This window comes from Mesorhizobium waimense (genome assembly GCF_003601975.1).
GTDB lineage: Bacteria > Pseudomonadota > Alphaproteobacteria > Rhizobiales > Rhizobiaceae > Mesorhizobium > Mesorhizobium waimense.
On sequence record NZ_QZWZ01000015.1, the window covers coordinates 53,354 to 108,810 of the forward strand.

The following is a 55,457-nucleotide window of genomic DNA, read 5'->3' on the forward strand; positions in this document are numbered from 1 at the left end:
AAGCGCTTCACCCGAATCGCTTCAGCCGCGACGCGCTCTAGCGAACAAACCGCCGGCAGGGCCAATCTTGCGGCGATATCTTCGCCGCCTTCAGGCTGAAACTTTCTTCCGCCATTTGCGCAGCCGCGTCCTGACATAGGATTGCAAGCCGAAGGGAAGCCGGGGCCGCCCCGCCTGTGGGGCGGGACGGCGCTCCATCTGTTGATGCACGAGCTTCATCAGCCGGCAAAACCCGGACGTTTCCGCCTCTTCCAGGCGCGCGACAAGACGCTCTGGCAGCGGCTGCGAGCGCCAGGCGAAATAGGCCTCATAGGCGTCCGGCGTTTCGACCAGATAGCGCAGATAGGCCGCCAGATCGGCCGCATCGCTGAAATCAGCAGCGTTGATGTAGGAGTTCGGCGGCGTGTATTCGTCCACGTTCGGAGCGCCCAGATAGACCGGCACCGTGCCGGCCTTGAAGGCATCGAAAATCTTTTCGGTGACGTAATCCGTCTCGCTCGAGTTCTCCAGCGCCAGGCAGAATTTGTAGCGCGCAACGGTCTCGACCTTCGTCGCCGGGCCGAGATCGGGGCCTTCGATCGTCCGGTTGCGGAAATGCCGTCCGTAGGAATCGACGCCGATGTGCCGGGAAAGCTCGCTCACCAGGTCGACGCGCCCGCTATGGTTCAGCGGCGCCGATTGGAAAAGCACGAGCGGAGCCGCTTCGGTCTTGGCCGCGGCCGGCTTTGCCCTAACCTCCTCCCACCAGCACGCGCGAGGAAGATAGGGCGCCCAGACATCCGATCGGCGCTCATGCGTCATGGTGAAGTCGAAATGGCGCATGTAGTTCGGGTCGGCGAAGCGCTTGTAGTTCTGCCGGCTCTCCATCGTCCAGCCGATCCAGTATTGGCCGGGATATTTCCAGGCATCGCCGATCTCACGATAGTCCGGGATGTGGAAAACGACCGCCGCCGCCTCGGCAATGCGGCGCTTGTCCAGCGTCCAGTGCCCGGGAAGGTCGCACTGTATCGAGGCGATGTCGACGGGCTTGCCGAAGCGCGTCGTATAGAAAAGGATCAGCGGCTCTGTGGCGTTATGCTCGGCAGGCATCTCAGATTCCGCAGCCGAAATTTCGGCGCCGGACCCAGGCCAGCGGTCGGGCGGTCGGCAACCGCCGGCCATGCGCGACAACGTGACAGACCGCGGCGAAGCCTCGCGGCATGTCTATCACCAGGAATGTCTGACGGAGCCCATGGCCGTTGGAGTTACCCGTTCATCTTTTCCGCATCAAGCAACATTTCCAGTGGGGCCGCGGAGTTCGGTGGCAGCGGCGGCCGGCCTGCTTTAGCGAATTCCGGTGGATCGGGCTGCGGAGCCACCCCTGCCTTTGGATTTGGCGGTGGGCAAGCAAGCGCGCGAGCCATGCGAGCATCTTGAGGTCTGTGAAGGCGGTTGTTGAAGTGCGCGGCGACGGCCGCACGTCTAAAGGTCGCGCAACACAGAAAAGTATTTTTAGGAAGTGACAATGAACAGGTTCGACTTGCTTCGGCAGAGTCTCGACAAGAAAACTATGGTCGGGATCGAGATCGGCCCATTTTACAGCCCGATAGCCCCCAAGGAGCACGGTTGGCAAACAACCGTGATCGATTTTCAAGAGGTGATGCCTGACATAGTCTTGCGTGGTGAGCCGCTGGACACGCTGGCACTGGCGAGGAACCGGGATGGGTATGACTACTTCATTGCCAGCCACGTCATCGAGCACACGCCAGACCTTCTGAGCTTTTTCCAGCAGGTTTCCCGCCTGCTGCGGAAGGGCGGAATCGTGTCTCTCGCCGTGCCGGACATGCGCAAATGCTTCGATGTCCTGAAGCCCGTAAGCAGCATCCGCGAGGTGCTGGCGGCCTATCGCGAAAAGCGGGTTCGTCACACGCCTGAAACGCTGCTTGAGGCTGCGAACCGGCTTGGGATTTTGGGCGGGCGGGTAAGCAGAGTCGGCGGCAAAGTTGCCAATCTCCCTTGCTGGACCCTTGGGGGGTCGGCAGGACAAGGAGGCGCGAAGACTTGCCCGAGAGGATCAGGATACGCGAATAGCGGCGATGGATTCCTAGGTCGGAATCGGTAGTGCCCTATAGGACTATCGGATCAGCCCGCAAAACAGCTTGGCTCACGAACGCCGCGGCCTCGCCATCCTCAGTCCCTTGTCCAGGGCGTCCTCCAAGCTTGTCGTGTAGAGCGCGGTGTTTTCCAGCCCACCAAAGAAGTTTATGCGGTGAACTTCACCTTTCTTGCTCATGACAATTCCTGCGTCTCTAAGCAGTTCCTGAACTGATTTGTATGTCATTTCCAAGATTACCCCTGCCACCCATAGATATAAACTCGCTCTTTTGTGTAACCGATCGGTGCCGTTGACTGTGAAGCCCGCAACATAGGCCGCAGGATGGTCCTAAGCCTATCGAGCTAAGGCCTATCGGGCTAATTGTGCGGAACGCGAAACGCGCTCACACTCCCTTTTCCGAAGCCCAGCAAGCCTCCAACGCGTGCTGATCCAGCTATCGGAATGTTTGCCGACACCCAACTTCCCCCCGAAGCCCGTCGGCAAGCAAAGGCGGACCCACTGTCCCCCGGGTCCGCCTTTTTCTTGTGAGCGAGGAGCTTCGCTCTCGCTCGGCGGACGAGAGCTTTGCTCTCGCCGCTGGGTCGTCGCTGGCGGACGGAAGCTTGCGCTTCCCCCCGCTGGCGGACGGCTACGCCCCGCCGCTAAGCCTCCGTCGTCTTCAGCGCAATAGACGTCATGTTCTTGACGCTCGACGCGGTGCGGTCCCAGTTCGCCGCCAGCGCCAGCTCGGCATCGGTGGCGAATTCGCCGGCCGAGGAGGCGTCGAGGAAGCGGGTGCCGGGCACGTGCGGCACGAAGTGCCGGCGGTCGACCATTTCGGTGCCGCCGCCGCCATAGCCCTGGCGCGGCTTGCGGTCGAACTCCAGTGTCCGCCCTCGGTGTTGACCGGGAGCTCGTTCCACAGGATCGCCTTGTCCTTGAACATCAAGGCGGTGTAGATGCCGGCCGCGACCGCAATGTCGTCGTCGACCACACAGCGCAGCCCCATATAGTAGGGGATGAGCGGCCCGCCCTGTTCGGACGACGGCACGTAGTCGATGAGGTCGGCGAGCTTCAACGCCTTCATCTGCTTGGAATGCATCCAGATCGTCTTGAACTTGTCGGCGGGGTCGCCCATCAGATAGGCGGCCTTGTCGGTGTCGACGATAGAAGCGCCGGTGACGCGCACCAGATCGCCGGCGTCGTTGGCGATGTTGTCGGCGACGACGCCCTTCAGGATGCCGGCAAGGTCAGCTTGTTGGCGCGCTGCCAGTATTCGGTCTGGCGCTTGACGATCAGCTTCTGCGGATCGTCGCCGGCCAGGGTCGAGGTCAGGTCCGGAACGCCCCACGCCTGGGCGCGGACATTGCGGGCGGCGACCTCGCGGCGCGAGCCGATCTTCTTCATCTCGATCGAATCGGCCGGATCGTCATTGACCGGTTCGGACGGATCGTTGCCGAGATCCTTCCAGCCGGGCATGTCGACGGAACGGCCGCCCATCGACAGTTTCGAGGCGATCGACGGGTCGGAAAACAGGATCCCGGCCTGGTAGATCTCGAGCGACTGGACATGCTCCTCGAACGAATATTGCGCATAGACGGACGGAACGATCGCGTCCGCGATACGGGTATAGGCGTCTGCCATCTTCTGGCTGGCATAGGCCAGCGCATCGGTGACCGGCACCTGCATGCCGGCGAAAGTGAAGACGGTGCGGTACGAGCCGCCCTGCCCCGTGGTGACGGTTTTCAGGCCGAGCCTGGGCGGGGCAAGGCCGGCCTCGCGGGCGGCGGCGCGGACAAGTGTCCGGGGAAGACCTCGGGTCATGGCATTTCTCCATTCTTTGGGCGAATTTTCTTGGCGGGACTATCTTGATCATGCGCCCGGGCGCGCCTCGGGCGAGCGCGGCTCGCAACCTGATTCAAGCCAAGGCGTTATCGTGCTGTTCGCTCAGGTGTTTCCGGTTTGGCGACCATGATCTTCAAGAGCCGAGAAACCATGTCTCATTTCGTGAGGAACCGCGCCTACCTTCCGCCGCAATGCGCCAGCACTTGGCAGCAATTCGCCCCTTTCTTCAGTCTCGGGGCTTCAAAGGAGGTTCTCCAGATGATCATCAAGAAAGCCATTTTGGCCGTGCTCATGACCGCGGTGCTGGCAGGCTGCGAGACGCAGACCGAGGGGCAGCAGAGAGCCACCACGGGCGCGCTGCTCGGCGGCGCCGGCGGCGCTCTCGTCGGCCAGGCGATAGGCGGCAACACCAAGAGCACGGTGATCGGTGCGGCCGGCGGCGCCCTGCTCGGCGCGGTCGTCGGCAGCGCCACCACGCCGCAACGCCGCGGCGAACAGCTCTGCCGCTACCAGGACCGCTACGGCCGCATCTACACCGCGCCCTGCGACGACCGGTATTACAACGGCGATTATTGATCGTAGCGACGGCGGTGGTCTTCCTTTCTCCCCTTCTTGTGGGAGAAGGTGGCCTCGCGAAGTGAGGTCGGATGAGGGGTGCTCCAGCTTGGCGGCACCCTTTTTATCCAAACATGACGCAAGGCGAAATGATCGCCAACGCCTCGTTTCTTCCAGCACCCTCATCCGTCTCGGCGCTGCGCGCCGATCCACCTTCTCCCACAAGTGGAGAAGGTTGGCGCCTACCCCTCCGCCCGCGCCGCCTTCTCCAGCGCCACAAGCTGCGCCTCATCCAGCGTCAGAAACCCCATAATGTGTTGCACCACCTCTGCCCGCGCGTTGCTCAGCGCGCTGTGCAGCTCGAAGCCGTTCGGCGTTTTGGTTCGTGCCATCCACTCGCCGTTGGACGGGCGGCGGTAGTAGCCGGTCACTGCCGCGAGATCGGCCAACACCATTTCGCCGTCCTCGCCGGAGAACACCCTGAGATGGGCCTTGGCCAGCGCGTCTCGCGCCTTGGCCGGCCCGCCGACTTGAGTGGAATGGGCGAAGCGTTTCCGGTTCATGCGCCGCCTGCTCCGCCCGGGGTGCCAGAGCCCGGTGCCGCCATGGCCTGACCGCCGCCCGCCTGGTCTGCCCCCTGCCCGCCCTGCTGCATGCCTTGCAGGCTGTCGAGCAGGCCGCTGTCGCCGGCCCGCACCACCGCCGGCACGGCGTCCTTGGCGACCTTTCCGGCGGTGGCGATCGCCGCCATGCCGGCCTGCGCCTGTTGCGCTTTGGCTCTCGCGCCGCGCAGACCGGCCACTTCGTCCTTGCGGCGAAAGATGCGCTGCGGGCTGCGGCCGGTGCTCTGCACGATCTTCAGCGCCTCGTCGGCGTCGATGTTGTCCATGATGCCGGGATCGAACTGCGCCATCTGCATGGCGGTGGTCACCACCTGGATCGTGTCGCGGGCTTCCGCCGAGCGCCTGAGCACATCAAGCGGCCGTGAAGGTCGGCCGCACCGCCTTGCCGGCAAGGCTTGCCGGCGGCAGGAAGCGGCTGTCCTCGTCATACAGTCCCTTGTCCTCCAGGATGCCGAGCTCGAGGTTGGTAGCGAAGACGGCCTGGATGATCGAGCCGGAGGGGCCGAGCAGCGCGCCCTTTTCCTCCTGGCGGATCAGCGCTTCGGTCGTCGTCATCTGCGGGTTCTGCACCAGCGTCTGGAACAGATTGACGAACATCATGTCGCGGATTTCCTCGGCCCGGCTCGCCGCGTAGTTGAAGGCATAGGTCGGGTTCTGGCCGGTCGAGATCGGCGCGATCAGCGGCCGGCCATTGTCGTCGAACCAGGCCGGGATAGTTCTCGCCGGGATTGAGCACCGGCACATAGTCGGGCCGGGCTTTCGACGCGGTCGCCGGATCGGTGATCTGCTGCAGGGCGCGCAGGCCGGAGCGACGCACGGCGTTCTCCTCGCGTACTGTGGTCAGCGCCTCGATGGTCGGCGAAATGCCATAGGCGTCGCCTTCGTAGCGGCGCCAGTTGAAGCAGGACACCGGGAAGGTGCGAAAACCGCTTTCCCTGACGATCTCTTCCTCGTCCTCGATGACGTGATAGGAAGCAAACGCCTGATCGAGATACTGGTAGGCGCCGCCGGACGTCGCGCGGCTTTATGCACTGGATGAGCGAGATCTTCTCGTCGCATTTGGCGGGATCGTCGACCAGCATCTTGATGCGCGCCGGCAGTTTTTCATAGCCGAGCAGCTGTGCCGCCTGCCTTGCTGTGCGCCCGTAGCGGCGATGAAACGTGTCGACCTGGCCCCAGCGGTTGCGCGCGAGATAACCCTCGGCAACGGGGATGGAGGCGTAACGGATCAGCGTGCCGCCAATAACCTTCCTCGGCATAGAGATAGGCCGAGCCATAACGCTCGACGTTGCGCAGGCAGGCCTGCGTTGCCGGCACGAAGTTCGAATTGGCGGAATAGCGCAGCGCAAACAGGAAATCGCGCAAGCTCTCCGCCCATTCCTTTTCCTCGTCGGTCTCCTCGTCGTTCATCTCGGCGGTGGTCAGCCCATGCCATTTCTCCGACTGCGGGATGATCAGGCTTTCCAGCCCGGCGGCCAGCCGGTTGGCGGCCGAGTTGATGATGTTGGCATAGACGCGGTCGCCGCGCCGCTCCTGCCGCTCGGCCTGCGAGTCCGGGCCGCCGGTCCTGCGGCCGCTCCAGACATCGGGCGCGTCGGGATCGCAGAATTCGGAGACGGCCTCCCAGACGTGCTCGTATTCGGCCCGTGGCGCGACAGGATATCGCGGGCGCGGGTATCGGTCATGGTGGCAATCTTTCTTCGCTGTCGTTCACTTGCTCGCGAGCGGTCAAATTACTTGCGCTTTGCAATGTTAAAGAGGCGGCGCGGCGGGGCATTGGAGGAGTTCGATTGTGACGACAAGCCTTGCCGGTACCCTGACAAACCAAAGCAAACGCGCCGTGAAGCGGCTGATAGGCTATGATTCGCGCAACTGGCTGCGCATCCGCCAGATCGAGGCATTCACCGAATTCCTGCAGGCGGGCGGCCGCAAATCCTCCGATGTGATCGAGATTTCGCCGGGTTGGAACCGCTACTGGAAGGCGATTTGCCCCAACTACAGGTCGGTCGACTTCCCCGACTTCGACATCTGCAAGGACCGCACCGAGGAGCAATATTCCATCGTCATCGCCGACCAGGTGCTGGAGCATGTGCAGCAGCCGCTGGCGGCAGCTGAGAACATCCATGCCATGACCAAGCCGGGCGGCTGGGCGATGGTGGCCACACCCTTCCTGTTCCGCGTGCATGCCAGGCCGCACGACTACAACCGCTGGACGCCTGCCGGCCTGAAGCAGTTGATGGTCGAGGGCGGTTTTCCCGAAGCGAACATCAAGGTCCAGGGCTGGGGCAACAAGGCCTGCGCCAAGGCCCATATTGGCGGGCCGGTGCGCGCCTACGGCCTGTGGCGCGACTTGAGCAACGACGAGGAATACCCGCTGATGGTCTGGGCCTTCGCCCGCAAACCAAGCTGATCCGGCCTTCGGGCGCGGCAGGCACCTGCCGCCGGACAGTCGACTTCGATCCTGTCCTCCTCATTGAGGCCGTGCTAATATTGTCCGGCTTGGGAGGACCGTCAGATCGACTTCATTGGAAACCTGTTCGCCGGCCTGTGGGCCGCTGGCGTGCTCGCCGCCCTCTGGTACGTCTGGAGGCGACGCACCCCGCCCGTTGTCGAAAGCGAGGAAGACAAGGCCCTGCGCGAGTGGCTGGACGGGCAGATGTAGTGGGGCGGCGGAGCTGCCAATCTCCCCCTTGTGGGCGAGATGGCCAGAGGGGGGCGCTGTCCCGCCACGTTGGTTACTGACCAAAATGCGCTTTCGTTCGGGGAGCCGAAACAAAAAACCCGCCTCGGCGGCGGGTCGTTGGCGCAAATCAGCACCATGGACAAGATAGTAGCATAGCTGCCGCCACTCGGCAAGGCATATTTTCCTATCTTGCGTTCGTCTCGCCAATGCCGCGCCGCCGCAGCTCGCCGGCCGGTATTCACAACAAGCTTCTCCAGCCGTCTGGCCATTAGCCGGCGCCTATGGGATCATTCCGCCGGGGACTTGGGGAGAGCGGCATGGACAAACCTGCCATGGCATCCGTCTTCAGGATGCGGCATCAGCCAGCAACCATTTCGGGCATCCGCAGCCTTGGCCGGGGCCAGGCGGATCCGATCTTCCACTCGAGGCCGCTCGGCGAGGCGATCCGCTTCATCGTCCAGGCCGATGGCCAGTACGACCTCAGCGCTGCCGCCATCTCCTACGGCGACCTCTCGACGCCGCCGCTTGGCGGCCGTGAGATCAAGGCGCTATGGGCCGAATATGGCCAACGCTGGATGGAGCCGTAGCCTACTTGTCTTGCCAAGCTGCCTTGTCCTTGCGCCGGTTCGATGCTTTGCTTTACGCCACACGGAGACAGCGAAATGACGCCGCGCCCTTGGCGAGCCCAATCAGGATTGGCGATCGTATCTTGACCAATGATGGGATGATGGGCGTGGTCGTCTGTAATCTGGATACGAGAGAGTTCTCGGACGAACATCCCGAGGCTTCCTGGGGATACCTTGGGAACAGAGTTGTCGTCATGACAGAGGCAGGCCTCATCCATTTTCCCAGTGAGTGCATGGGCAACTTTCGCAAGGCAGAGCGTTGATCATGGTGTTCACTTCCCGTGCATGCCCGATATCCCGCCAAAACCCGTAGTAACCGAATCCGCAGCCCCTGGATCGGAATCGGCCCATCGAGCGTTTAAAACCCAACCAATGGGAGGATGCACCATGAACGTCGCCAATCTGCAACTTGAGGGCCTGCTGATGGCCGTCGCGTCGATCAACCAGGTGCTGGTCCGCAAGGGGCTGGTTTCGGTCGAGGAGATCGACATCGCCCTGCGCAAGGCGGAAGCCTGCGAAACCGGCGAGGAGCGCTCCGGCGGCATGTCGGCATCGAGCCGCGATGCCGTCAATTTTCCGATCCGGCTCCTGGAACTCGCCAACCAGTGCCAGCCGGAGGCCGACATGCCGTCCTTCTCGAAACTGGCGCGCATGGTCGGCCAGATGAAGGAACCTTACAACGATCAGATGTGAGGCAGTCAGGAGAAGCTGGCGTCAGCCGGAGAATCCATCCTATCTTGGTGATGGGAGATTCAGGGGGAGACTGACGAATTACTGGTTGAAGTGGCTGCTGATCAATCTCGCCGCCCTCGCCTCGGCAACCCTGATTGGACTGGTCGCCCTTGCGCAGGTCTATGTCTTCAAGGTCAATGTTGGGCACAACCCGGCTGCTCCATTCGTTTTAGGCTTTATCGTTTCCTTGGTCGTCGCCATCGCTACCCCGCCGACACGGTTCATGCCCCGATTTGACGTCCTGAGCGGTATCTTTGTGGGGGACTTCGTTCTTTCCTTCGTGATCTCCAATGCGGCACTTCTCATGGTCAACGCCTATTGGGACGGCGATGTCGAGGCGGCGAAGCCTTGGGTATATATGGTCATTCCCTTCATCACTGGCGTGACTGGCTTCCTGGTATTGCGGCGATATCGCCTTTCCGCCGTGGCAGATGTGTTCCGGTAGGCGTCGGTTCAAAGAAGGCGATGCGTTATCTGCGGCTGGGACGGCAGCCGATCGAAATTCATCGCCCGGCAGATTCCGCAAAACTCACGCCCTGCCCGGCCAGCCCTGGCGCACCGCCAGCACGCTGCCCGCTCCGTGCGCGGCGGCGAAGAGCAGGCCGGCGGCGAACGGGAAATGGGACATGAAAGCGCCGAACTCGGCCTGGTTGCCGGCCCAATGCGACGGGCCGTGGAAGGCAAAGCCGAGGAAGATCACGTAAACCGCGCCGATCAGCGCTGCCGGGGTCAGGAACGCGCCGGTCAGAAAGGCGATCACCAGCAGCGTTTCGAGGATCGCGGCGCACCAGGCCAGAAACAGCGGGAACGGGAAGCCGGCGGCGGCGATGTAGCCAGCGGTCATGCCCATGTCCATGAACTTGAAGGCCACCCCCATTGCGAACATGGCGGCGAAGATCAGGCGGGCGATGAGAATTACAGCGGTCTGCCAGGTCGATTGGGTGGTTTCCACGATGTCCTCCGGTGTTGGTGTGGTTCGCGACCCAAGGACGGGCGATGGGCGACGGTTCCGACATCGGGGGTGAAATAGTTTCGACAGGGCGAGTGGCAAGCTTTTGATGCCGGCGGGACAGCGCCCCCTCTGGCCTGCCGGCCATCTCCCCCACAAAGGAGGGAGATCGGACGTCACGCGGGCTTTCGCCAATCACCAACGTTGGAGGAAGAGTGCCATCGAGGAAACCGCCAATCTCCCCTCTTGTGGGAGAGATGTCCGGCAGGACAGAGGGGGGCGCGAAGGATCGCGACGTTCCGATCCGTTGCGACCTCCGCCGACTGCCATGACGGAGATCCCTACCCCGCCTTTGCCTCCGGGTGGCTGATCGAGTCCCTCACCCTGCCATACTCCGCGCCCCAACGGTCGGTCATGTCGCAGCGTATGTGCCAGAGCTCGGGGAAGAAGCGGTGGCGGGCGCCGCCTTCCAGCATTTCGACCGGCCGGCCTTTCAGCGATTTCGAGCCGAGCCCGATCGAGCGGTGGATGAGATAGAGGTGGTTGGCGCGGAATTTCTGGAACAGCTCGTCGAACTCGATCAGCGCCTCGGCCACGACGTAGGAGTCGCCATGGTCGTACCGGGCATCGTAGACGTCATCGACCGTCAGCTCGCGGCCATCGAGGTATGAAGCCCTGAAGGCCCGCCAGAGGTCCGGCGGCAGGCGTAAGAGCAGCTTGAAGCCCGGCGATTCCTGGCCGCTGCCATTGCCGAGCTGCAAGCGGATCTGCTGGTACTCCTTGGGCGACATGGTCTCGAGCAGGTTGAGCTGCGCCGTCATCATGCGCATGAGACGGTGCACCCTGCCCATCAGCGTGACGATGCGGTGGGTGTCCTGTCTCTCCAGATAGTCGAGGACATCTACCAGCGTGTAGGCGATGAGCTTCATCCACAGCTCCTCGACCTGGTGCACGATCTGGAACTGCAGCTCGTCGGCATTGACCATCTCGGCCAGCGGCTTCTGGCATTGCAGGAGCTTGTCGCATTGCAGGTAGACGCCGTAGTCGCGCATCTCCGGCGCTTCGATGCGGGCGTGATAATCGGGCTTGTGCATCGTGTTCTCCCCTGCCCGGCCTCTGGCTTGGGGCATCCATTCGGTTCAGGTCGCCATGATAGAAGCTTTCGGCTCGAACATTGTTCCTTTCTGTTATCCGAATAGGAGGAATTGGAGTACGATAGTCGTCCACTATGGAAATCAGGAGAACGATCTGTGCTGGATGCACTCGACCGAAGGATCGTCGCGGCGCTGGAGCGCGATGCGCGAATCTCCTTTGCCGTCCTTGCCGACGAGGTGGGCTTGAGCAAGACGCCGTGCTGGAAGCGGGTCAAGGCGCTGGAGGACGCCGGCATCATCCGCGGCTACTCGACCCGCATCGATCCGGCACGCATCGGCTTCGGCATCGAGGCCTTCATCCAGGTGTCGATCGACTTCGAGGTGTCGGACGCCTTCGAGGCGGCGGTGAAAAGACATCCGCTGATCCGCCGCTGCCACGCCACGACCGGCGAGGCGGACTATCTGCTGCAGATTGTCACCGTCGACATGATGGCGCTGGACAGGATGCTGCGCGAGGAACTCAGCCGCCTGCCCGGCGTGCGCCGAACGATTACCTCGATGGCGATGCGCGAGATCAAAAGCGATATCTCGTTCGCCGATGCGGTCGGGCATGCGTTGAGGGGATAGGTGGCCGGCATCGAGCCGGTGCTTAACCGCTGTTCCTCCAGGGCATGTCCTTTTGCCAATCACCGGCCATGATCGAGCCGTAGGGATCGATGAAGTCGTCGATCGCCGCAAGCCCGTGCTTTTCGATCTGGCCGACCACCTGGCTGGCGCTCTTATAGGCCGCCGGCAGTTCGGAGATGTCCGGCGTGCCCAGCCAGAAGCGAATGTCGAGCCCTTTCGTCTCGGCCTTGACGACCTCGCCGAAGGTCGCGGGTACCGATTACGTCGCGCAGATACCGCGTCCGGCTCATGTTGCGGCCGGCGCCATGCGGCGAAAAGCCGAGTGCTGCCTTCTTATCGGTGTGGCCGGCAATCAGGATCGGCTCGCTCATGTTCATCGGGATCAGCGTGCGCCCGTCGTCGTCTGGCGAAAAGCCGGCGAAGGACGGCGTCGCGCCCTTGGCCTGGATGCGATCATGGATATGGAAATGGTTTTGCTTCGTCCATTCGCGAATGATCTGCAGCGCCTCCCAATAGGCCCGCCCGTCCTGCGTATCGGCCTCGATCCAGGCCACACCCGGCGGAGTCCTCGGCGACACGATCGCCGTGTGCCTGCGGGCAACCGCCATGCCGCGCTTGTAGTGCATGGCGCCCGGGCCACGCGAGCCATGATGGGTGACGATCGCCGGCTGGCCGGTCGAGCGCAGATGCCCGACATAAAGGAAATGGTTGCCGTCGCCCTGCGTGCCGAGATTGCTGTCACCGATCGGCGCGATATCGGACAGGAACCGGTTTGCCTTGAAGCGGGCAGAGTGTTCCGCGGGCATCGCCCAGCCGCGCTGGTCCTTGCGGCCACCGGGACCGAAATGGGTGGTGTCGAAGGCGGCGTCGAGGATCTTCTTCGGGTCGTCGTTGCGCTTGAAGACGGTGATGGCCATCGAGCAGCAGATGTCGGCCGAATGGAAGCCCGGATGGATGGCGTTCCTGGTCGCCACGACGCCGCCGACCGGGATGGTGCCGGCCGGGCATGCGTCAGGCATGACGACGCCGGACACCACGGTCGGCGTGCGCAGCAGCGCATCCATGGCCTCGACGACGAGGCCGAGATTGTCGCGTTCGACCTCGGTCTCCGGTTCGAGAAAGATCCCGAACGGCAGCGCGTTGGTGCGAGGCGCCATCTCGACCGGCGTCAACGTCTGGAGGTAGGCGAAGATCTCGTCCTGCGACCTGCCCTCGCCCTCCATGCGCTGGGCGTCGGCGATCGCCCCGGGAAACCATTTCCCAGGCTTGAAGCCCCACTGGATGAGATCCTTGCCGGTAATCACGGCTCGCTCCCGACGCCAAAAAGGCGCGGTGAATACCACATCACACCAGCGGCGGCGCGCCGGCACGTCACAAGCATCGAGATCGGTTCAGGATTGGCGAAAGCCGCGTTCAGTTGAGCGGAGATCTGCCATCGACCGGCTGCGGTTCCCGTGGTGTCGGCGCCTGCTTCTCGGCGTCGGCCTTGCGCTTCAGGCAGTCCTCGTAGTCATGGTCTCGCCCGCCGCAATAGGAGCAGCATTTTGCAGGGTTGTCGGAGTGGAGCATCGAGGCCATTCCCAAGAATGCACGAAACGGTTTCCGGTTGCAGCAATTCGTGAAGCCGCTCCGGTCCAGCCCTGTGCCCCGATAGTCCAAAGGAGCCCGCCGCTCCCGCGCCGGGCCCCGCCTAGCCTGCCGTCACCACTCACGCATGCGCGTGCGGGTGGCGGAAGTCCCAGACCGCCCAGGCCGACGCGGCAACCACCAGCACGCCGAGGACGACATGGGTCGCCATCGCGTTGGTGTTGGCCATGAAGCCAAGCAGCCAGGGCGAAACGATCAGCCAAAGCCCGATAACGAGGTTCGCCCACTCTTCCCATTCGGCGAACGCCGAAAGCGTCGCGAGGGCCAGGCCGCCGAGCACGAAGCCGGCAATCCAGGCATTCCACGCAGGCGTGGTTTCAGCGGTAAAGCCAATGATCCAGGGTGAGATGAACAGGCAGATCGCAAGGACCAGATTGATCCAATCCTGGCCCTTTCTTCCTTCCATCAGTTTCATTGCCATGACAACCTCCATAGAGAAGCTTGACAAACGGCACTACGTTTCGCGTGCACCGCACGCTTAGTCATTGATATAATTACGCTTCAATGGGCCTTCAAGATCCCGCCCCCGGTGCCAGCGTCCAGCGGAAGTCCGCCAGCGTCGGCGCAGTCGGGCGCCAGGTCACCGACGGGGCCCGCCGGATGTCCCACCCCACCACCGGCGCCTCACAATCTCCGGCTTTTGCATTGGCAAACAAAGATACTATATTAGCTGACTAAGATGATTCAGCGTTGGCGATGCGATGGCCAAGAAGAAATCCAAGCCGGCGGCTTCCGGCATATCGGCGGTCTCCCGGGCGGAAGCCTATGAGGAGGCGAGCTATTTTGCGCGCAAATGCGGGCTGACCCGGGACGAAGCGCTGAGGATGATGCGCGAGGCGCAAGGGTCTCCGAGCATGGCGAAGCCATCCGGCGGCCGGCGCAAGCGGTAGGATCAGCCACCGCCGCCGACCAGGCCGAGCGTGAAGCCGAAGAGGCCGCCGGAGCCAATTGCCTCGCGGACCGGTCATGACGGGCTGCCGATGCATCTCGTGACGCCCGCGAAACAGCGGTCATGCAGCGTCATGCCGGCGATCATGGCGGCGACGAACAGGAAAGAAGGCGCGAGGCCGAGCGTCAGGCTCGCCAGCGCGGGGCCGGGACAGAAGCCGGCCATGCCCCAGCCGATGCCGAACAGGGCCGAGCCGAGGACCAGCCGCCGATCGATGCCGGTATCCGGCGGCAGATGGAATGCCTGGTCGAGGACCGGCCGCTTCATGCGCTTGGAGAGCAACGTGCCCAGCATCGCCACGGCGACCGCCCCGGCGAGCACGAAGGCGAGGCTCGGGTCCCAGTCGCCCGCGACATCGAGGAAGCCGCGGACGCGGGCGGGATCGAGCATGCCCGAGAGCGACAGGCCGAAACCGAAGACCCCGCCGGAGACCAGGGCGGCAAGAAGACGCAAAGTCTGGAGATTCACAGTCCGGCGATCCTCATCAGGGTAACGGTCGCGCCCCCTGCCGACAGGAAGGTCAGCACGGCAACGAAGGAGCGCGGCGACAGGCGGGCGAGGCCGGCAACGCCATGGCCGCTGGTGCAGCCGGAGCCCATGCGCGAGCCGAAGCCGACCATAAGGCCGGCAGCGGCGATCATCGGCAGCGAGGCGGTGATGGTCACCGACGGCCAGTGGCCGAAGCCGGCCAGGAACAGCAGCGGGCCGATAAGCAGGCCGATGACAAAGGCCGCGTTCGTCGAAGCGCGTGCCAGCAGCAGCCGGCCGACGATGCCGCTGGCGCCGGCGACGCGGCCGTTGAGAAGCAGCAACAGGCTGGCCGAAAGGCCGATCAGCAAGCCGCCGAAAAGCGAAGCCCAGTAATGCGTCATGGGGTCACCGCTTCGGCGCAGAAGATCGGGTAGAGGGCTTCGACGAGGCGCGCGGCCTTGGCTTCCGTCAGGCGATAGAAGATCTGCTTGGCCTCGCGCCGCGTCTCGACGATGCCGGCGTCGCGCAGCACGGTAAGCTGCTGCGACAGCGACGGCTGGTGGATGCCGAGTTCCTCTTCGAGCTGGCCGACGGAGTATTCGCCTTCGACCAGCGTGCAGACGATCATCAGCCGAGCGGGATGGGACATGGTTCGCAGCAGGCCGGCGACCTCCCCTGCCCTGTCTTCCATGTCGGCGCGAGTCATCGCGGCTTTGGCTGGCATCGTCATGATCAGCCCCAGGCCGCGCCGGCAAGCGCATCGAGCGGGAATTTCAGATAGCGCCGGCCATTGTCTTCCGGTTCCGGCAGGCACCCGCCGCGCAAATTCACCTGAAGCGCGTGCAGGATGAGCTTGGGCATCGGCAAAGTGCGGTCGCGCGCCTGGCGAAGCGCCACGAAGGCTGTCTCGTCGATCCCGGCGATATGCGGGTTCGAGCGCTTCTGCTCGGCCACCGTGCTCTCCCAGCGCGGCTCACGGCCGCCCGGCTGGTAGTCGTGGCCGGTGAACAGGCGTGTCCCATCAGGCAGCGCCAGTATCCGCTGAATCGATCCCCACAGAACCTTCGCGCTGCCGCCGGGAAAATCCGCCCGCGCCGTGCCGCTGTCCGGCATGAACAGCGTGTCGTGCACGAAGGTCGCGTCGCCGATCACATAGGTTATGGAGGCCAGCGTATGGCCCGGCGAGAACAGCACATGCGCGTCGATCGAGCCTACCTTGAAGCGATCGCCATCGGCAAACAGCCGGTCCCATTGCGAGCCGTCGGCCGACAGCATGGGCCAGTTGTAGATGCCTTTCCAGAGACGCTGGACATCGACAACGCGGGCGCCAATCGCGGTCGGCGCGCCCGTCCTGCCCTTCAGGTAGGAGGCGGCCGAGAAATGATCGGCGTGGGGGTGGGTGTCGAGGATCCATTCGACCGTCAGGCCATTGTCCGCGACATAGGCAAGGATGGCATCGGCATTGCCGGTGTCCGTCGCGCCGGATTTTTCGTCGAAATCGAGAACCGGATCGACTATGGCGCAGCGCCTGGTCGCCGGGTCGGACACGACATACTGGATGCTCGAGCTGCGCGGATCGAACAGGCCCCAGACAACGGGCCGCGCGACGGGCGGCTGTCCCATGACCGGGAGATTGTTGGTGATCCTGACTGGCTGCATGGCCGCGCTTCCTCTTTTCAATATACAATTGCATATAATATATATTGATTGGAGTCAACAGGCGCGACCAACGACCCCCCCGTCCAGTATCAGCGCTTTGGAACGTTCGAGAAAGCCCGACAAAAAGAAGGTTAAGCTCGCCGCCTCTTCTGCAAAACCACATGAACCGTCGCTCGCGAAACAATCGCTTCCAGCGGCTCTGGCCGGTGCAGCAGGAACCCCTGGCCGTAGGCGACGCCCATGCCTTCGAGGATTTCGAGCGCGGCTTGCTGCTCGATTTTCTCGGCCACTACGGAGCAGCCGAGGCTTCTGGCAATACCTGATATCGCCGCGACGATCTCGCGGTCAAAACTGTTCTGGGCGATGTTCTCGATGAAGGAGCCGTCGATCTTGATGGCGTCGACGGGAAAGCGCCGCAGATATTCGAACGAGCTCATGCCGGCGCCGAAATCGTCGAGGCTGACGCGGCAGCGGCGCTCGCGCGCCTTGCGCACGAACTGCTCGGCGGCGTCGAAATTGGTGACGGCGGCGGTTTCGGTGATCTCGAAGCCGATGCCCGAATGCGGCGCGCCGGTCGCCTCTATGGCGGCGTCGACGAAGTCCCACAGCTGCGGGTCGCTCAGCGTCTGCGCAGACAGGTTGAAGCCGAGCGAAATAGCGCCCGAGCGCATTGCCGAACCGTGCAGCGAAAGCGCCGTCCTGATGATCCAGCGGTCGAGCCTGGAAGCGAGGCCGAAGCGCTCGGCCACCGGGATGAATTCGCCGGGCGGGATCATCCGGCCGTTGCGTCCGATCAACCTTGCCAGCACCTCGACATGACGGCTCTCCTGCCAAGGTTTGCCGAGCAGATGGATCTGCTGGCCGAACAGCTTCAGCCTGCCGTCCTCCATGGCGTCGACCAGGTCGGCGGCGAGCCGTGCCGCGTTGAGCCCGCCTGAGCCCGACGCCGTCTCCGGCGAAAACACCGCGAAGCGGTTGCGCCCGGCGGCCTTGGCCGCATAGCAGGCGTCGTCGGCGCAGGCCAGCGCGTCGGCCACGGTGGTGTTGTGGTCGGCAACGAAGGCAATGCCGACGCTTGCCGCGAGCCTGCGCGACGTCGCCGCGGCACCAAGGTCGGCGTCGCGCACCGCCGCGAGAATAGCGGCGGCGAGCCGCTCGGCGCGCGATTGGTGGCAATTCGGCACCAGCAGCGCGAACTCGTCGCCGCCAAGGCGCGCGGCATGCGCGGTTGGCGGCAGGCAGCCGACGATCCCGCCGGCGACGCCCTTCAGCGCGAGGTCGCCGGCGGCATGGCCGGCGTAGTCGTTGAGCGCCTTGAAGTAGTCGAGATCGACATAGAACACCGCCAGCGGCAGCCGGCGCGCCGTGCCGATATGGTCGGCCAGCAGCCTGTCGAAGGCGGCGCGGTTCAAGAGCCCGGTCAGCGCATCGTGGTTAGCGGCATAGGCCAATTCCTGCGCGCGCTTCTTGTCCTCGGTGATGTCGCGCACGGTGCCAAGGATCTGACCCGCCGCGCCGGCGGCGATGAAGCGCACCAGCGATTCGACATGGCGGATCTCGCCGTCGCGTTTGACGATGCGGTATTGCGAAGCAACGACGGCGTCCGAGCCGATAGGCACCTGGTGGGCGCGCTCGGTGGCGTCCTTGTCGTCCGGATGCAAATAGGTGTGCCATAAATCGGCCGTCACCTCATCGGTGTCGGCGACAAGACCGAAAATCTCCCGGCTGCGGGCATCCCAATAGCTCTTGTGGGTGCCGATATCATGGTGCCAGATGCCGGTGCCGCTGGCGGCGAGCGCCAGGCGGAAACGGATATTGACCTGTTCGAGCGCGGTTTCCGCCTCTTTCTGCCTGGTGATGTCGGTCTGCACGCCCATCAGCCTGACGGGCCGGTCGTCCGCATCGCGCTCGACAATGCCACCGCGATCCAGCACCCAGACCCAGTGGCCGTCCTTGTGCTTGAGACGCAACTCGGTCTCGATAGAGGAGGTCAGGCCGTCTATGTGGCGGTCGCCGCTGGCCTTCGCGCGCTCGCGATCGTCGGGATGCGTCAACTGCAACCAGAGGTCGGCCACGTCGGCAAGCTCGCCCTCGTCATAGCCGAGCATCTTCGACCAGGTCGGCGAATAATAGCAGGCGCCACTCTTGATATCCCAATCCCAGACGCCGAGATGGGCGCGCTCGAGCGCCAGCGCCCAGAACTCCTCATTGCGTGCCTTGTCGTCTGCCATGCCCGGTTTTTGCCCACCCTGTCGCCGACAATGTGCACAAAAGCAGAGAAGAATCCGTTACCGGGAAATCAGGTCGGGCGCCGCCAGCGATAGGCTTCGTCGACGAGGCGCAGCGTGCCGAGATTGTCGGTGGGGCTGTTTTCGAGGATGCGGCCCGCCGCCAGACCGTCGATAAAACACGCTATCGTGTCGCGATAGGATGCGGCGTAGTTCGCCGCCAGGTCGATCGCCACGGTTTCGGACCGTTCGCCGTCGAGCGTGAGCCGGTCGCGCTCCAGAAGGATACGACCGCGCTCGCAAAAGATCTCGAGCCGGTCGAAGACCTCGCCCGGATAGCCCCTGGCTTGGAGGTTGCCTTGCAGGATAACCGGTGTTCCATCGCGGGCGACCATCGACAGCAGCGCGTGGTCGTCGCCGATCACGGCATCGCCGCTGCCGACCGAAGCGGAGCGCAGGCTGAGTTCACCGAACAGGAAGCGCAGCGTGTCGATGTGGTGGATCAGGATTTCCTTGACCAGCATCTGGTCAGCGAAACAAGCATCGGCTGACGCTTCAGTGCCGGAAGCTGGCCATCGGCATCCGGCACCAGGCCGCTGCTCAGCACGCTCATCTGTGCCTGCACCGGATGGCCGATTCCGGTCTCATCCAGCCAGCGCCTGATCTGCCGGTAATGCGGCCGGAAGCGCCAGTTCTCGTGCACCATGAAGGGGACGCGACCGCCGATTTCGGCCACCAGTGCTTCCGCATCGGCAAAGCTCGGCGCCAGCGGTTTTTGGCAGAGGATGGCCAGTCCTGCCCGCGCCGACAGCCGGACATGGGCGGCATGGAATTCGCGCGGCGAGGCGATGTCGACGGCGTCGAGTTTCTCGGATGCCAGCATCGCGGCGGCGTCGGCATGGATGCCGGCAATGCCGTAGTCGGCTGCACGGGTGTTACGCGCCTCGGCGGACGGATCGGCGATGGCGACCACTTCAGCCCTGTCGGCGAGGCCGCGCCAGGCATCGAGGTGGTGGCGCGTCACCCAGCCGGCGCCGATCATGCCGATGCGCAGGGTCATGCCGGCTCCTGGCGGATGACGGCGTAAGGCGCCGATGTCATCGGGCGCCCCGGCGGCTCACCAGCCTTTCCACCAGCACGGCGGCGATGATGATGGCGCCGATCGCCGAGCCCTGCCAGAAGGGCGAGACGCCCATCAGATTGAGGCCGTTGCGGATCATCACCATGATGAAGACGCCGATCAGCGTGCCGATGATCGAGCCACGCCCGCCGAACAGGCTGGCGCCGCCGATGACGACGGCGGCAATGGCATCGAGTTCGAGCAGATTGCCTGCCAGAGGATCGACCGACAGGATCTTGCCGGCAAGCAGCAGCGCCGACACCGCCGACAACGCGCCGGACACGACATAGGGCAGGATGGCGTAGCCGACGACGTTGAGGCCGGCGGTTCTGGCGGCTTCGGCATTGGAGCCGATCGCATAGATGGTGCGGCCGCCCTTGGTGTAGCCGAGATAGAGATAGGCAAGCAGGTAGAGCACGAGCAGGACAAAGACGTTCATCGGGATGAAGGCGACCTTGGTGTAGACGAAGTCGCTGAGCGTCTCCGGGATGTTCGAGATCGAGATGCCGCCGGAGAAGATGTAGCAGAGGCTGCGGCCGATCGACATCATGCCGAGCGTGACGACGAAGGCGGCGAGGCCGAAATAGCTGATCAGGACGCCCGAGACGAGGCCGATCAGGCCGCCGCAGACGATCGCCACCAGGGCGCCGACCGGCAGGCCGAGCGAAGGCACGACGAGGCCGAAGATGATGCCAGTCAGCCCGGCCACCGCACCGACGGACAGGTCGATGCCGCCGGTGAGGATGACGAAGGTCATGCCGATGGCGACTATGCCGACGACCACCGACTGGTCGAGCAGGTTCAGCACGTTGATGGTGGTGAGGAAATAGGGCGAGGCGAACGACAGCGTCACCGCGATCAGGATGGCAAGCAGCAGCATCCTGACTTCCAGCCGTGCAGTCAGCCATTTGAGCCATTGCCGTGGCGGCTTCGCCTGACGGGCTATGCCTATCATTTCATTCGCGGCCATTGCGGGGCGTTCCTTATCAGTCGTGGGCGGCGTCAGTCATGAGCAGCGTAGTGAGCCTGGATAGCGGCCGCCAATCTGGCGGTGTCGGGCGGATCGATGTCGCAAGGCAGGACGAGGCCGGCCGCGCCCATGGCGTGACCGCGCGAGCCCGCGACATCGACGATCAGGGTGTTCAGCTTGCCGTGGGCCTCGGCGACGAATTGCGATTTGGCAGCAGCAAGTGCCGCCGGAATCCGCGTCTGCGAAAAGTCCACGGCGGCACCGTTACCGAAGCCTGGCGAAGCGCGGTCGTCAGCGACCGCAACCTTGAGGCAAAACAGCTTCTCGTCCTCGATCAGTCCCCAGAAGGCGGCGCCGCGATAGGTGGCGGCGAGGTCGCGCAGAAAGCGGACGTTGCGCTCCATCGAGGTGCGGGGCGCCGCCAGCAACGTCAGCTTCTCCTCGTCCAGCACAGCACTCGGCATGTCGGCGATCGACATGCCGTCGCTGATGACGACGACGCGCTCGCAGATGCCGAGCAATTCGTCGAAGTCGGAAGAGACGATCAGCACCGCGACGCCGCGGTCGGCGATGGCGCGCAGCATGGCGTAGATCGAGGAGCGCGTGCCGATGTCGACGCCCTTGGTCGGTTCATCGAGCAGGATGACGGCGGGATCGAGCATCAGCCAGCGGGCGATGATGATTTTTTGCTGCATGCCGCCGGAAAAGTTCAGCATGCTGGCGTCGAGCAGACGGTCCGCCGGCAGGCCGAGCATGTCGAGCAATTCCCTAACCTTCTGGTCACGCTGCCGGTAGGCGAGCCCGAAGCCGCGATGGGCGCCGAGATGGGCGAGCAGAAGGTTCTCCCTGACGCTGAGGTCCGGCACTATGCTCTGGCGGCGGCGGTCCTCCGGCACGAAGCCGATGCCGGCGCGGATCGACTGCGCGGGCTTGCGTGGTGCAAACGGCTTGCCGTTAAGGCGCACCCAGCCGCCATCGCGGCGCCTCAGCCCGAATATTGTTTCCAGCGTCTCGGAGCGTCCGGCGCCGACCAGACCACCGAGACCGACGATCTCGCCGCGGCGCAGGCCGAAGGAGACATCGCGGACCAGCGGCGCGCTTTTCAGGTTCTCGACTTCGAGCACGACGGGCTTCTCGGCATGCGAGCTCGGCGCCCGCTCCATGTAGATCTGGCTGAGCTCCCTGCCGACCATGTGGCGGATCAACTCGGTTTGGGTCAGCTTCGCGGTGGCGACGTCGGCGGCGACGGTACGGCCTTCCCTCAGCACCGTGACCTTGTCGGTGACGGCGAATACTTCCTCCAGCCGATGCGAGACGAAGGCCAGCGCCCTGCCCTCGTCGCGCAGCTTGACCATGATGTCGAACAGACGCTCGACCTCGCCGGGGCTGAGCGATGCCGTCGGTTCATCGAAGATGATCAGGTCGGATTCAAGCGCCAGCGCCTTGGCGATCTCGACCAGCTGGCGCTGCGCGGCGGAAAGCGCGCGCACGTCGCCGTCGAGCGGCAATTGCGCGCGCTGGCCGAGGCGGGAGAGTATGTCCTCGGCTTTCCGTCGCATCTCGCCGAAACGCGTCAGGCCGGGCCGGCCGAGCTCAGGGAGAAAAATGTTCTCGACCACCGACAGATCGGGGGCGAGACTGGTTTCCTGCATCACCAGCGAAATGCCGGCATCGATGGCGTCGCGGGCACGGCGGATCGAGAACGGCTTGCCCCTGAAGGCGATGTCGCCGGCATCCGGCAGGATCTGGCCACAGATGACGCGCGACAGCGTCGACTTGCCGGCGCCGTTGGCGCCGAGTAGGGCGTGGATCTCGCCGCGCCTTAGCGTGATCGAAGCATCGGCGAGCGCACGGGTGCGGCCGAACGATTTCTCGACGCCGCTTGCCGTGAACAGAGTTTCTTTCGCTGCTACCGCCTGCATCTTGCCTTCGCTGGAAAGCCGCGCCGGACCACCGGCGCGGCATTGGAACATGCCAGTGTTATTCGCCGAAGACGTTCTTCTTGGCTTCGGGAAGCAGCTCTTCGATGTTGGTGCTGGTGGCGATCATCACCGGCACCAGGACCTCCTTCGGCGGCGTCTTGCCGGCAAGGTGCTCGGTCAGCGACTTGGCCGCCGTCTCGCCCATCAGCCAGGGCTGCTGCATGCCGGCCGCCGTCAGTTCGCCGCTCTTCAGGAGATCGACGAATTCGGGAATGCCGTCAAAGGCGCCGACGATGATGTCGCCGGAGCGGTTGCTGGCCTTGATGGCTCGTAGCGCACCCATGGCCGGCGTGTCGGCTTCGATGAACATCGCCTTCAGGTTCGGATTGCCGGTCAGCATGTCCTGCGCGAATTTGAAGGATTCATCGGCCGTGTAGGCCTGCATCTGCTGCAGCGCGATCTCCTTGCCGTAACCGCCGGCCTCCATCGCCGATCTGAAGCCGTCGGTGCGCTTCTGGCCGTTGATGCGGGCGAGCGAGATGGTGATCATGCCGTAAGGCGCTTCCTTCATGCCCTTGGCCTTGGCAGCGGCAGCCACCGCCTCGCCGACACCCTTGGCGCCAGCCGTATTGTCGGAGGCGATGAAGGAAACGTATTCGCCTTCGGTGGTGCCGATGTCGCAAATGACGACCGGGATCTTGGCGGCGGCGGCGAGCTTCAAGACGCTCGGCGCCGTCGAGGAATCGGTCGGCGAAATGACGATGCCGGCGACGCCGCGGGTGATCGCGTCCTGCGCGTTGGTGAGCTGCTTCTGGGCGTTGTTCTGCGCCTCCAGCGCCTGGAAGGTGTAGCCACCCTCCTTGGCGCCGGCCTCGACGCCCTTGGCGACGGTGCGCCAGAACGGCACGTCGAGCGCAGGCGCCAGATAGACGATCTCCTTCGATTGCGCGAAGACGGGCGAAACACTGATGGTCGTTGCTGCCGCCGCTGCCGCGGCGAGTGCGATGAATGTACGTCTTTTCATTTCCGTTCTCCTCCGTTGATGTTTTCTGCGATGCGCGCCCGAGGTCCGGCCGGCGCGCTGGATTTTCGAACTCCTCCGACGGACCTCCCTTTTCTGCTTCGTAGACTCCGTGTCTCAGCCGGCCGTGGCCGGCGCGTGCTCTGCGGCGAAATCGGTCTTGCCCAGCCGCGCAAACAGCTCTGCCCGCTCGGCCGGCGACAGGCGGCGCAGCGGCGGCATCAGCCGCTCCCAGCCGCCATCACCGGTCATTGCGGCCAATGCCGCCTTGACGCTCGCCATCAGCGGAAAGCCGCCGAGCACGCCGCGAATGGCCATCGCCGAGGTCGCCGCCTGGCGGCCGTTCTCGCTGTCGGGATCCGACCAGGCGATCTGCGACAGCGCGCCGGTGACGTTGGTGGTGGCCGAGATGCAGCCGGCAAAGCGCGAGCTCTTCCATTCGGTCAGGCTGCCCTCGGAACTCGGAAAGACGTCGAAGCCCGGGAACTGCACGGCCAAAGAACGCGAGAAGGCGATGTCGCCGGAAGAATCCTTGAGGCCGACGACGATGTCGGGATAGCGCTCGCGCAGCCGCGCAATCGCCTCGGCGGTGAAGGGCACGCCAGTGTTTTGCGGGATGTGGTAGAGGTAGATCTTCAGACCGAACGGGCCGGCCTTGGCAATCACCTCGCCGACATGGTTGGCCAGGCTCTCGGCATCGATGCCCTTGTAGTAGAAGGGCGGCAGGAGCAGCGCGCCCGCGAAACCCAGATCGCGCGCGGCCTTGGTCAGCGCCACCGCGTCGGCGAGCGCCGAAGCGCCGGTGCCGACCATCATGCGCTGCAGCGGGACGCCGGATTGCGCGACAGCGCGCATGGCGGCGATGCGCTGCTCGACCGAGAAAGAGGTCGCCTCGCCGGTGGTGCCGAGCAGGTTGATGCCGTCGCAGCCGCCCTCGCCGAGAAGCCAGCGGCAATGGCCGATCAGGCGGTCGATGTCGATCGACAGGTCGGCATTGAGCGGTGTGGGCGTGGCGGCAATGACGCCTTTCAGGGTCTTCATGCTTTGGATCCGGGGGCCTTGGTTGGAGCGGGCTCGTCGTCCGTCCAGAACAGGCGGCGCGGCGTGTCGACGAGCACCTGACGGCGCAGGTCTTCCGAAGGCAGCCAGTCCCAGACAAGGTCGAGAATGGCGCCGTCGTCGGGCACCGTCTCGAAGCATTCGGTGTGCGGCCAGTCGAGCGCCCAGATCAGCGAGGCCGGTGCGCGGTCGACGAGGTGCTCGACGAAAGGCTTGAGCGCGGCGTAGCGATCGGGGGCGACGCGATACGGCGCCGACATCTTGACGATGCATTTTCCGGCGGCGGCGAACTCAACCAGTTCGGCGAAGGCGCGGCCATCGGGGCCGAGCGCCAGGTCGGGAAAGCCGAAATGGTCGATGATGACCGGCACGTCCGCACCGCCGACGACGTGGCCCAGATCGGAAAAATCCTCGATGTTGACCTGCAGCTGGATGTGCCAGCCAAACGGTCTGATGCGCTCGGCGACGTCTGGAAAATCCTTCATCGTCAGGCCGGCCGGATTGCGCGGATTGATGCGCAGGCCGCGCACGCCGAGCCGATGCGCCCAGGCGAACAGGGTCTGCGGCGCCTTGGGCGAAATCACCGCCACGCCGCGCAGCCTGTCGGGCATGGTCTCCAGCGCTTCGAACATCACGCTGTTGTCGAAGCCGTAGACGCTCGGGTGCACCAGCACCGCGCGCTCGATGCCATAGGCGTCCATGACCCGGCGGTAGTCGATAATGGTGACCGGCGAAGGCGTATAGCCACGGCCAGGGTCGAGCGGGAAGCGCGCGAGCGGCCCGAAGACATGGGCGTGCGTGTCGCAGGTTCCTGGCGGCAGCCGGCCAGCGTTGCGCCGCACCGGCGCCAGCGGCGGCAGACACTGGCGGGGTTCTATCCCTGGCAGAGGATGCGCGTTCATTGCGCGGCCTCCTCGATATCGGAGGCAGCGGCCGGCGCGGCCGTCAGGAAATCGAAGTCGCAGCCCTGGTCGGCCTGCAGCACATGGTCGTGGTAGAGCTGGGCATAGCCGCGTTCGGGCCGCTCGACGGCGGGCCGTGCCGCGGCGGCGCGCCTGACCAGTTCCGCGTCGTCGACGAGAACGTCGATCCGCCGCCCGGCGACATCCAGCTTGATCCGGTCGCCGTTGCGCACCAGAGCAAGCGGCCCGCCGGCGGCGGCTTCCGGCGAAACATGCAGGATGACGGTGCCGAAGGCGGTGCCGCTCATGCGCGCATCGGACAGGCGGACCATGTCCTTGACGCCTTCGGCGGCGAGCTTCTTCGGGATCGGAATGTAGCCGGCCTCCGGCATGCCGGGCGCGCCCTTCGGCCCGGCATTGCGCAGCACCAGCACATCGTCGGCGGCGACGTCGAGATTGGGATCGTCGATGCGCTCGGCAAGGTCGGCGACCGATTCGAAGACCACGGCGCGGCCGGTATGCTGCATTAGCGCCGGCGACGCCGCCGAATGCTTGATGACGGCGCCGCGCGGGCAGAGATTGCCCGACAGCACGGCCATGGCGCCTTGCGATTTCAGCGGCCGCCCGAGCGGCCGGATGACGTGCTGGTCATGCATGTCCTCGCGCCTCATCACCCTGTCGGCCAGCATGCCGCCGCCGATGACGGGCACGGTGAGATCGAGGAAGCCGGTGAGTTCGGCGAGCAGCCGCGGCACGCCGCCCGCGTCGTGGAAATGTTCCATGTAGTGCTCGCCCGACGGCTTCAGGTCGACCAGCACCGGCACCTCGCGACCAATCCTGTCGAATTCGGTGAGATCGATCGCGTGCCCTGCCCGGCCGGCAATCGCCGCCAGATGGATGATGCCGTTGGTGGAGCCGCCGATCGCTTGCATGACGACCATGGCGTTGCGCAATGCCGCAGGGGTGACGAGTTCGCTCGGAAACGGCCTGCCGCTGACGGCAAGGGCGGCGGCGACCCGGCCCGACGCTTCGGCCGAACGGACGCGTTCGGCCAGCGGCGCCGGGATCGAAGCGGCATAGGGCACGGCGAGGCCGATCACCTCGGCGATGATGGCCATGGTGCTGGCGGTGCCCATCACCATGCAGGTGCCGACAGACGGGGCCAGCCGGCCATTGACCAAGTCGATCTCGGCAGCGTCGATCTCGCCGGCCCGGTGCCCCGACCAGAGCCGGCGGCAGTCTGTACAGGCGCCGAGCGTCTCGCCCTTGTGGTGGCCGACCACCATCGGCCCGACTGGCACCACGACCGTCGGCAGGTCGGCGCTGATCGCGCCCATGATCTGCGCCGGCAGCGTCTTGTCGCAGCCGCCGACGACGACCACCGCATCCATCGGCTGCGCCCGGATCATCTCCTCGGTGTCCATCGCCATCAGATTGCGCAGCACCATCGAGGTCGGATGGGCGAAGGACTCGTGGATCGAGATGGTCGGGAACACCATCGGCAGCGCGCCGGACAGCATGACGCCGCGCTTGACCGCCTCGATCAGCTGCGGCGCGTTGCCGTGGCAGGGATTGTAGTCGCTTTCCGTGTTGACGACGCCGACGATCGGCCGGTCGAGCGCATCGTCGGAGTAGCCGGCGGCCTTGATGAAGGCCTTGCGCAAAAACAGCGAAAAGGCCGCATCGCCGTAGCTGGTCACTCCCTTTCTGAGGCCGCGATAGACCAATCGACACCTGTGGACTCAATTTGCGCTGACATTCGGGGTCGCATCGCCGGAGCGAGGGCCGCCGCTGACGTGGCACCATTAGACAAGCAGTTAAGATTGTCAATAATCTGCGTCTCTGATTTCTACATGAGGCATAAAACAGAGCCATTCCCGTCGTCACGCGCGCCATATTATCGATGATATGAAGTGTCCGCTCCAGTTGCGGGAAGGCTCGCTCTGCGGCTAGAGTGGTCCACAAGACGGCGCGAGAACGACACAATGCTCAACATGGCGGACTATGGCGGCAAGGAAGCCGACGTCGTTAAGGCGCTGGAGGAAGACATCATCTTCGGCAAGCTGGCGCCGGGCACGCGGCTGGTCGAGGATGTGCTGCTCGCCCGCTTCCCGGTCTCGCGCCACACCATCCGCCAGGCGCTCTACCAGTTGGAAAAACTGGGCGTCGTCACCCGCGAGCGCAACAAGGGCGCGATGGTGCGGCGGCTTTCGCCGGACGAGGTGCGACAGATCTACGAGGTGCGCGAGCTGTTGCAGCGCCAGGCGGCGCTGATGATACCGCTGCCGGCGAGCGATGCATTGATCGCGGAACTGATGGAGATCCACCGCGTCTACAGCGCCCATGTCGACGCCCACTATCTGCGCGGCATCCACGAGGCCAACGACCGGTTCCACCTGACCATGTTCTCGGCCTGCGGCAATGATTACCTGGTGTCGTCGATCGACCATTATATGCGCCTCAGCCTGCCGGTGCGGGCGAATTCCCTTGCCGACCGCGACAAGCTCGAAGTCTCGCGCCAGCACCACTGGTTCATGATCGAGGCGATGAAGCGTAAGGACAACTGGGTGCTGGCCCAGCTCTGCGTCGACCATCTGCAGCCGAGCAAGATCTTTTATCTGCAGGAGATCGAGAAGACGGGTGACGCGGCGTAGGAGCCGGCGCTCGCAAACAGTGCAACGCGACGCTGCCGCTACCAGTTGGGCTCGGTTGGCGAGTCTTCGGAAGGCCCCGGCGGATTGTCTAGCGGGAGCGTCGAAACGGCCGCCTCCCGAAGCGGCGCCGGGAACCCTCCGAGGTACTCGCTGTCCAGCGGAAGGTTCAAATATTGCTTGGCAATGAGGGCGGCGGCGATCGACTGCTCCCGATCGCGGGTCGCCTTCACCGCGGATCGGTCGGGCCGTTGGGCCAGCCAGGCCTTGTGAAGCGCAAAGATGCGAGGATCGATCGTCGGTATCTTTACGGGATAGCCGCGCTCGTCGATCGCGGTGGCGTCCGTCTTCGGCGCGTTGATGAGCCATTGCAGCCCATCCATGGGCGCGCCCTCGAGATCATCGGCAATCGAGGTGATCGATGTCGGCGCCTTGTCCTTGAGAACATTCCTTGCCTGCGGCCGAATGAGGTCGACCAGATAGCCATCCCGGTTCGTTGCCCTGAAAGCTCTGGGCTGAAGCGGTTTGAAGGATTTATCCACTTTCCGCAGGACACCGATCAACCCGGACTGCGTTATTTTCTCCTCGGTGACGAAGCTGATACGACGGCGTGAATCCAGGAGCAGGTCGATATCGCCGGTTGCGACGAGGTCGCTGGATATCTGGACGCCCGCCAATGCCTCGTAGGCGAACAGGGCATTCGTGCCGACGACGAATAGCTGCCTTCCCAGCAGATTCGTCTCGGCGCAACGCCTCAATATCCGCGCCGCGATCGTCGGCACCCGTCCCAATGCCATGGCCACATTGACCTTGGCCAGGCTGTCCAAACGATCTGACAGGCCGGCCTGCAGATCCTTGTTGCGCTGCCTGCCCTCGGAGAACGCGGCGAAAGCGTTTTCCGTCCGTTCGCTTCTGGGCCCAAGCGAGGTCTCGGCCTGCCTTATCTTCCGCAGGAGGTAGTCGGCGCCGTTGCGCTCGACCCAACGCATGCTGCCCACGAAGCGTCGCTGACGCTCATCCTCGGCACCCAGCCAGGCCTCATAGACCTGCTGGGTGTCTATGAATTGCCGCCTTTGCTCGCCTGTCAGGTTTCTAAGAGTCATTTTCCACTCTTTGGCATATTTCTTATGCAGGTAGTGGAAAATTATTATATTTCAATATGCTGTATAAACTTTTCCACCACGGCGATCGATTTCTAATTAAGAAGTGGAAAAATATATAAAAACAATGCGTTAAAATTAAAGCAATGGCAAGACGCGGCAAGGTCAGAGCTGTTCATCGCGCCCCAGGGGGAGATCAGCCAGGCAGCCGCCGTCGCGCGATGGCGGCATGAAACAGGGCGCCATGCAGCAGGCCGTCGTTGTTGAAGTCGTAGGCGGGATTATGCAGCGGCGCGCTGTCACCGTTGCCGAGGAAGACGAAGCATCCCGGCACGTGATCGAGGAAGCGGGCGAAGTCTTCCGAGCCGGTCATTGGCTCGGCCGCGACGCCGACGGCGTTGTCGGCCAGCACGCTCCTGGCGGCAACGAACGCCTCGTCGACCAGCGCGACATCGTTGACCAGCGGCACGAATTCGCGCGTGTAGGTGACTTCGGTCGCGACGTTGTAGGCCAGCGCCGTGCCTTCGGCGATGATACGCATCTGCTTCTCGATCTCGGCGCTGACTTCGGGCCGAAAACTCCTGGCGTCACCGAGGATACGGGCCAGCCCCGGCAGCGCGTTGCGTATGCCGTCGGTGATCAGCTCGGTGACCGACACGACGCCGATATCGGCCGGGCTCAGCCGGCGCGAGACGATGGTCTGCAGGGCGGTGACTAAAGCGCAGGCGGCTATCAGCGTCTCGCTGCCGGAATGCGGCCGCGCCGCATGGCCGCCGACGCCTTTCAGCACGATCTCGAAATTGTCCTCCGCCGACATGATCGGTCCGGGGCGGGTCTCGAAATGGCCGACAGGCAGGCCCGGCATGTTGTGCAGCCCAAAAATCTCCTCGAAGGGGAAGCGCTCGAGCAGCCCGTCGTTCAGCATGGCGAGCGCGCCCCTGCCCCATTCCTCGGCCGGCTGGAAGATGAAGCGGACCGTGCCGTCGAAGCCGCCTTCAGCGGCCAGCAGCTTGGCGGCACCGAGCAGCATCGACGTGTGCCCGTCATGGCCGCAGGCATGCATGGTGCCTGGGGTTAGCGAGCGGTAGTCCCTCGTGCCCTGCTCGGCGATGCGCAAGGCGTCCATGTCGGCGCGTAAGGCGATCGCGCGGTTGCCGCTGCCCTTGGTCAGCGTGCCGACGACGCCGGTGCCGCCGACGCCTTCGGCGACCTCCAGCCCGAATTCGCGCAGTTTCTTGGCGACGAAGGCCGAGGTGCGCTTCTCCTCGAAGCCGAACTCGGGATGGGCGTGGAGGTCGTGCCGCCACGCGGTCATCTCGCGGTGAAGGTTTTCCTGATCGAGCCCGGCCATCGTTGCCCCTTTCAGCTTTCCGCAGTTTGCAGCAGGACATCGTCTGGCACCATGCCGACCAGCTCGGCATAGCGGCCGGGATCGGTGGCGCCTTCGGTGTTGATGATCAGCACACGGGAACCTTCATCGAGGCCGAGTGCTGCCCGCGTGTCCGGCGACGCGGCGGCGCGGATCAGCCCGGCGAGCCCTGCCCCGCCGCTCTCGCCGGAGACGATTGCCGGATCGCCGCCCTGAGGCCGCGCCAGCCGGTTCATCACCGCCACCGCATCGTCCTCCTCGACGGTCATGAAGGCATCGCCGACCCTCGCCAGCACGCGCCAGGCGACCGGTGACGGCTCATGGCATTCGAGCATTGCCATGACGGTTGGCCGGTCATGCGCGATCTTCACCGGACGCCCGGCCTCGGCTGTCGCGAAGATGCAGGCGGCGCGGGCGGGCTCGACCACCGTCACCATCGGTCGCGCCTCCCCGAGCACAATCGCCAGATGACCGGCGATCGCCGCAGCGAAACCGCCGACGCCGGCTTGCAGGAAGACATGGGTGGGTGGCTTGGGCAAATGCCGCAGCGCCTCGCGCACGATCACCGTGTAGCCCTGCATGACCAGTCCCGGAATGCGCTCGTAGCCTGGCCAGGATGTGTCGGAGACGACGGTCCAGCCGCGCGCGACGGCGACCTCGGCGGCTTGCCTGACCGAATGGTCGTAGCCGCCATCGACCCGCACCATCTCGGCGCCGAAACGGGCGATTGCGGCGACGCGCTCGCCGCTGACGCCGGCATGGACGAAGACCACCGAGCGGGCGCCGACCAGGCCGGCGCCTTGCGCCACCGAGCGGCCGTGATTGCCGTCCGTGGCGCAGACGAAGGTCATGCCGGCGGCAATGGCACGCACGCCGGGTTCATTCAGCTCCGTGACATCGACGGTCCGGCCGAGCCGTTTTGCCGCCTCCTCCAGCACCAGCCGGATGACGGCATAGGAGCCGCCCAGCGCCTTGAAGCTGCCGAGGCCCAGCCGCTGCCCCTCGTCCTTGACGTGGAGCGCGCCGATGCCGAGCTCGGCCGCGAGTGCCGGCAGGGAATGCTGCGGCGTTTCGGCATGGTTTTCGCGCAAGCCGAGGAAGCCCTCGGCCTCAGTGGCTCCGGCCACCCCAAGCGATACCGCATCGGCGGACGCCAGGGGCTGACGGTGTTCGGGGTGACGGTTGAGCAGCACCATGGTCTTTTTCCGTTGAGTGGCTGAAATCTATTGCAAGGCAGATGAGAATTGCGCTCTGTTTTGACCATCTGATTGCAAGTTTGTTTCGTCTGGATGTCGCCATGCCCGCTTCGCAAAGCCTCGACAGCTTCGACCGCGCCATCCTCGCCATCCTGCAAAAGGACAACACCACCCCGCAGCGTGTCATCGGCGAGGCCGTGAATCTCTCGGCGCCGGCCGTGCAACGGCGCATCAAGCGGATGGAGGAAACCGGTATCATCCGCGCCAATGTCGTGCTGGTCGACCCGGCCAAGGTCGGCCATCCGATCACGCTGTTCGTAGAGGTGGAGGTGGAAAGCGAGCGCGCCGAATTGATCGACGCCGCCAAGCGCAGCTTCGTTGCAGTGCCCGAGGTGCAGCAATGCTACTATGTGACGGGAGATGCCGATTTCATCCTCGTCGTGACGGTCGCGACGATGGCCGACTACGAGGCGCTGACCAGGCGGCTGTTCTTCGAAAACAACAACGTCAAACGCTTCCGCACCTTCGTCGCCATGGACCGGGTGAAGGTCGGGCTGGAAGTGCCGTTGGGGTGATCAGCCCTTATCGCCGCCGTCTGCCGCCGGCGCCAGCCAGCGCGCGTAGATTTCGCCGACGATGCCGCGGCGGAAGATGAGCACGCAGACCATGAAAATCAGGCCGGTGGCGATGGTCACCGGGAAGCCCGAGGTGGCCAAGGTGTTTTCCAGGCCGACGACGAGGCCGGCGCCAACGACCGGACCGACCATGGTGCCGATGCCGCCGAGCAGGTTCATCAGGATCACCTCACCCGACATCTGCCAGGTCACGTCGGTGAGCGTAGCGAACTGGAAGACGATTGCCTTGGTAGCACCGGCAAGCCCGGCAAGTGCCGCCGACATGACGAAGGCGGCGAGCTTGTAGCGGCCGACCGAATAGCCGAGCGAGATGGCGCGGTTCTCGTTCTCGCGGATCGAGCGCAGGATCATGCCGAAGGGCGAATTGACGATGCGCCAGACGGCGAACACGCCGATCAGGAAGATGGCGAGCACGACATAGTACATGTTCATCGTGACGTTCAGGTCGACGATGCCGAACAGAGTTCCGCGCGGCACGCCCTGGATGCCGTCCTCGCCTTCGGTAAACGGCGCCTGGACGCAGAAGAAGTAGAACATCTGCGCCAGCGCCAGCGTGATCATGGCGAAGTAGATGCCTTGCCTGCGGATGGCGAGGAAGCCCATCACCAGCCCGAGCAGTGCTGCGCCGCCCATGCCGAGCAGGATGCCTGCCTCGGGCGGCCAGCCCCATGCCTTGACGGCATAGGCGCAGAGATAGGCGGCACCGCCGAAGAAGGTGGCGTGGCCGAAGGACAGCAGCCCGGTGTAGCCGAGCAGCAGGTTGAAGGCGCAGGCAAACAGCGCGAAGCACAGCATCTTCATGACGAAGATCGGGTAGATGAAGAATGGCGCGGCAATCAGCGCCAATACGCCCAGCGCCACCAGGCCCCATTCCAGCCGCACGGAGGCAGCAGTGCGTCTTTCCTGAAGCGTCAGCTCGCTCATCTCAGGCATCCCTTCCGAACAGGCCGGCCGGCCGCAGCAGAAGCACGATCGCCATGATGACAAAGACGACGAGGTTTGATGCCTCGGGATAGAACACCTTGGTCAGACCCTCCGCGAGGCCAAGCATGTAGCCGGTGACGATGGCCCCGAGGATCGAGCCCATGCCGCCGATCACGACGACGGCAAAGACGACGATAATGAGATCCGACCCCATCAATGGGCTGACCTGGTAGACGGGCGCGGCCAGGATGCCGGCAAGCCCCGCAAGGGCGGCGCCCAGCCCGTAGGTGAGCGTCAAGAGCAGCGGCACGTTGACGCCGAAGGCCTGGACCAGCTCGGGATTCTCGGTCGCGGCGCGCAGATAGGAGCCGAGCCTGGTCTTCTCGATCAAGAGCCATGTGCCAATGCAGACGATCAGAGAAGCCAGCACCACCCAGCCGCGATAATTGGGCAGGAACATGAAGCCGAGATTGGTGCCGCCGGCAAGCAGCGCCGGCACGGCATAGGGATTGCCCGAGACGCCGTAGTAGAACCGGAACACGCCTTCGATGACCAGCGCCATGCCGAAGGTGAAGAGCAGGCCGTAGAGCGGATCGATTCTATAGAGCCGCGACAGCGCCGCGCGCTCGACCGCCATGCCGAACAGGCCGACGGCTGATGGCACCAGGACGAGCGCCGGCCAGTAGCCGATGCCGAGATGGACGAGCAGCAGGTAGCCGATGAAGGCGCCGAACATATAGAGCGCACCGTGGGCGAAATTGATGATGCGCAGAAGGCCGAAGATGACGGCCAGACCCAGACTCAGCATGGCGTAAAAGGAGCCGTTGATCAGCCCGACCAGCAGTTGCCCGAGCAGGGCCTGGATGGGGATGCCGAAGATCATCGTCATGGCGCCATCATACTCCAAGCACTTCGTGCAGCAGTTCAGTGTGCACGTTGAGCTCGCCAACCGCGAACCCCTCCAGCACCTTGCCGTGCTCCATCAAATAGAAGCGGTCGGCGATGCGAGCGGCGAAACGGAAATTCTGCTCGACGAGCAGGATGGTCATGCCGCGCTTCTTCAAGGTCGCCAGCAATTCGCCGATGCGCTGCACGATGACCGGGGCAAGGCCTTCGGTCGGTTCGTCGAGCAGCAGCATCTGCACGCCCGTCCTCAAGATGCGGGCGATGGCCAGCATCTGCTGCTCGCCGCCGGACAGCCTTGTGCCCGGACTGTTGCGGCGCTCCTTGAGGTTGGGGAAGAGATCGAAAATCTCGTCGACGCTCATGCCGCCCTTGGCCACCACCGGCGGCAGGATCAGGTTCTCGTCGACCGTCAGCGTGGCGAAGATGCCGCGCTCCTCGGGCACGAAGCCGATGCCCTGATGGGCAACGCGGTGCAAGGGCAGGCCGATCAGGTCCTTACCGTTGAAGACGACACTACCCGTGCGCTTGCGGACCAGCCCCATGATGGCACGCAAGGTGGTGGTCTTGCCGACGCCGTTGCGGCCAAGCAGGGTCACGGTCTCGCCGCGAAAGACATCGAGGTTCACGCCATGCAGCGCATGGCCTTCGCCGTACCAGGCGTGGAGATCGCGCACGGCAAGCAGCGGCTCACTCATGCTCCGTCCCCATATAGGCGATCCTGACGCGCTCGTCCTGGCTTACGGTCGCGTAGTCGCCGGCGGCGAGCACCTGCCCGCGCTGCATGACGGTGATCCAGTCGCAAAGGTCGGCGACGACGGTCAGATTGTGCTCGACCATCAGCACGGCCCGGTCGCGAGCCAACGAACGGATGATGCCGGAGATCGTGCCGACATCCTCGTGCCCCATGCCGGCCATCGGCTCGTCGAGCAGCAGCACTTTTGGATCGAGCGCCAGCGTGGTGGCGATTTCGAGCACGCGCTTCCTGCCATAGGACAGATCGCCGGCGAGCCGGTTCGCAGCATCGTCGAGGCCGACGATGCCGAGAAGTTCGCGTGCCCGTGGCGTCAGTTCGTCGAGTGCTGACAGCGAGCGCCAGAACTGGAAGCCCAGCCCGCTCGGCCGCTGCAGCGCGACGCGCACATTGTCGAGCACGCTGAGATGCGGAAAGATCGCCGATATCTGGAACGACCGGACCAGGCCCATGCGCGCAACCTTTGCCGGCGAGGTCCGGGTGATGTCGGTACCGAGCAGCTCGATCCTGCCGCTGGTCGGCTGCAGGAATTTGGTCAACAGGTTGAAGATCGTGGTCTTGCCGGCGCCGTTCGGCCCGATAAGCGCGTGGATCTTGCCGTGATGAACGTCGAGATCGACACTGTTGACCGCGACGAAGCCGGCGAAGTCGCGCCGAAGGCCGCGGGCGGAAAGCACCACCCGCGGTACATCCTGATCACCGTCCGGCTGGACGGCCGCGGCGGTTGCCGTCTTCACTTGGCGACGAGCGGGCAGCCGCTTTCCTCGGCCTTCATGAAGGCCTGGTCACCTGGAATGGTCGCCAGATAGGTGTAGTAGTCCCAGTCCTTCTTGCTCTCCTCGGGCTTCTTGACCTGATAGAGATACATGTCGTGCACCATGGAGCCGTCAGCCTGCACCTTGCCGTTGGCGGTGAAGACGTCGTCGACGGGCATCTCATGCAATTGCTTGGCGACGGCCTCGGTCTCGTCGGTGCCGGCCTTGTCGATGGCCTTCAGATACTGCGACACCGCCGAATAGGTACCGGCCTGGATCATGTTGGGCATCCGGTTGGTGCGCTTGAAGAAGCGGTCGGCGAAATCGCGGCTCTTGTCATCACGGTCCCAGTAATAGCCTTCGGTCAGCACGACGCCCTGCGCCGCCTGCAGGCCGAGCCCGTGCACTTCGGCCAGCGTAAACAAAAGTGCCGCCAGCCGCTGGCCGCCTGCGACGATGCCGAACTCGGCCGCCTGCTTGATCGAGTTGGAGGTGTCGAGGCCGGCATTGGCCAGCCCGATGACCTTGGCGCCGGAGGACTGCGCCTGCAGCAGGAAGGACGAATAATCGGTGGAGCCCAGCGGATAGCGCACCTCGCCAAGCACCTTGCCGCCGCGATCCTTGACGAGCTTGGCGGTCTGCTCTTCGAGCGAATAGCCGAAGGCGTAGTCGACGGTGATAAAGTACCAGTTGTCGCCGCCCTGCTGCACCAGCGCGCCGCCGGTGCCGACGGCCTGGGAGTGCGTGTCGTAGGCCCAGTGGAAACCATAGGGCGAGCACTGCTTGCCGGTTAGCTCGGTTGAAGCGGCGCCGGTGACGATGTCGATCTTCTTCTTTTCCTTGGAAAGCCCCTGGACGGCGAGCGCCACCGAGGACGTGGTGAGCTCCATGATCGCATCGACCTGCTCGGTGTCGTACCACTGGCGCGCTATGTTGGAAGCGATGTCCGGCTTGTTCTGGTGGTCGGCGCTGATGATTTCGATCGGCGCGCCCTGGACCTTGCCTCCAAAATCCTCGACCGCCATCTTGGCAGCCTCGACGGACCATTTGCCGCCGAAATCGGCATAGACGCCCGACTGGTCGTTGAGGATGCCAATCTTGACCTTGCCGTCGGAAATTTCGCCCGCTGCCGCGGGCATGGCGGTCGCCGCAAGCAGCGCGACCGAGACGAGATAGGATGCTTTCACTGGGTTTCCTCCCTTGTGACCAACCGCAGCAAACGCGGCAGCCTCGCAATGGTTCAACTGTACCGTCCGATTTCTGGGAATACGGGCAGCGTCCCGCTCACTATGCCTCCGTCTTGCGGGATCATGCCGCTGCGTGCCTTGGGTGCACGGGCAGTGACCCTAGCATCCACCCCAAAGCTGCGAGAATGCTATTTTCGTAGCATACCGCGCGCCCTACCCCGGCCGGCGGGTCACGACTGCGTGAAGCTGCTCGCTGGCCTGCCCGTCTCCAAGCGTCGACGCTGTTGGCGGTGCCGGCCGCTCACTGCACCGGCGCACCAGGCTGTTGGTCGGCATCGGTCAGCGTCTGCAGGAAGGCGACGATGTCGTCGATCTCAGGATCGGTCAGCGCCGGCTTGCCGCCGGGCTTCTTGCCGAAGGGCGGATCCTGGTTGAGGTTGGCCCAATAGGCTTTGGGCAGGTCGTCATTCTGCCGGACCGTGCCGTCGGCATTTTTCGGGTACCAGCGGCCGGGATCGGTGTCGCGCGTGGCGTAGAAGGCGACGGCGTCGCGTAGCGCATGGAAGTAGCCGTTGTGGAAAAAACTCTGCTTCAACGCCACGTTGCGCAGCGTCGGCGTGCGGAACAGGCCGCAATACTCCGCCCTGCCCTTGAGATCGGTCCTCAGCGGGCCACAGAGGCCGAGATCGAAATAGGCCGGATCGGCATTGGCTTGAATGGCCGGATTGCGCGGCACGCCGATGCCGAGGAAGCCGAAATCGGTGAATTGCGGCGGCTCGCCGTCATTGGCCGGTTCGCTCAGGTGACAGCTGGCGCAATTGCCCTTGGCTTCGTCTTCGAACAGCGCGCGGCCACGCATTTCCTGCGCCGACAGTGCCGCCTTGCCGGCGAGGAAGCGATCGTAGCGGCTGGAATAGGGATAGAAATCGGCAGCACTCTGCTCGAAGGTGCCGAGCGCCTCGACGGCGGCGTCGAAGGTGCTGTTCGGATCGTCGAACACCTTGTCGCCGAAGACCATCTTGAGCTCGCCGGCATAGGGCGCCTTGCGCAGTTCGGCCGCGACCGCGCCGGCATCCTTGTTGGCCATCTCGAAGGGCGACAGCAGTGGGATGCGTGCCTGGTCGCTGCCGTGGTCGGCGCGGCCGTCCCAGGTCAGGCCGCCGGTCGGCCCGTTGTCGACGCTTTCATCGCCTTCGTCGTCGGAATCGTAGAAATGCTCGGTAAAGGCCGGCACCGCCTGCAGATAGCGAAGCGACGGCACGGCGCGTAGGCCGGGCCGGTCCATCTTCGGTCCGCCCATTTCGACCGGCGCCACCGATGCTGGGCCGAAGGCATGGTGCGGATCGTGGCAGGACGAGCAGGCCTGCAGGCCGGAGGCCGACAGCGAGCGATCGAAGAACATTTTTCTGCCGAGCCCCGTCAGGGCAGCGGCCCTGGCATAGGCCTCGGCGCGCGACATCGGCCCGGGGCGGACACCACCCCCAGGATGTACGCCATCCGGTCCGGCAAGGACCGCGTTCGAGACCATGGCGAGGCCCAGCATCGATGCCGCGGCGATCGCGATCGTCAGGCGTTTGCGTCGTGCCGCAATCATAGAGGTTCAGTCCGATTTTGCTCTGGACATAAGTAGCCACTGCAACGGATTGATGACCGGTTCTCTCCCTCACGAAACCGTGTTCGCCAGGACGGAAAATGTCACAAAGGTGACAAGGCACGGAAGTAGCTCCCATCCCTGCTGGTTCGTCGCCCCCCGCGCCAGGCATTGCTCCTCCAGCCAACCCAGCCACGAGGTACTCCCCATGACTAGGCTCAAGCTCCTCAATTCTCTTTTTCTGGCCGGCTCAGGCCTGGCTTCATTGGCCACGGCGGCCAGCGCCGCACCCGCCGGCCTCGAAAAGATCGACACCGTCGTCGTCATCTATGCCGAGAACCGCAGCTTCGATAATCTCTATGGCGGCTTTCCCGGCGCCAACGGCCTGGCGAACCTGACGCCAGACCAGGCGCGCCAGTTCGACCGCGACGGCAAGCCGCTTGCCGAGCTGCCGCCCGCCTGGGGCGGCCTGACCGCCAAAGGCGTGACACCGCCGGTGACCGAGGCGCAGTCGGCGCATCTGGCCAACGCCAGCTTCTCGATCGACGATCCCAAAGGCTTCAACGAGAAGACCGATGTCATCACCCGCGACCTCTGGCACCGCTTCTACCAGGAGCAGATGCAGATCGACGGCGGACGCAACGACAAGTTCGTCGCCTGGGCGGATTCGGGTGGCCTCGTCATGGGTCACTATGACGGCTCGGTGCTGCCGATGTGGGAGGTGGCGAAAAAATACGTGCTGGCCGACAATTTCTTCCAGGGCGCCTTCGGCGGCTCCTTCCTCAATCATATCATGCTCGCCTGCGCCTGCGCGCCGGTCTATCCCCATGCCGACACCAGCCCGGTCAAGGGCCAGATCGCGGTGGTCGACGCCGACGGCAAGACGCTGAAGGTTGCCGACAACTCGCCGCCCTCGGCACTCGGCGGCGCGCCGAAATTCGTCAACGACGGCGCCATCACGCCGGACTTCTACGCCGTCAACACCATGCAGCCGCCCTATCAGCCGAGCGCCAACAGGCCGGCCGAAGGCGGCGACAAGGCAATGGCCGACCCGGCTCAGCCCACCACGCTGCCGCCGCAGCACGAGATTACCATCGGCGACCTGCTGTCGCTGAGGGCCGTCAGCTGGGCTTGGTATTCCGGTGCCTGGCAGGCCGCGCTCGACGGCAAGAACGCGACGCCGGTGCCGAACTTCCAGTTCCACCACCAGCCCTACAATTATTTCGCCGCCTATGCGCCGGGCACGGCCGCGCGCGCCGAGCATCTGAAGGACGGCGGTTTGGACGGTGTGGCGTTCATCAAGGACATCGACGACGGCAAGCTGCCTGCGGTCAGCTTCTACAAGCCGCAGGGCAATCTCAACGAGCATGGCGGCTATGCCGATGTCGCCAGCGGCGACCAGCATCTCGCCGATCTTGTCTCCCACCTCGAGAAGAGCCCGCAATGGGGCCATATGCTGGTTGTCGTCACCTATGACGAGAATGGCGGTTTCTGGGATCATGTCGCACCGCCCAAGGCCGACCGCTGGGGACCGGGCAACCGCATCCCGGCGATGATCATCTCGCCCTTTGCGAAGATGGGAACAGTCGACCACACGCAATATGACACGACGTCGATCCTGCGCTTCATCACCGCGCGCTACGACCTGCCGGTGCTTCCCGGCATCGTCGCTCGCGACAAGGCGCTGCGCAACAACGACCAGCCGCCGATGGGCGACCTGACGGCGGCGCTCGATCTCGGCCGGTAGCGCCTCATTCCCGTTGCGGGCGGTCTCGATCGAGGCGGCCCGCGGTCATTTCCTGCCCTGCGGGTAGATCGTCTCGCCGCGCTTCAGCATCTCGACGAAGGTCTCGATCTTCTTCCTGCGGCCGGCCTCGGTCTTCATGTTGTGCGTGCGGAAGGCCAGCGCGAAGCGGTTCTGGGCGCTGAGCTTGGCCAGCATTTCTTTTGCCTTGGGTTCGGCATCGATCGCGGCCTGCAGGTCGTCGGGAATTTTCATGTCCTTGCCGCTGGCATAGGCACGGTCCCAGCGGCCGTCAGCCTTGGCCGCCTGGACCTCTTTCAGCCCATGTTCGGTCATCCGACCCTCCGCGATCAGGCGGGCGACATTGTCGACATTGATCTGGCTCCAGGTGCCCTTCTTGCCGCGCGGCGTGTAGCGCTGCAGAAAGCTCTTGTCGTCAAAGCCCTTGCGTACGGCGTCGATCCAGCCAAAGCACAGCACGACGTCGATGGCCTGCTTCGGCGTAATCGACGGCAAGCCGGAACCCACCTTGTGGACCTTGATCCACACCTCGGTCTCCTTGGCGTGATGCTGGCCGAGCCAGGCGTAGAAGCTCTCCGGATCCGAGAATTCGTGTAACTTGTCGGGGTCGACCTTGACCGGCGCCATCAGGCGGATTTTCCTTTTGCGAGCACTAGCGTCCTTCCTCCTCATCCTCGAATAAAGCAGCAGCGGGACCTCGTAGCAAACCTTGGCCAAGGTGGCTTGCGCCTCAGCCAACGCCCGTGGCAGGTTTCCCTGCGCGAAATGTCGCAAAGCGCGCTGCATCCCCGTTGGTCGAGCCGGGCAAGGCAGACTGCAATTCGGGGGGAATGCCATGCGATCCATATTGTTCGGGCTTGCGCTGTTGCTGTCGACCTCGGCCATGGCCGAACCGATCGAAAGCCAGAAGATCATCACCGCCGCCACCGGCGACTTCAACCGCGATGGCGTCACCGACCTGGTGATGATCGTCGAGACCCAGCCCAGCGACCCGATGGACGTGCATTTCTTCCTTGGGGATAAGGAGCACAATTATCTCAAGCCGGCGGGCGTGGTGCGCGAGCAGGTCTTCGGCGAATGGAACGGTTACGACCGGCCGGGCTACGAGAACTCCGACACCGAGCCGGAGCTGACTGTGCTGCCCAACGGCTCGATGAAGTTCTATCTGCCGGCGATGCCGCAAGGCAGCGAGCGCACCAACCAGACGCTGACCATCGCCTGGCGCGAAGGCGCCTTCATCGTCGCCGGCTTTACCTACGAACATGACGACGCCTTGAAGGACAATGCCAAAAGCAGCTGCGACTACAATGTGCTGACCGGCAAGGGCAAAAGCAGCAAGCAACAGCCTGACGGGAAGACGGTGCGCAAGACCGTGTCGGTCGACGGTGCGGTCATCCCGTTTGCTGAGTGGAACACGGGCACCGGGTTTTCGGCTTGCGGGGAGTGAGCCTCACTGCAAATGTGGCTTCTTCAGAAAGCTGTTGCGATCCGCCGATTTCACCCGCAGCCAGGTTTCACGCCCGTTGCGCACCACCCTGAGCGGGATCTCGGCGCCGGCCGGGTTTTCCCACAGCTTGCGGTAGAAGTCGGCGAGACCATCCACTTCGCCGTCGCGCACGTCCGAGATGATGTCGCCCTGGCGCAGGCCGGCCTTGGCGGCGGGGCCGCCTTCGGTGACGCTCATTACCATGACAATGCCGTTCGACTCGGCCGAGAAGGCGCCGAGCCACGGGCGCGGCGGCTTGGCCACCTGGCCGCGCGTCAGCAGGTCGTCGAGGATCGGCGGCAGCAGGTCGATCGGCACGATCATGTTGATGTCGGCGACCTCGCCGGCGCGGCTCATCTGCAGGCGCAGCGATCCGACGCCAAGCAGCCTGCCGTCCGCGTCGAACAGGGCTGCTCCACCCCAGGACGGGTGCGCCGGCGCGATGAAGATTGCCTCGTCCAGCAGATATTCCCAATAGCCGGCGAATTCCTGCTTGGTGACGATATGCGCATGGACCTGCTGGCCGATGCCGTCGGCGAGCACCACGGCATCGCCGGGTTTGGCCTTGTGGGCATCGCCGAGCGCCACCGCCGGCAAGCCGAGAGGCGACAGCGCCTGCACCAGGCCGAAGCCGGATTCCTGGTCGTAGGCGAGCGCATGGGCGGGGACGACGCGGCCGTCCTGGTCGGTCAGCCAGACTTCCTCGGCCTCGGTGATCAGATAGCCGATGGTGAGCACGAGCCCGTCATCGCGAATGACGACGCCGCTGCCTTCGCGGCGGGTGCCCAGTGCGTCGGCGGTGAAGGCGTCTTCCGGGATCGTGGCGCGGACGGCCACGACGGAGCGCGAAATGGTATCGATATTCATCCGTTCATCCTGGCTAGGTCGGTCTTTTCCATAGGTATGGCGGATTGAGTGAGGCGCAAGGGCTGGAGCCTTCTTGCCCCCAAGGTGGATCGGCGCCGACATCGATAGTAGTTCAACACAAGTTGAACTTTCCGCAGCCTTCGCTATCTATATCGAAATATAAACCATACCCGCCGCATCCAACCTCGCGCAAGCTGACCCTCCCAAGACCCTCCGTCAAAAACCACAAGGCCTCCCCCGATGAACCAATACACACCGCCGAAAGTATGGACCTGGAACAAGGCGAATGGCGGCACCTTCGCCAGCATCAACCGACCGGTCGCCGGCCCGACGCATGACAAGGAACTGCCGGTCGGCAAGCATCCGCTGCAGCTTTATTCGCTGGGGACGCCGAACGGCGTCAAGGTGACGATCATGCTGGAGGAGCTTCTGGCGCGTGGCCACATAGGCGCCGAATACGACGCCTGGCTGATCCGCATCAACGATGGCGACCAGTTCGGCAGCGGCTTTGTCGGGGTCAATCCCAACTCCAAAATCCCGGCGCTGATGGACTACAGCGAACCAAAGCCGGTCCGGATATTCGAATCCGGCTCGATCCTGGTCTATCTCGCCGAGAAGTTCGGCGAATTCCTGCCGACCGAACGGGCGGCGCGCACCGAGGCGCTGTCCTGGCTGTTCTGGCAGATGGGCTCGGCCCCCTATCTCGGCGGCGGCTTCGGCCATTTCTACGCCTATGCGCCGGAAAAGATTGAATACGCCATCGACCGCTTCGCCATGGAGACCAAGCGGCAGATGGACGTGCTCGACCGCCGGCTGGCAGAAAGCGAATATCTCGGCGGCCCCGACTACACGATCGCCGACATGGCGGTGTGGCCCTGGTATGGCGGGCTCGCCAAGGGCCGCATGTACAATGATTCCGGCGAGTTCCTGGCCGTGCAGGAATACAAGCACCTGCAGCGCTGGGCCGACGCCATCGACGCGCGGCCTCCAGTGAAGCGCGGGCGCATGGTCAACCGCGCCTTCGGCGATCCGGCCATGCAGTTGCACGAACGCCACGACGCCAGCGATTTCGAGACCAAGACGCAGGACAAGCTCGCGGCGGAGTAGACTGAGCGGCCGAAGCTGCCGATCTCCCCCACGAGGGGGAGATCGGATGTCCGCCGCCTTCGCCAATCTCCAACGTCAGAATTAGGGACTACTCGGCAGCACTGCATTCCTCGGTGGGCCGGGTCGCCCCGACGGCCGACATCCAAAGCCGATCTATGTCGGCCAGGCGCGTCTCGTCGATCTCGTCGAGGTGGTTCCAGTACATGCCGTCCTCGTAGAAATAGCCGAGGTGCTGCTCGACCTTTTCGGCTTCATCGGCCGCGTCGAGCTCGATGCCGGCCAGGATCTCAGCCTGCATCCGGGCGACCCCGGCCTGCGACAGGCCTTGCAGCTCTTTGAGGGTCAGACGCGGAAAGATCAGCCGGCTGCGCGGCAGGTCGGATAGGTTGATGCACAGGCAGTGCCGCTTCAGCGCCTGGAGAAGCAGGCGGGCGGATTTGGCCTCGAGGTTGCGCAGCGTCGGGTCGTCGCGCAGCGGATCGGCGCGGCCGATGCCGTAGAAATGTGTCTTTTCCGGCTGGTCGTAGATCATGTCGCAGCCGAGGAAGGCGAGCACGTCCGGCTTCTGGCTGTGGATGGTCCAGTAGGCCGCCGTCATCGCCATCGTGCCGCCGGCATAGACGAAACCGCCAAAGCTGTTCTGTGCCGGCACGTAATGCGCCGCGCTGAAGATCTGCGCCTGGCGCAGCATCTGCGGCGGCGGCAGCCGGTCCGGCGGAAAATCGCCGGCATGGACGAGGAAATCCCAGTCGGGCCGCACGCGCCAGGCATTGTTGATGGCGACGATCCGGCTGAAGGCCTGCTTCGGCCAGGCCACGCAGCGCACCACATCGGGCGCGCTGCCGATCAGCAGGATGATGCGGGGCGATGTCGACGCGGCGGCCATGGCGCGCCAACCTGTCACCTCCGGGCGGAGGGCTCAAGGGGTGAACCGCGGCGACGGCGCCCCCCTACCCCTTCAGCAGTGCCGCCAGTCTCGGTATGCCTTCGCTCACCGCGCGCTTGTCAGCCAGCGTGAAGCTCAGCCGCAGCGTGTTGCGTCCTGAACCGTCGGCGAAGAAGGCATTGCCCGGCACGAAGGCGACGCGCGCTTCCTTGACCGAGCGGGCGAGCTGCGCGGTGGCGTCGGTGCCTTCGGGCAGCGTCACCCAGACGAACATGCCGCCATCCGGCCGGCTCCAAGTCACGCCTTCGGGCATATTGGCCTCGAGCGCGCCGAGCAGATCATCGCGGCGTTCCCGGTAGGCGCCGATGAGCTTGTCCACCTGGCGGTCAAAGACGGCTTCGGCGGCGCGGTGCATGGCCACCTGGTTGATCGAGGGGCTGTGCAGGTCGGAGGCCTGCTTTATCAGCACCAGGCGCTCCACGACACGGCGCGGCGCGCAGACCCAGCCGACACGCATGCCCGGCGACAGGATCTTGGAGAACGAGCCGCAATAGAGCGTGCGGGCATTTTCGATGCCGCCGGAACGGGCGCAGTCGATCGCCAGGATCGGCGCCACGCCCTCACCGTCATAGCGCAGCGCGCGATAGGCGGCGTCCTCGATGACGGCGATGTCGAGCTCGCCGGCGAGATCAAGCACCGCCTCGCGCTGCCTGAGGCTCAGCGTCTCGCCGGTCGGGTTGGCGAAATCCGGCACCAGATAGGCGAACTTCACCTTGCCGCCGGCGGCAGCTGCGGCCGCGTGATAGGCTGATGGCGTCATGTTGCCACCGTCCGGCGTCAGCCGGTCGTAGCGCGGCTCATAGGCGTTGAAAGCCTGCAGCGCGCCGAGATAGGTCGGCCAGGTGACCAAAGCGGTGTCGCCGGGCGAGAGGAACAGCTTGCCGAGATAATCCAGCGCCTGTTGCGAGCCGGAGGTGATGAAGATGTTGTGCTCGTCGCAGGCGACGCCAAGCTTGCCCATCTGGCCGGCCAGCCATTTTCTGAGCGGCAGATAGCCCTCGCTGACCTGATACTGCAGTGCCGATCCAGCCTCGGCACCGCCGAGCACCGAAGCATAGGCATCGGATATGGCCTCGGTCGGGAACAGCGCCGGGTCGGGGATGCCGCCGGCGAAGGAGATGATGTCGGGCTGGTCGAGCAGTTTCAGCAGCTCGCGGATTTCCGACGCCTTCATGCGCGACGAGCGCGTCGCCAAGTGGTCCATCAATGTCACAGCCACCTCCCCGTGGATTTTCATCGAGCGTGACCAGGATCAGCTCGGGCAATTAGGTCAATCTAGCTGACCTATTATCAGGCTCCCCCGCCCGCTGGAATAGCCAGAAGGTCCTTCCGCGTGGCCCAAAGCAAAAATTCACGTTTTAGCGAATGCGCATGGAAATTTGTTGAGCGCTTGCCGGGGTCGATGCAACCTCGTTTCGGATGGATCCGCATAAAAAGAACAGCGGTCCAGAAATGGGGACGGGGAATGACGCTCAAGCTCATTGGGGCCGGATTCGGCCGCACCGGCACATGGTCGACCTTTGCCGCGCTGAACAAGCTCGGCTTTCCGAGCTACCATATGCAGGAAGTCATCCTCAACAAGGCCAACAAGGGCCATGTCGACTTCTGGCGCAAGGTGGCGAACGGCCCACCCGGCAGCCAGCATGACTGGAACCAGGTGTTTGCCAATTACACGGCCACCGTCGACAATCCCGGCTGCTGCGTGTGGAAGGAATTGCTGGCCGCCTATCCCGACGCCAAGGTGCTGTTGACGCTGCATCCGCGCGGCGCCGAAGCCTGGTACGAGAGCACGATCGATACGATCTACTTCACCGAGAACGTCTGGCAGTTCAAGATCCTGGAATGGCTGACGCCGTTCGGTCGAAAATTCGGCGACATGTCGAGCAAGCTGGTATGGGGCCGCACATTGGCCGGCGTGATGGACGACCGCGCCAAGGCGGTCGCGCGCTACAATGCCTACACCGAGGAGGTGAAGGCGGCGCTGCCGCCGGAAAAGCTCCTGGTGTTCAAGGTGACGGACGGTTGGGCGCCGCTCTGCGACTTCCTCGGCGTGGCGCACCCGAACGAGCCTTTCCCCAACCTCAACGACCGCGCCAGCCTCAAGAAGGTCATCGGCGATATCATCAAGGGCGCCTACATCATGCTGGGGCTGTCGATCGCCGGCATAGTGGCGGTCATCGCAGCGCTCTGGTGGCAGCTGGGGTAGAACTTCACGCGTCCGGGGCAAGCGGTCGCCGCATCAGGCTCGGGCCGGTCAGCAAAACCACGAGCAGCGCCACCACGCACCACATCGCCACCAGGATAACAATGTGGCGCTCGCTGTCGATCTCATTGAGCCCGAGATTGCCGGTGATGACCAGGCCGTCGGCGGCATGAACGATGAGCGTCATCAGCACGCTTCCACCGGTGTTGTTGAAGAGCCATCCGAAGACGATCGTGAATGCGAACGTGCCAAACAGCGCATAGGCCGGCAGCATGTCGAGCAGGACGAGCGGCAGGTGCCAGACGACGACCAGCAAGCCGAGGATGGCGCTGGCGGCGAGCGGCGAATGCCGTAGCTGCAGACGCGGCAGAGCGAAGCCGCGCCAGCCGAGTTCCTCCTGCATCGGTCTGTCGAGCGGATTGACCAGCCGTATGGCGAACATCATCAGCATCGTCGGCAACGTGGCAAACAGTGCCGCTGTCGGATTTGGCGCGCCGAAGAACATGCTGAGATAGGCCGGCGTCACGCAGATCGACGGGGCGAGGAGCAAGGCGACGGCAAACCAACCCCAGCCAACCCGCCAGATGGTGAGTTTGCGGAGCAACGCGACGACGCCCGCTCCCCCTTCCGTCATCGCGGTGACGATCAGAGCCGCCAGGAGCGGGCCTGGGCACCAAGAGAAGAAAGGGCAATGCGAGCACGAAGGTGACAGGCCTCTCTGCGTAAATCCGCTGCGGCACCGTCCAGCCGATCCAGGTCAGCCCGCAGGCGATGACAAAGAAGGCTGTAAGCGGATTGCTCCCGACGCGTTCACGAATGGAATTCACGGAGGTTGGCCCCCCTGCCGCCCCGATCGAGCGCCCGTGCGCGAAATCGACGGCCCGGTCTTTCCCGTCTCAGTCTATAAAGGATTCCCGACCTTGCTGCAGGTTTTGTTCGATAGCCGAAAGGTCCGCGCATCCCGGATTGCGGCGCCCGCGGCAGGATTGTCGTCATATTAGAATAGGCGCATATTGCTGCGGACCGCAGCTTAGCTCCGGTTATGAACTGCCGTTGGCCATGGCTGCCCAGGCGGTCCACAGGCCACGTCAAAATGTCAGTGAAAAGACAGGCACCTCTGTGCTGCTCAAACAGTTGAGCAGCCTGAGACAACGATATTTGGAGGAGAGAACCATGAAGGTTACCATATTGGCAAACTATGCACCCCACGCCGCCAAGGGACTGATGCAGGGATCAGACCGGGAAGCTGCGATCAAGGCGCTGTTCGAAAGCGTTGGCGGCAAGATGGCCAGCCTGATGTTTACGCGCGGCGCTTATGACGTCGTCGTCAATGGCGAGGTGCCGGACCAGTCCGCCGGCATGGGCATGGCCCTTGCGGTGCGGGCCAGCGGTTCGCTGACCGACCTCGTCATCCTCGAAGAGCTCAATATGAAGGCAGTGCTCGCGGCCGCCAACAAGGCAGCCGCCACTTACAAGCCCGCCGGCTGACCGGGCCGACCAACCAGGCAGCACGGCTCGATTGAACGTGCCCGTGCTGCCGGGTCGCGAAATGAATCGCGGTCAACGCGCCGGCCAGGCTGGCCCGACGCCAGTTCCGTATCAGATAACGATCTTGGGCGGTTGCGCCGGTGTTATTCCGGCGCCTGCGAATCCGAACCGGCCTGCTGGGCGGTCTGGGCCGAAAGCCGGCCTTTTCTGGCCAGTGTGGGCTTCGAGTATTGTTTCTTCATCGCGCGTTCCCCTGCCTGCCCGAAAGGCTGAGGCAATGGGGCCGGCCTGTCAAGCAGGCGGGCGGTCCGGCCATCAGCCGCGTTGGGCCTTGCCTTCATTGGCCAGATACTGGTGGACGAAGGCGATGGCCATGCTGCCTTCGCCGACCGCCGAGGCAACGCGCTTGACCGGGCTCAGCCGCACGTCGCCGCAGGCGAAGATGCCGGGCGCGCTGGTCTCGAGCAGGTAGGGGTCGCGGCCATGCGACCAATGCCCGGCCTTCTTCACGTCGTCGCCGGTCAGCACATAGCCGCGAGCATCGCGCGCGACATCGGCCGGCAGCCACTCGGTCTCGGCGTTGGCGCCGATGAACACGAACAGCCCGCCGCATTCGTGTCGGCTCACCTCGTTGCTCGTCTTGTCGAGAATGTCGATCGCCGTCAGGTGCGTCTCGCCGTGCACGGCCCGGACTTCGGAGCGAAGCTGGACCTTTACGTTCGATTTCGCCCTGAGCTGCTCGATCAGATAGTGGGACATGCTGTCGGCAAGCGACGGGCCGCGCACCAGCAGCGTCACGCTGCGCGCATGGCCGGAAAAATGCATCGCCGCCTGGCCGGCCGAATTGCCGGCGCCGATCAGGTAGACATCCTGGCCATGGGTGCTGCTCGCCTCGCTGCGCGCGGCGCCATAATAGACGCCCTTGCCGATCAGCCGGTCGAACCCGTCGATGGCAAGACGGCGCCAGGCGACGCCAGTGGCCAGGATGAGGCTGCGGGCGCGCACGACATCGGTGCCGTCGAGCACCACTTCGTGCGTGGCCGGATCGATGCCGGCGACCGAGCGGGTGACCAGGATTTCGGCGCCGAGCCGCTTTGCCTGCTGCAGCGCGCGGCTGGCAAGTTCGTCGCCAGAAATGCCGCTCGGAAAGCCGAGATAGTTCTCGATGCGGGATGACGTGCCCGCCTGGCCGCCGGGCGCCTCGCGCTCGATGACGATGGTGCGCAGGCCTTCGGAGGCGCCATAGACCGCCGCGGCAAGGCCGGCCGGCCCGCCGCCGACGATCGCGACATCGTATTCGTCGGCGCGTGGGCGCGTCTGCAGCCCCAGGCGGATGGCAAGATCGCGCACCGCGGGTCTTTCGACGATCGCTCCGTCCGCCAGAAGGGCGACGGGACCATCTTGAGCCGGCCTGCCCAGCGTGGACCAGAAGGCCTCGGCATCCGGCGTGTCGGGCAGCAGCCAAGTGAACGAGATCTGGTTGCGGGCGAGAAATCGGCGGAGGTCGCCGCACGCCGTGTCCCAGCGATGGCCGACCAGGGTGACGCGCGGCTTCTGCGGCTCGGCCGTGACGCTCTGCAGCCCGCCCATCCGCTCGCGGGCCAGCGCGCTGACTTTCTGGGCCACGTCCTTCGAGACCGCCGCGATGGAATAGTATTGCTGGACCTCGATGCGCATGACGCGCGACGGTTCGGCGGCGCGATAACCGCCCGGAAAACCCGAGCCTAGGGCGATCGGCACCTCGCCGAAGATCGTTCCCGTCAGCCGCCAGCCGAGCGTCCGCTCGACGCCGTCGAAGGTTTTTACCACTTCGATCTTGCCGGCGAGAACCGCGAAAAGTGCGGCCTCTCCGCCCTCGTGGACCGCGAACTCTCCAGGGCTGAGATGAAGGTCGGCCGCCATCCGCGCCAGGCGCTCCAGTTCGGCCGCCGGCAAATCCGAGAACAACGGGATCGCTCCCACTTCATCAACTGTCAGCATCGCCCCTCGCGGGCTTCAATTAGCGTTGTTTTTTGGGCGCGATCAACAGAAAAAGGCGGGGAGCGTTCCCCTGGTGCAAGGATACCGACCGATGCCGATCAGCCTCTACGAGTTCGCGGTCCTGGAGGATCAGGAGTGGGTTCTGCCGGTCGATGAAAGCTGTTTCGAATTCTTCTTCGGCCTGGATGGCAGGGTTCTCCACCAATGGGATCCGCCGCTCATGCAGCGAATCGCGGACGGCGACCGCGTCTACCTCTATTCGGACTTCCCCTGGCTTGGCGAACACGCACCGTTGCTGCGCAAGCCGGCCGTCGATGCACTGGGGGCATCATTGCAGCCCTATGGCCAGTTGCTGCCGCTTCGCGGCGAAGAGGTCTGGCTCTTCAACGTCACCAATGTGATCGACGCGCTGGACAAGGAGCGCTCGCAGATCGTCACGTTCGAAGACGGCGACATTCTCGCAATCGAACGCTACGCGTTTCATGCCGACCGGATCGGCAATGCCGAGATCTTCAAGCTGCCGATGCGCGCGTCTTCCGTTTTCGTCAACGAGGTGTTCGTCGATCGCGTCCGAAACGCCGGGCTGAGAACGGTGTCGTTCAAGCCCGTGTGGACATCGGACGAAGCCAGGCGCTAATCCGTGATCGCGGCGCGGCGCTGGTGGTTGGTGAGAGGCGACCGGACGCCGCTGGCCGGATGCGTTCGACAGAGCAAGGCGTCCGGCTCGGCCCGTTAGAACGGCAGCCGAATCTCGTCGGATGGGGCCGGCTCCGACCAGCCGATATCCTTCCGGATTTCTGGCGACAGATTGTCCAATGCGCGCTTCGTCTCTTTGCGCTTGCCGGCTTGCTTGAGAGCAGCCGCAATGCGGCCAAGGGTTTTGAACATCGACATCCTCCATATCGTAGCGGCGGAAAGAACAGTACTGCCCTGTCACGCCGCGCCGGTTTTGCGATGCGTCTGTATCCGATCGATTGCGCGGGAACGGTGAAGCGCTTCACGAAACCGTGCCAGTTCGAAACATTTGCATGCAAATTAATTTGGGAGGGCGCGCGCCTCCGCCCAGCATGCTGCCTGCGATATCCGACACTTAGCCTTGTTGGCTGATGCGCTGATTCACCTTCCCGGCTCCAAAGATCGCGCCGGCCAGATCATTATCCAGAAGTGGCGGTCAAGACTCCAGGCGAACGGGGATCCCACCAGCCAGCGCGTCGCGCTCGGCGGGCGTGATTACGCGCGGCACGGAGAGCGGGGCGTTCGTGTGTTCGTCGAAGAGCGGGTTCGGTCGGCCGAGGCCGCGCAACCACCAGAAGAGAAGTTTTGAGACGCGCAGCGCAAACAGGCCGACCGTGGGTGGCGGCGGCGCGTTGGGCGGCAGCGGGCCGACGGCGGAGAGTTCATGGATCCGGCAGAGCGGTGCGCCGAGCACCGTGTCGCGGGGCTCGGCATCGTGGCACATGAAGGAATGAGTGATGGCGACCACCGGGAAGCGCGGACCGGCGGAGTTGCCGATCGGGGTCCGGCAACACTCGGTGTACCAGCGCAGCACCTTGTCCGAGAATTGCAGGCAGCGCACGACGTCCTTGCCGGTGGCGAGCTTCACGCGGCCCGCCGGCATCTGAAAAATGTCGGTGCCGCCCGCCACGTCGAGCATATCCGGCCAATCAAGGAAGCGCGCGAAGGCCTGGCAGTCCCGGCAGTAGCAGGTGAAGCGGAAGCCGGTGTGCGGCGCAATTTTTTTGGCGACGCCGCTGACGCGGCCGCAACGGCAACGAAGCGGAATATTCTTTGCGGCCAATGCCATGCGACAAGCTCCCTGATCCGGCGCGCCATGAGTTCGGGAGCGAGGCTTGCCCCAGGGCGCCGTGGAATGATGTCCTCGCAATTCTTTCCTGAGGACCGAAGCCGGCCGTTGATGGGCATCGTCGTTCACATTGACGGCATTGGGCTGCGGCCGGCCAGGGTCACCCGCACCGAAGGCCCATCCAGCGCATCGCTCTAAGTATTTGTTTTTAAGCAAGTCCGGACGGAAAGCCGCTGCGCGCTGTGTTGGAATTGCCCTAAGTCCGCGATCACAAGGACCTTTGGTGCGGACCTTGGTCCGCCTTGCTACACCAGCCGGCACAGGCGCATTGTCAGCGTCGAACCCGACGACAAGGGCCTGGCACCACACTACCCCCGGTGTCAGGCCCTTTGTCTATCCGCCCAACCGCGGCGGCAGCCAATTTCCTTTGCAACTTTTTGTGTTCCCGCAGCGTATCTGCCGAAGACGGCAGGCCGCTTGGGTTGGGGTAGGTGCGGCGGTGCTGGCCTGCCGTCGCCAGGCGTGCTGAGCACGGCCCTTCCGAACCAAAGGTCAGCGCAGCAAAACCAGCGGCGCTATTTGCGCGTGATCCAGTCCAGCATGTCGGGGTCGATGTCTTCGTGGCCGGTCAAGTCGCGGATGAGGGACGCGGCGAGTGTGCGCCACTGGTCTTCCGGGATGAATGCAGTTCGCAGGATGTCGCAATCGAAGGCGGATACATCCAAATGGCCGTCTGCCATGTCTGTCTCCCGTCACATAGGGGCGGGAGCTTTGCGAACTCTCAAGCACCGGCGCCCGACACGATGGCCGGTGACACATGATTCATATTCCGTTCGAGCCAGCGTTCAATCGAATCCGACTGTACGAAATCTTACCAAGCGACGGCGGTCGTTGCCCGCTGTCTGGCAGATGCTAGCAATGGCCTGCGGTGCACCCCCAAGTAAGCCGCAGTGGCCGACGCGACTTAGGCAATGTGCCTCACGGCATCCGCGTCGGCCACTTCCAACCCATATGCGGCCTAGGCGGTTACCCAAGCAGCCGGTCATAGTCGGCCTCCGCCTGGCCATAGAACCCTTCGGCGACACTGATCAGACCATCCCTGTCGCGAATGGTGATCTCCCCGCGGCGAGACCGGATGAGGCCACGTCCTTCCAGCATTTGAAGACCGATCGTCACGCCGGGGCGCCTGACCCCAAGCATGATCGCCAGGAATTCGTGGGTGATCCGGATCTGATCGCCGGTTGTCCGGTCGTCACACATCAGCAGCCATCGGGCCAGCCGATCCTCCAGCTTCGCACGGGCATTGCTCAACGCCGTGGATCTGGTCTGGATATGCAAATAGTGGACATAGCGCAGCAGGAAGGCGCGAAGCGTCGGGCTGGCCTGCAGCGCGGCGTTGAACGGTGCGGCCTCCATGCAGACTGCCTCGCTCGTCATCTGGATATAGCAATCGTTCGGCGCCCAGTCGGCGCCCATCACCAGGGCAGAGCCGGACATGCCTTCGCGGCCGATAATGCCGACCTCCGTATCAAGTCCTGGCCGGTTGCTGGCCACTACCGAAGCGAGACCGCTTTCGAAGAAGCAGACCGACTTGATCGGCTCGCCCGCCGATTCCACCGACTCTCTGAGATCCAGGAAACGATTGTGCAGGTGAGGCGCGAGCAGCGCAAAGTCGTCCGGGCTCATGCGGCGCAAAAGGTCGCTTTTGTCCTTGCTGATCGCCTGGTCCAACGCTCTCTCCCACGAAGGGCAAGAGCGCTTGTCATCTCCCAGCCGTCTGCGCCCTGGGACGATGCAGACGATGGTTGGAGGGTAACCCATTCTGTTCAACAATCGGGCTTGGTACGAAACCGACAATTTGGGGCCGTGCCCACAAATCCATCAAACAGCTTGGATCAATGCCAAGAACGGTCACGGGCCATGATGCGCGCTTCCCTCAGGATGGACGCGCGATCGGTGCCGATCAACGAAGCGATCTCTCGTATTTGCTGCTCAGTGGCCCCGGATTCCCGCGCCACCGCCGCTACGGCATCAGCGCCCAGACCGGGCTGTCCTGGTTGCTCCACCATTGCTCCGATGCCTCCTGTTGGGGCAGGAGTGCGATGGTCGCTCCCAAGCGTCAGCGCCCGTGAAAGTGGCTGGCGATCTGGTGAGTGTACGCTTTAGAACAAACCTCTGCGAGAGATATATTAGCCTCCCCTCATTGCCGCGCCATCCTTCCGTCCTTCGCGACCACCCTGCCCCGGCGATACACGGTGCGCTCTCTCGGCAGGGCGACCACGGCCTCGGGTATATGCTCCGCCCGCATGGCGACGAAGTCGGCGCCGGCGCCGACGGCGATGCCATAGCCTTCAAGCCGCAGCGCTTTGGCACCGGCATAGCTCACCACGTCGAAGGCCGTGGCCAGCTCGCGGTCCTCGTAAAAACCAGAGCGGTAGCCGATCATATTGGCGCGCGAGAGCATGTCGCCATCGCCATAGGGCCACCAGGAATCGCGGATGTTGTCGGAACCGCTGAACACGGTGACGCCCGCCTGGCGCAGAGCCGCGACCGGTGGGAAGGCGTGGTTGCCCGGAGCGTTGGTCATGATCGAAACGCCTGAGGTAGCGAGCATCGCGCCGACCTTGTTGAGCGCATCGGCCGGGATGTCGCCCAGCGCATAGGCGTGGCTGATAGCGACGTGGCCTGCCATGCCGAGTGCCTTCGTCCGACGTGCGATCTCCTCGATCTGAAACAGGCCGAGGCTGCCGCCATCGTGCAGATGGATGTCGACGCCGACGCCGTGCTTTTGCGCGAGGCCGAACACCACATCGAGATGGCCGTTCACGTCGCGGTCGAAACTAGCTGGATCGAGGCCGCCGATCAGGTCGCAGCCAAGGCTGAGCGCCTCGTCGAGCAGTTCCGGCGTGCCCGGCGAAGACAAAATACCGCTTTGCGGGAAGGCGACAGGCTGGATGTCGATCAGGCCGCGATAGGCCTCGCGCACGGCA

General features: G+C 64.2%; 58 protein-coding genes and 4 pseudogenes (1 of these 62 cut by a window edge). 16 read left to right on the plus strand and 46 right to left on the minus strand.

The annotated features are described in order from the left end of the window. Positions 1-90 precede the first annotated feature (90 nt). Entirely contained in the window at positions 91-1,089 is a 999-nt protein-coding gene (locus D3227_RS19730; protein ID WP_120016087.1) for a glycosyltransferase family 10 domain-containing protein, read from the minus strand. Between the two features lie 415 nt (positions 1,090-1,504). Between D3227_RS19730 and D3227_RS19735 the strand changes: the two genes are divergently transcribed. Then, positions 1,505-2,101 carry a class I SAM-dependent methyltransferase gene (locus tag D3227_RS19735; RefSeq protein WP_120015983.1) on the plus strand — a complete coding sequence of 199 codons (597 nt, stop codon included), beginning with the start codon at positions 1,505-1,507 and terminating at the stop codon, positions 2,099-2,101. Between the two features lie 42 nt (positions 2,102-2,143). On the opposite strand, the gene D3227_RS43775 is transcribed toward D3227_RS19735, so the two are convergent. The 3 genes from D3227_RS43775 to D3227_RS42760 form a co-directional block, all read right to left on the minus strand. Then, positions 2,144-2,272 (minus strand): hypothetical protein, encoded by a 129-nt coding sequence (locus D3227_RS43775; protein ID WP_281034920.1) that lies wholly within the window; start codon positions 2,270-2,272, stop codon positions 2,144-2,146. A 496-nt stretch (positions 2,273-2,768) separates the two neighbouring features. Continuing rightward, entirely contained in the window at positions 2,769-3,263 is a 495-nt protein-coding gene (locus tag D3227_RS42755; protein WP_167480760.1) for a hypothetical protein, read from the minus strand. 44 nt (positions 3,264-3,307) lie between these two features. Beyond that, the gene (locus D3227_RS42760) at positions 3,308-3,898 is read right to left on the minus strand and encodes a hypothetical protein (RefSeq protein ID WP_245451805.1); all 591 of its coding nucleotides are present in this window, start codon (positions 3,896-3,898) and stop codon (positions 3,308-3,310) included. Between the two features lie 279 nt (positions 3,899-4,177). Here D3227_RS42760 and D3227_RS19750 point away from each other — a divergent pair, with 279 nt between their 5' ends. Then, entirely contained in the window at positions 4,178-4,495 is a 318-nt protein-coding gene (locus D3227_RS19750) for a YMGG-like glycine zipper-containing protein (RefSeq protein WP_120016088.1), read from the plus strand. Positions 4,496-4,716: 221 nt separating this feature from the next. On the opposite strand, the gene D3227_RS19755 is transcribed toward D3227_RS19750, so the two are convergent. The 5 genes and pseudogenes from D3227_RS19755 to D3227_RS44340 form a co-directional block, all read right to left on the minus strand. Beyond that, positions 4,717-5,037 (minus strand): Bbp19 family protein, encoded by a 321-nt coding sequence (locus D3227_RS19755; protein WP_120015985.1) that lies wholly within the window; start codon positions 5,035-5,037, stop codon positions 4,717-4,719. Further along, a complete protein-coding gene (locus D3227_RS42765) occupies positions 5,034-5,447 on the minus strand; it encodes a hypothetical protein (protein ID WP_245451806.1) in 414 nt (137 codons plus the stop codon). The genes D3227_RS19755 and D3227_RS42765 overlap by 4 nt, the downstream gene beginning before the upstream one ends. Position 5,448: 1 nt before the next feature. After that, positions 5,449-5,841, minus strand: coding sequence for a portal protein (locus tag D3227_RS43780; RefSeq protein WP_281034921.1), 393 nt, complete (start codon positions 5,839-5,841; stop codon positions 5,449-5,451). A gap of 67 nt (positions 5,842-5,908) precedes the next feature. Next, positions 5,909-6,311, minus strand: a pseudogene (locus D3227_RS44335) (portal protein); the annotation flags it as partial. Beyond that, positions 6,202-6,684 (minus strand): annotated as a pseudogene (locus tag D3227_RS44340) (portal protein); the annotation flags it as partial. The pseudogenes D3227_RS44335 and D3227_RS44340, both read right to left, overlap by 110 nt. Before the next feature lie 205 nt (positions 6,685-6,889). Here D3227_RS44340 and D3227_RS19765 point away from each other — a divergent pair. From D3227_RS19765 to D3227_RS19780, 4 genes are all read left to right on the plus strand, one after another. Continuing rightward, complete coding sequence (locus D3227_RS19765) at positions 6,890-7,507, plus strand: methyltransferase domain-containing protein (protein ID WP_120015986.1); 618 nt, start codon at positions 6,890-6,892, stop codon at positions 7,505-7,507. A gap of 590 nt (positions 7,508-8,097) precedes the next feature. After that, positions 8,098-8,367 carry a hypothetical protein gene (locus D3227_RS19770; protein WP_120015987.1) on the plus strand — a complete coding sequence of 90 codons (270 nt, stop codon included), beginning with the start codon at positions 8,098-8,100 and terminating at the stop codon, positions 8,365-8,367. Between the two features lie 426 nt (positions 8,368-8,793). After that, complete coding sequence (locus tag D3227_RS19775) at positions 8,794-9,099, plus strand: hypothetical protein (protein WP_006201670.1); 306 nt, start codon at positions 8,794-8,796, stop codon at positions 9,097-9,099. A gap of 85 nt (positions 9,100-9,184) precedes the next feature. Next, complete coding sequence (locus D3227_RS19780; RefSeq protein ID WP_120015988.1) at positions 9,185-9,583, plus strand: hypothetical protein; 399 nt, start codon at positions 9,185-9,187, stop codon at positions 9,581-9,583. 84 nt (positions 9,584-9,667) lie between these two features. Here the strand turns inward: D3227_RS19780 and D3227_RS19785 are convergent, their stop codons facing one another. Together D3227_RS19785 and D3227_RS19790 are read right to left on the minus strand one after the other, a co-directional pair. After that, positions 9,668-10,090 (minus strand): DoxX family protein, encoded by a 423-nt coding sequence (locus D3227_RS19785; RefSeq protein WP_208646398.1) that lies wholly within the window; start codon positions 10,088-10,090, stop codon positions 9,668-9,670. A 338-nt stretch (positions 10,091-10,428) separates the two neighbouring features. Next, positions 10,429-11,181: a tryptophan 2,3-dioxygenase family protein gene (locus D3227_RS19790; protein WP_120015989.1), complete on the minus strand. Its 753-nt coding sequence runs from the start codon at positions 11,179-11,181 to the stop codon at positions 10,429-10,431. Between the two features lie 156 nt (positions 11,182-11,337). Between D3227_RS19790 and D3227_RS19795 the strand changes: the two genes are divergently transcribed. Further along, positions 11,338-11,808, plus strand: a complete 471-nt coding sequence (locus D3227_RS19795) for an Lrp/AsnC family transcriptional regulator (RefSeq protein ID WP_120015990.1) — start codon at positions 11,338-11,340, stop codon at positions 11,806-11,808. A 152-nt stretch (positions 11,809-11,960) separates the two neighbouring features. Here the strand turns inward: D3227_RS19795 and D3227_RS19800 are convergent, their stop codons facing one another. Together D3227_RS19800 and D3227_RS19805 are read right to left on the minus strand one after the other, a co-directional pair. Continuing rightward, complete coding sequence (locus tag D3227_RS19800) at positions 11,961-13,112, minus strand: RtcB family protein (protein WP_342634004.1); 1,152 nt, start codon at positions 13,110-13,112, stop codon at positions 11,961-11,963. Between the two features lie 404 nt (positions 13,113-13,516). Continuing rightward, entirely contained in the window at positions 13,517-13,876 is a 360-nt protein-coding gene (locus D3227_RS19805; RefSeq protein ID WP_120016090.1) for an SPW repeat protein, read from the minus strand. Between the two features lie 280 nt (positions 13,877-14,156). Here D3227_RS19805 and D3227_RS19810 point away from each other — a divergent pair, with 280 nt between their 5' ends. Next, on the plus strand, positions 14,157-14,345 hold the full coding sequence (locus D3227_RS19810) for a hypothetical protein (RefSeq protein WP_120015991.1): 189 nt from the start codon (positions 14,157-14,159) through the stop codon (positions 14,343-14,345). A 74-nt stretch (positions 14,346-14,419) separates the two neighbouring features. Here the strand turns inward: D3227_RS19810 and D3227_RS19815 are convergent, their stop codons facing one another. The 13 genes and pseudogenes from D3227_RS19815 to D3227_RS19870 all read right to left on the minus strand — a co-directional run bounded on the left by D3227_RS19815 (position 14,420) and on the right by D3227_RS19870 (position 27,456). Beyond that, entirely contained in the window at positions 14,420-14,872 is a 453-nt protein-coding gene (locus D3227_RS19815; RefSeq protein WP_120015992.1) for a YeeE/YedE family protein, read from the minus strand. Continuing rightward, positions 14,869-15,276: a YeeE/YedE family protein gene (locus D3227_RS19820; RefSeq protein WP_120015993.1), complete on the minus strand. Its 408-nt coding sequence runs from the start codon at positions 15,274-15,276 to the stop codon at positions 14,869-14,871. The genes D3227_RS19815 and D3227_RS19820 overlap by 4 nt, the downstream gene beginning before the upstream one ends. Next, the gene (bigR, locus tag D3227_RS19825) at positions 15,273-15,605 is read right to left on the minus strand and encodes a sulfite-sensing transcriptional repressor BigR (RefSeq protein WP_120015994.1); all 333 of its coding nucleotides are present in this window, start codon (positions 15,603-15,605) and stop codon (positions 15,273-15,275) included. Before bigR ends, D3227_RS19820 begins: the two co-directional genes overlap by 4 nt. Before the next feature lie 2 nt (positions 15,606-15,607). Continuing rightward, positions 15,608-16,477 (minus strand): annotated as a pseudogene (locus tag D3227_RS19830) (MBL fold metallo-hydrolase); the annotation flags it as partial. Between the two features lie 188 nt (positions 16,478-16,665). Further along, a complete protein-coding gene (locus tag D3227_RS19835; protein ID WP_120015996.1) occupies positions 16,666-18,765 on the minus strand; it encodes an EAL domain-containing protein in 2,100 nt (699 codons plus the stop codon). 68 nt (positions 18,766-18,833) lie between these two features. Continuing rightward, complete coding sequence (locus D3227_RS42215; protein ID WP_208646399.1) at positions 18,834-19,286, minus strand: Gfo/Idh/MocA family protein; 453 nt, start codon at positions 19,284-19,286, stop codon at positions 18,834-18,836. Beyond that, the gene (locus tag D3227_RS42220) at positions 19,265-19,822 is read right to left on the minus strand and encodes a Gfo/Idh/MocA family protein (protein WP_208646400.1); all 558 of its coding nucleotides are present in this window, start codon (positions 19,820-19,822) and stop codon (positions 19,265-19,267) included. Before D3227_RS42220 ends, D3227_RS42215 begins: the two co-directional genes overlap by 22 nt. A 37-nt stretch (positions 19,823-19,859) precedes the next feature. Beyond that, complete coding sequence (locus D3227_RS19845) at positions 19,860-20,852, minus strand: ABC transporter permease (protein ID WP_120015997.1); 993 nt, start codon at positions 20,850-20,852, stop codon at positions 19,860-19,862. A gap of 32 nt (positions 20,853-20,884) precedes the next feature. Beyond that, on the minus strand, positions 20,885-22,825 hold the full coding sequence (locus D3227_RS19850) for a sugar ABC transporter ATP-binding protein (protein WP_245451807.1): 1,941 nt from the start codon (positions 22,823-22,825) through the stop codon (positions 20,885-20,887). Between the two features lie 7 nt (positions 22,826-22,832). After that, positions 22,833-23,798: a substrate-binding domain-containing protein gene (locus D3227_RS19855; RefSeq protein ID WP_120015998.1), complete on the minus strand. Its 966-nt coding sequence runs from the start codon at positions 23,796-23,798 to the stop codon at positions 22,833-22,835. Positions 23,799-23,912: 114 nt separating this feature from the next. Continuing rightward, the gene (locus D3227_RS19860; protein WP_120015999.1) at positions 23,913-24,836 is read right to left on the minus strand and encodes a dihydrodipicolinate synthase family protein; all 924 of its coding nucleotides are present in this window, start codon (positions 24,834-24,836) and stop codon (positions 23,913-23,915) included. Next, positions 24,833-25,756 (minus strand): amidohydrolase family protein, encoded by a 924-nt coding sequence (locus D3227_RS19865; RefSeq protein ID WP_120016000.1) that lies wholly within the window; start codon positions 25,754-25,756, stop codon positions 24,833-24,835. Before D3227_RS19865 ends, D3227_RS19860 begins: the two co-directional genes overlap by 4 nt. Beyond that, on the minus strand, positions 25,753-27,456 hold the full coding sequence (locus D3227_RS19870; RefSeq protein ID WP_120016001.1) for a dihydroxy-acid dehydratase: 1,704 nt from the start codon (positions 27,454-27,456) through the stop codon (positions 25,753-25,755). Before D3227_RS19870 ends, D3227_RS19865 begins: the two co-directional genes overlap by 4 nt. 285 nt (positions 27,457-27,741) lie before the next feature. Here D3227_RS19870 and D3227_RS19875 point away from each other — a divergent pair, with 285 nt between their 5' ends. Further along, a complete protein-coding gene (locus D3227_RS19875) occupies positions 27,742-28,410 on the plus strand; it encodes a GntR family transcriptional regulator (RefSeq protein ID WP_120016002.1) in 669 nt (222 codons plus the stop codon). A gap of 38 nt (positions 28,411-28,448) precedes the next feature. Here the strand turns inward: D3227_RS19875 and D3227_RS19880 are convergent, their stop codons facing one another. The 3 genes from D3227_RS19880 to D3227_RS19890 form a co-directional block, all read right to left on the minus strand. Beyond that, positions 28,449-29,510, minus strand: a complete 1,062-nt coding sequence (locus tag D3227_RS19880) for a GSU2403 family nucleotidyltransferase fold protein (RefSeq protein ID WP_120016003.1) — start codon at positions 29,508-29,510, stop codon at positions 28,449-28,451. Between the two features lie 193 nt (positions 29,511-29,703). After that, positions 29,704-30,858, minus strand: coding sequence for an amidohydrolase (locus D3227_RS19885; RefSeq protein WP_120016004.1), 1,155 nt, complete (start codon positions 30,856-30,858; stop codon positions 29,704-29,706). A gap of 11 nt (positions 30,859-30,869) precedes the next feature. Continuing rightward, positions 30,870-32,072, minus strand: a complete 1,203-nt coding sequence (locus tag D3227_RS19890) for a diaminopropionate ammonia-lyase (RefSeq protein WP_120016005.1) — start codon at positions 32,070-32,072, stop codon at positions 30,870-30,872. 101 nt (positions 32,073-32,173) lie between these two features. On the opposite strand from D3227_RS19890, the gene D3227_RS19895 reads away from it, so the two are divergent. Further along, on the plus strand, positions 32,174-32,647 hold the full coding sequence (locus D3227_RS19895; RefSeq protein ID WP_120016092.1) for an Lrp/AsnC family transcriptional regulator: 474 nt from the start codon (positions 32,174-32,176) through the stop codon (positions 32,645-32,647). On the opposite strand, the gene D3227_RS19900 is transcribed toward D3227_RS19895, so the two are convergent. The 6 genes from D3227_RS19900 to D3227_RS19925 all read right to left on the minus strand — a co-directional run bounded on the left by D3227_RS19900 (position 32,648) and on the right by D3227_RS19925 (position 38,758). Next, positions 32,648-33,631, minus strand: coding sequence for a branched-chain amino acid ABC transporter permease (locus D3227_RS19900; protein WP_120016006.1), 984 nt, complete (start codon positions 33,629-33,631; stop codon positions 32,648-32,650). A gap of 1 nt (position 33,632) precedes the next feature. Next, complete coding sequence (locus tag D3227_RS19905) at positions 33,633-34,520, minus strand: branched-chain amino acid ABC transporter permease (RefSeq protein ID WP_120016007.1); 888 nt, start codon at positions 34,518-34,520, stop codon at positions 33,633-33,635. Between the two features lie 7 nt (positions 34,521-34,527). Then, positions 34,528-35,232, minus strand: coding sequence for an ABC transporter ATP-binding protein (locus D3227_RS19910; protein ID WP_120016008.1), 705 nt, complete (start codon positions 35,230-35,232; stop codon positions 34,528-34,530). Further along, the gene (locus D3227_RS19915; protein WP_120016009.1) at positions 35,225-36,025 is read right to left on the minus strand and encodes an ABC transporter ATP-binding protein; all 801 of its coding nucleotides are present in this window, start codon (positions 36,023-36,025) and stop codon (positions 35,225-35,227) included. The genes D3227_RS19910 and D3227_RS19915 overlap by 8 nt, the downstream gene beginning before the upstream one ends. Further along, the gene (locus D3227_RS19920; protein WP_120016010.1) at positions 36,022-37,230 is read right to left on the minus strand and encodes an ABC transporter substrate-binding protein; all 1,209 of its coding nucleotides are present in this window, start codon (positions 37,228-37,230) and stop codon (positions 36,022-36,024) included. Before D3227_RS19920 ends, D3227_RS19915 begins: the two co-directional genes overlap by 4 nt. Positions 37,231-37,531: 301 nt before the next feature. Next, positions 37,532-38,758 (minus strand): cytochrome-c peroxidase, encoded by a 1,227-nt coding sequence (locus D3227_RS19925; protein ID WP_245451813.1) that lies wholly within the window; start codon positions 38,756-38,758, stop codon positions 37,532-37,534. 271 nt (positions 38,759-39,029) lie between these two features. Between D3227_RS19925 and D3227_RS19930 the strand changes: the two genes are divergently transcribed. Further along, the gene (locus tag D3227_RS19930) at positions 39,030-40,568 is read left to right on the plus strand and encodes an acid phosphatase (protein ID WP_120016012.1); all 1,539 of its coding nucleotides are present in this window, start codon (positions 39,030-39,032) and stop codon (positions 40,566-40,568) included. Between the two features lie 45 nt (positions 40,569-40,613). Here the strand turns inward: D3227_RS19930 and D3227_RS19935 are convergent, their stop codons facing one another. Next, a complete protein-coding gene (locus tag D3227_RS19935) occupies positions 40,614-41,213 on the minus strand; it encodes a YdeI/OmpD-associated family protein (protein ID WP_120016093.1) in 600 nt (199 codons plus the stop codon). A gap of 208 nt (positions 41,214-41,421) precedes the next feature. On the opposite strand from D3227_RS19935, the gene D3227_RS19940 reads away from it, so the two are divergent. Beyond that, entirely contained in the window at positions 41,422-42,033 is a 612-nt protein-coding gene (locus D3227_RS19940) for a hypothetical protein (protein WP_120016013.1), read from the plus strand. Positions 42,034-42,036: 3 nt separating this feature from the next. On the opposite strand, the gene D3227_RS19945 is transcribed toward D3227_RS19940, so the two are convergent. Then, entirely contained in the window at positions 42,037-42,939 is a 903-nt protein-coding gene (locus D3227_RS19945) for a S1C family serine protease (protein WP_120016014.1), read from the minus strand. A gap of 240 nt (positions 42,940-43,179) precedes the next feature. On the opposite strand from D3227_RS19945, the gene yghU reads away from it, so the two are divergent. Next, complete coding sequence (yghU, locus tag D3227_RS19950; RefSeq protein ID WP_120016015.1) at positions 43,180-44,046, plus strand: glutathione-dependent disulfide-bond oxidoreductase; 867 nt, start codon at positions 43,180-43,182, stop codon at positions 44,044-44,046. Between the two features lie 88 nt (positions 44,047-44,134). Here the strand turns inward: yghU and D3227_RS19955 are convergent, their stop codons facing one another. Both D3227_RS19955 and D3227_RS19960 read right to left on the minus strand, forming a co-directional pair. Beyond that, positions 44,135-44,932, minus strand: a complete 798-nt coding sequence (locus tag D3227_RS19955) for a hypothetical protein (RefSeq protein ID WP_120016016.1) — start codon at positions 44,930-44,932, stop codon at positions 44,135-44,137. Positions 44,933-44,996: 64 nt separating this feature from the next. Further along, positions 44,997-46,196 (minus strand): aminotransferase-like domain-containing protein, encoded by a 1,200-nt coding sequence (locus D3227_RS19960; protein WP_208646404.1) that lies wholly within the window; start codon positions 46,194-46,196, stop codon positions 44,997-44,999. 261 nt (positions 46,197-46,457) lie between these two features. Between D3227_RS19960 and D3227_RS19965 the strand changes: the two genes are divergently transcribed. Next, complete coding sequence (locus tag D3227_RS19965; protein ID WP_120016017.1) at positions 46,458-47,198, plus strand: sulfotransferase family protein; 741 nt, start codon at positions 46,458-46,460, stop codon at positions 47,196-47,198. A gap of 4 nt (positions 47,199-47,202) precedes the next feature. On the opposite strand, the gene D3227_RS19970 is transcribed toward D3227_RS19965, so the two are convergent. Further along, the gene (locus tag D3227_RS19970) at positions 47,203-47,799 is read right to left on the minus strand and encodes a CPBP family intramembrane glutamic endopeptidase (RefSeq protein WP_167480769.1); all 597 of its coding nucleotides are present in this window, start codon (positions 47,797-47,799) and stop codon (positions 47,203-47,205) included. Positions 47,800-48,368: 569 nt separating this feature from the next. On the opposite strand from D3227_RS19970, the gene D3227_RS19975 reads away from it, so the two are divergent. Continuing rightward, the gene (locus tag D3227_RS19975; RefSeq protein WP_120016019.1) at positions 48,369-48,683 is read left to right on the plus strand and encodes a GYD domain-containing protein; all 315 of its coding nucleotides are present in this window, start codon (positions 48,369-48,371) and stop codon (positions 48,681-48,683) included. Positions 48,684-48,998: 315 nt separating this feature from the next. On the opposite strand, the gene D3227_RS19985 is transcribed toward D3227_RS19975, so the two are convergent. Next, positions 48,999-50,663, minus strand: coding sequence for an FAD-dependent oxidoreductase (locus tag D3227_RS19985; protein ID WP_120016021.1), 1,665 nt, complete (start codon positions 50,661-50,663; stop codon positions 48,999-49,001). A 91-nt stretch (positions 50,664-50,754) separates the two neighbouring features. Here D3227_RS19985 and D3227_RS19990 point away from each other — a divergent pair, with 91 nt between their 5' ends. Next, the gene (locus tag D3227_RS19990; RefSeq protein WP_120016022.1) at positions 50,755-51,300 is read left to right on the plus strand and encodes an imm11 family protein; all 546 of its coding nucleotides are present in this window, start codon (positions 50,755-50,757) and stop codon (positions 51,298-51,300) included. A 95-nt stretch (positions 51,301-51,395) separates the two neighbouring features. Here the strand turns inward: D3227_RS19990 and D3227_RS41685 are convergent, their stop codons facing one another. From D3227_RS41685 to D3227_RS20005, 5 genes and pseudogenes are all read right to left on the minus strand, one after another. Further along, on the minus strand, positions 51,396-51,551 hold the full coding sequence (locus D3227_RS41685) for a DUF1127 domain-containing protein (RefSeq protein WP_167480770.1): 156 nt from the start codon (positions 51,549-51,551) through the stop codon (positions 51,396-51,398). 283 nt (positions 51,552-51,834) lie between these two features. Next, the gene (locus tag D3227_RS19995) at positions 51,835-52,467 is read right to left on the minus strand and encodes a DUF6151 family protein (RefSeq protein WP_120016023.1); all 633 of its coding nucleotides are present in this window, start codon (positions 52,465-52,467) and stop codon (positions 51,835-51,837) included. 575 nt (positions 52,468-53,042) lie between these two features. Beyond that, entirely contained in the window at positions 53,043-53,207 is a 165-nt protein-coding gene (locus tag D3227_RS41690) for a hypothetical protein (protein ID WP_167480771.1), read from the minus strand. 286 nt (positions 53,208-53,493) lie between these two features. Next, a complete protein-coding gene (locus D3227_RS20000) occupies positions 53,494-54,198 on the minus strand; it encodes a Crp/Fnr family transcriptional regulator (protein WP_425374528.1) in 705 nt (234 codons plus the stop codon). A 469-nt stretch (positions 54,199-54,667) separates the two neighbouring features. Then, positions 54,668-55,457 (minus strand): annotated as a pseudogene (locus tag D3227_RS20005) (amidohydrolase family protein); it runs 264 nt beyond the window's last position.

Coding starts and splice junctions, on each gene's coding strand:
- D3227_RS19730 (WP_120016087.1), bottom strand. CDS start 1,089: ATGCCTGCCGAGCATAACGCCACAGAGCCGCTGATCCTTTTCTATACG.
- D3227_RS19735 (WP_120015983.1), top strand. CDS start 1,505: ATGAACAGGTTCGACTTGCTTCGGCAGAGTCTCGACAAGAAAACTATG.
- D3227_RS43775 (WP_281034920.1), bottom strand. CDS start 2,272: ATGAGCAAGAAAGGTGAAGTTCACCGCATAAACTTCTTTGGTGGGCTG.
- D3227_RS42760 (WP_245451805.1), bottom strand. CDS start 3,898: ATGACCCGAGGTCTTCCCCGGACACTTGTCCGCGCCGCCGCCCGCGAG.
- D3227_RS19750 (WP_120016088.1), top strand. CDS start 4,178: ATGATCATCAAGAAAGCCATTTTGGCCGTGCTCATGACCGCGGTGCTG.
- D3227_RS19755 (WP_120015985.1), bottom strand. CDS start 5,037: ATGAACCGGAAACGCTTCGCCCATTCCACTCAAGTCGGCGGGCCGGCC.
- D3227_RS43780 (WP_281034921.1), bottom strand. CDS start 5,841: ATGTGCCGGTGCTCAATCCCGGCGAGAACTATCCCGGCCTGGTTCGAC.
- D3227_RS19770 (WP_120015987.1), top strand. CDS start 8,098: ATGGACAAACCTGCCATGGCATCCGTCTTCAGGATGCGGCATCAGCCA.
- D3227_RS19775 (WP_006201670.1), top strand. CDS start 8,794: ATGAACGTCGCCAATCTGCAACTTGAGGGCCTGCTGATGGCCGTCGCG.
- D3227_RS19790 (WP_120015989.1), bottom strand. CDS start 11,181: ATGCACAAGCCCGATTATCACGCCCGCATCGAAGCGCCGGAGATGCGC.
- D3227_RS19805 (WP_120016090.1), bottom strand. CDS start 13,876: ATGGCAATGAAACTGATGGAAGGAAGAAAGGGCCAGGATTGGATCAAT.
- D3227_RS19810 (WP_120015991.1), top strand. CDS start 14,157: ATGGCCAAGAAGAAATCCAAGCCGGCGGCTTCCGGCATATCGGCGGTC.
- D3227_RS19820 (WP_120015993.1), bottom strand. CDS start 15,276: ATGACGCATTACTGGGCTTCGCTTTTCGGCGGCTTGCTGATCGGCCTT.
- bigR (WP_120015994.1), bottom strand. CDS start 15,605: ATGACGATGCCAGCCAAAGCCGCGATGACTCGCGCCGACATGGAAGAC.
- D3227_RS19835 (WP_120015996.1), bottom strand. CDS start 18,765: ATGGCAGACGACAAGGCACGCAATGAGGAGTTCTGGGCGCTGGCGCTC.
- D3227_RS42215 (WP_208646399.1), bottom strand. CDS start 19,286: ATGCTGGTCAAGGAAATCCTGATCCACCACATCGACACGCTGCGCTTC.
- D3227_RS42220 (WP_208646400.1), bottom strand. CDS start 19,822: ATGACCCTGCGCATCGGCATGATCGGCGCCGGCTGGGTGACGCGCCAC.
- D3227_RS19845 (WP_120015997.1), bottom strand. CDS start 20,852: ATGGCCGCGAATGAAATGATAGGCATAGCCCGTCAGGCGAAGCCGCCA.
- D3227_RS19850 (WP_245451807.1), bottom strand. CDS start 22,825: ATGTTCCAATGCCGCGCCGGTGGTCCGGCGCGGCTTTCCAGCGAAGGC.
- D3227_RS19855 (WP_120015998.1), bottom strand. CDS start 23,798: ATGAAAAGACGTACATTCATCGCACTCGCCGCGGCAGCGGCGGCAGCA.
- D3227_RS19860 (WP_120015999.1), bottom strand. CDS start 24,836: ATGAAGACCCTGAAAGGCGTCATTGCCGCCACGCCCACACCGCTCAAT.
- D3227_RS19865 (WP_120016000.1), bottom strand. CDS start 25,756: ATGAACGCGCATCCTCTGCCAGGGATAGAACCCCGCCAGTGTCTGCCG.
- D3227_RS19875 (WP_120016002.1), top strand. CDS start 27,742: ATGCTCAACATGGCGGACTATGGCGGCAAGGAAGCCGACGTCGTTAAG.
- D3227_RS19880 (WP_120016003.1), bottom strand. CDS start 29,510: ATGACTCTTAGAAACCTGACAGGCGAGCAAAGGCGGCAATTCATAGAC.
- D3227_RS19885 (WP_120016004.1), bottom strand. CDS start 30,858: ATGGCCGGGCTCGATCAGGAAAACCTTCACCGCGAGATGACCGCGTGG.
- D3227_RS19890 (WP_120016005.1), bottom strand. CDS start 32,072: ATGGTGCTGCTCAACCGTCACCCCGAACACCGTCAGCCCCTGGCGTCC.
- D3227_RS19895 (WP_120016092.1), top strand. CDS start 32,174: ATGCCCGCTTCGCAAAGCCTCGACAGCTTCGACCGCGCCATCCTCGCC.
- D3227_RS19900 (WP_120016006.1), bottom strand. CDS start 33,631: ATGAGCGAGCTGACGCTTCAGGAAAGACGCACTGCTGCCTCCGTGCGG.
- D3227_RS19905 (WP_120016007.1), bottom strand. CDS start 34,520: ATGACGATGATCTTCGGCATCCCCATCCAGGCCCTGCTCGGGCAACTG.
- D3227_RS19910 (WP_120016008.1), bottom strand. CDS start 35,232: ATGAGTGAGCCGCTGCTTGCCGTGCGCGATCTCCACGCCTGGTACGGC.
- D3227_RS19925 (WP_245451813.1), bottom strand. CDS start 38,758: ATGGTCTCGAACGCGGTCCTTGCCGGACCGGATGGCGTACATCCTGGG.
- D3227_RS19930 (WP_120016012.1), top strand. CDS start 39,030: ATGACTAGGCTCAAGCTCCTCAATTCTCTTTTTCTGGCCGGCTCAGGC.
- D3227_RS19935 (WP_120016093.1), bottom strand. CDS start 41,213: ATGGCGCCGGTCAAGGTCGACCCCGACAAGTTACACGAATTCTCGGAT.
- D3227_RS19940 (WP_120016013.1), top strand. CDS start 41,422: ATGCGATCCATATTGTTCGGGCTTGCGCTGTTGCTGTCGACCTCGGCC.
- D3227_RS19945 (WP_120016014.1), bottom strand. CDS start 42,939: ATGAATATCGATACCATTTCGCGCTCCGTCGTGGCCGTCCGCGCCACG.
- yghU (WP_120016015.1), top strand. CDS start 43,180: ATGAACCAATACACACCGCCGAAAGTATGGACCTGGAACAAGGCGAAT.
- D3227_RS19955 (WP_120016016.1), bottom strand. CDS start 44,932: ATGGCCGCCGCGTCGACATCGCCCCGCATCATCCTGCTGATCGGCAGC.
- D3227_RS19960 (WP_208646404.1), bottom strand. CDS start 46,196: ATGGACCACTTGGCGACGCGCTCGTCGCGCATGAAGGCGTCGGAAATC.
- D3227_RS19965 (WP_120016017.1), top strand. CDS start 46,458: ATGACGCTCAAGCTCATTGGGGCCGGATTCGGCCGCACCGGCACATGG.
- D3227_RS19975 (WP_120016019.1), top strand. CDS start 48,369: ATGAAGGTTACCATATTGGCAAACTATGCACCCCACGCCGCCAAGGGA.
- D3227_RS19985 (WP_120016021.1), bottom strand. CDS start 50,663: ATGCTGACAGTTGATGAAGTGGGAGCGATCCCGTTGTTCTCGGATTTG.
- D3227_RS19990 (WP_120016022.1), top strand. CDS start 50,755: ATGCCGATCAGCCTCTACGAGTTCGCGGTCCTGGAGGATCAGGAGTGG.
- D3227_RS41685 (WP_167480770.1), bottom strand. CDS start 51,551: ATGTTCAAAACCCTTGGCCGCATTGCGGCTGCTCTCAAGCAAGCCGGC.
- D3227_RS19995 (WP_120016023.1), bottom strand. CDS start 52,467: ATGGCATTGGCCGCAAAGAATATTCCGCTTCGTTGCCGTTGCGGCCGC.
- D3227_RS41690 (WP_167480771.1), bottom strand. CDS start 53,207: ATGGCAGACGGCCATTTGGATGTATCCGCCTTCGATTGCGACATCCTG.